We start from the raw sequence: 52,963 nt of genomic DNA, 5'->3' as shown, positions 1-52,963 counted from the left end.
CGGTCTGCAGAGCGAGAAGATCAGGAACTTCGAGGGGCTCCTGGATGCGCGCGAAAGAGACGCGACGGGGACCAGCGGGTACGGCGGAGGCGTTGCGCGAGGCTGCCAACAGATGTCCTTCCGAGGGCTCGCGGCGGACTGACTACACGCACGCCAGACAACCTCGCAACGTGAGCAAGCATCACGGGTCGTCAAAGGGCAGCGCAAAGGGGCAGTGTAGCCGAACGGCACACGCCTGTCCACTTCGCTCTCGCTGCATGCTCCACGTTGGTCGCAGCATCGCCCGTTCAGCCGCAAACGTCAAGCCCGCGAGCCCGACTTTTAGCCGCCTAGGGGCCCGGACGCTGGGTTTTCTCCCCAGTGTGATCGGGCGCCTACCGCCAGGCCCAAGACGATACCCGCGATCGTGGGCGGTTAACGCTCCGTCACCCCGGGGGTCGAACCCATGCCGACCACCGATGTAGCTGTGACTGGAGTACCCCTATCAAGGGCTTCACCAAACCTGATTTTTGGTAACAATTGAAGGTAGCGGCACGCCCGGCGGCTCAAGCCGTTCCCAGCAGCGTGGACAGCCCCTCGACCAGCCATCGCCCGTCTTGCCTGACCATGACGAACCGGGCTCGGTTCTGGGTCACCTGTTGCTGGGGCCTGTCCTGGTTCGGCACTACTTTTACCGTAACCATGTTCACGAACAACAGGACCTCGACCCTGTCGGGCGTGGCGCGCTCGACGCCGGCGTCCACCACGGCCGCGGTGCGCACGGTCTTCTCGGCCTTGGCCTTGGACACCAGCGACGTGGTGAGCTCCTTGTAATGCCTGGTCAGCTCGCCCGTCGTGTACGCCCCGGCCCTGGCCAGGTCGGCCTCCACCGAGCGGTAGTCGTAGGAGAACATGTCGGGGGCGACCTGGCGGGCCGTCGCCATCGCCTCGGCCCCGGCCCCTTCGGCCCCCCGCAGGTCACGCAGGTCGAACCACATCCTGGGCACCAGCACGCCCGCGACGATCACCAGGACGCCGAGCAGCACCACAGTGACGGTTCTCACACCACCTGCACCACCTTCGACACCAGCCACACGCCGCCGGCCTTGGTCACGTCCATCGTCCAGCGGTAGAAGCGCTCCTGGGGCGGGCTCTTGGAGCCGTCCCAGCGGATCTCGGCGTCGGCCACCACCAGCACCTTCGCGGTGCCGCCGGACATCGACACCAGGCCGGTCGCGCGCAGGACGCCGTGCTGGACGACCTTGTTGGCGACCGTGGTGCTCTTGAGCTTGCCCGCGATGGCCTGGTAGCCGGTTCTGGCCCCGCCCGTGCAGGTGTCGAGGATGCGCTGCACGTCGGCGTCGACGGTCCTGTAGTCGAGCGAGACCAGGTTCTTGGCGTGGGTGCCGGCCGCGAGCAGCGCGGCCTGCCGGTCGTCGGCCAGGGCCTGCGCGTCACGCGCCTGGAGGGAGATCCACACGCCGGCGGCGACGAGCGCCGCCAGCGTCACGCTGAGGGCGGCCACGAGGATGCGTGCCGGGCGCGCGGGAAGTGCTCCCACCTGTGCTCACCCCTTCCGGCCGGTCGCCGGATCATAACCCGCGAGCCAGTCCTGAAGCCCTGGAATCGACGGAGGCGGTTGGGGAGCCGGGGCGTTGCGGGCACCGCGCACGCCGGTCGCGCTGCCGCGCGGCTCCCTGCAGAACGCCTCCGGGTCGGGCGGCCGGGTGCTGACGTCGTGGGGCTGCCGCCTGCGTACGCGCTCGTAGCCGCGGGTGCAGGGCCTCGGGACGTTGAGGTCGAGGTCGAGGCCGAAGTGCAGGCCGTCCCGGTCGACCACGGAGAAGGCGCCCGCGACGGCGGCCGGGTAGCCGATCAGGAGCTGCCGGAGGGCGGTGACCCGGGCGGAGACCGTCCGGCCGCCGATCACCAGGTGGGTCAGGAGCGGGCGCAGGTGAGGCGCGACGCCGTCGGTCAGGCGTTCGAGCTGCTCGGCCGCGCGCGGGGTGCGGCCGATCACGTGGGCGAGGTCGCCGCGACCGTCGCGGAGCGAATCGGTCAAGCTCGCCAGATTCCCGGCGAATGCCTTCAGATGGCTCCCAGAGGCCCGCTGAGCGTCGAGCACGGTCTCCCCGTCGTGCAGGACCGCGACCGTCTCGGGAAGGACGCTCTCGGCCTGTCCGAGCAGCTTCTCGCCCGCGTCGGCCAGCCGTCGCAGGGCCGGCCCGTTGCCGCCGAGCCCCTTGTCCAGCTCGGTCACGACCGTCTCCAGGTCGCGCGGGTCGATCGCGGCCAGCAGGCGGTCGGTGTCGCCGAGCAGCCTGGACGTGGGAACCGGCAGCCGCGTGTGCGCGCGGTCGATCACGTCCCCCTCCCGCAGGTACGGCCCCGCGCCCCCGGCGGGCCGCAGGTCCAGGTACTGCTCCCCCACCCCCGACCGGTTGGCCACCACCGCCAATAGGCCGCGTGCCGGGACGGGGTCGCCGGACCCGAGCCTGACCACGGCCCGCGCGCCGTCGCCCGCCACCGCCAGCGACTCCACCCGGCCGATCGGCACCCCTCGGTAGGTCACCTCCGAGCCGTCGAACAGCCCGCCCGCGTCGGCCAGCTCGACCGTGACCCGGTAGGCGGGGTCGAACAGGTCTGCGCCCACCCGGGCGTACCTGACCAGCGTGTACGCCACCGCCACCACCCCGATCAGCGCGAACGCCAGCAGCCTGACGGTCATCGCGCACCGCCCAGCAGGTTGCGCAGCGTGGCGCCGGGCGAGGCGTCGACGGTCAGGTCGGTGTTGGCGTAGTCGCCGCGCAGCATGGACGAGGCCGACCCCGGGAACGGGAACGTGATCGCGGTCGCCAGCCCCGACGCGACGCTGTCGCGCGCCCGGTCGAGGTTGAGCAGGAGCTCCCGCAGGTGGCGGAGGTCGGCGAGGGCGTCGGCCTGGGAACGCTCGACGACACGGGTGGCAGTGCGGCCGAGCCGGTCGAGGGCGGCGAGCATGGCGGTCAGGCCCGCGCGCTGGCCCTTGAGCAGGGCGACGGCCGGGCCGATCTCGGTGGCGGTGGCCCTGATCGTGGCGCGCTGGGCGGCCAGGGTGCCGGTGAGGCCGTCGAGGGCGTCGATCAGCCGGACGATCTGCTTCCTGGAGCCGTCGAGCCCCGCGGCGAACGCGCCGAGCCTGCGCAGCAGGTCCTTCAGCCGGGCCGAGCGGCCGTCGAGCACGTCGGCCAGCTCGCGGTTGACGGTCGCGAGCTGGTCGAGGCCGCCACCGTCGACCAGCAGGGAGGCGGCCGACAACACCTCCTCGACCTCGGCGGTCGTGCTCGTCCGGGCCACCGGGATCGGGCCGTTCAGCCGCCCGCCCCCGGCGGGCAGCAGTTCGACGAACTTCTCCCCCAGCAGGCTCGTCTGCGAGATCGCCGCCGAGGTGCGGTCGGGCAAGGCGACGTCGCCGCGTACCTGGCAGACCACGTCGGCCCGCCAGTCGTCGCCCAGCTCCACGCCGGTGACCTCGCCCACGGTGACGTCGTCGACCTTGCACGGCGAGCGCGGCACCAGGTCCAGCGCGTCGGCGAACCGGATGGTCACCGCGTACGGCCGCGCGCCCAGGTCGGCGCCGCCGGGCAGCGGCAGCGAGGCCACCCCCTCGAAGCCGCAGCCGGCCAGGGTCGCGAGCAGCAGCGCCAGGACGAGCAGGCCTCTCATCGCACGGGTCCTTCCGGCAGGGGGTCGGGCGGCCGGATCGAAGCGGGCAGCGGGACCAGGTTCTGGATGATCGTGTCGAACCAGCGCCCGTTGCCGGTCGCGTCGGCGAGCTGCCGGGTGAACGGCCCGAGCAGGGCCAGCGACCGGTCGAGGCTCTCCTCCTGGCGGCGCAGCACGGCGACGAACGAGCGCAGCCGTTCGAGCGCGGGTCGCAACGTGGTCCTGTTGTCGGCGACCAGCCCGTCGATCTGCCCGGCCAGCACCACCGTGTTGACCAGCAGCCCGTGGACGACCGCCCGCCGCGCGGAGACCTCGCGCAGCAGCAGGTCGCCGTCGGTGACCAGGCCGTGCAGGTCGGCGTTGCGGCGGGCCAGCAGGCCGGTGACGGTACGGGCGTGGCCGACCAGGTCGTGGAGGCGGGCGTCGCGGGCGGCGATGGTGCGCGAGAGCCTGCCGAGCCCCCGGAGGGAGGCCCGGATCTCCGTCGAGGAGCCTTCCATGGTCTGCGACAACACGGTCATGGCCGCGGCCAGGGCCCGCTCGTCGACGCGTCCCGCAGCCGCGCCCAGGTCGGCGACGGCGGGCGCGACCTCGTAGGGGACGCTCGTGCGCGACAGCGGGATCTGCCCCTGGAGCCGGCCGCCGCCCTCGGGGACGAGCATGACGAAGTGGGCGCCGAGCAGGGTCTTGATCCGGATGTCCGCCCTGGTCAGCGAGCCGAGCCGGACGTCGTCGGCCACCCGCAGATCGACGCGGACGTGGTCGCCTTCGAGATCGACGCCGGTGACCTCCCCGACCTTGACCCCGGCGATCATCACGTCGTCGTGCTCGCGCAGGCCCGCCGAGTCGGCGAACGCGGCCGAGTACGTGCTGCCGCGCGGCAGGCCGCCGACCGCCAGGGCCGCCACGACCAGCGCGAGGGCCACGACGATGCCGCCGACGCCCAGCGGCACGGGGTCGCGTCTCCTGAAGGGGGTCAGTGGCATCGCGGGCTCCCGTTGACGATCTTCGGAGTGCGCACGCCGCCGCTCCTGACCGTGAGTGAGCAGAGGTAGAAGTTGAACCAGGACCCGTAGGAGGAGGCCCGGACGAGCCGGCCGAGCCGGTCGGGGGCGCGGGCGAGGGTGTCCTCGACCAGGGCGCTCCTGGCGTTGAGCGCCGTGAGCAGCCCGTCCGCGTGCCGGACGCTCGCCCGCAGGTCGGGCCGGGCCCTGCGGACGAGGTCGCCGGTGACGGCGGTGAGACGGTCGAGGGTGGCCAGCGAGTCGCCGATGGCCTCGCGGTCGCCGGCCAGGCCGCCGATCAGGGCGCGCAGGTCGATCAGCAGGCGGTCGTAGTCGTGTTCCCGGCCGGCGATCTCGCCGAGCACCGTGCCGAGATTGGTGATCACGCGGCCGATCACGGCGTCGCGGTCGGCGAGCGTGCCGGTGAGGGAGGCGATGTGGCCGAGCAGGGCCTCGACCGTGCCGCCCTCGCCCTGGAGCACCTGGACGATCTGCCAGCTCAGCTTGTTGACGTCCTGGGGGCGGATGGCGTTGAGCAGCGGCCGGAAGCCGTTGAACAGGGCCGTGACGTCGAGGGCCGGGCGGGTGCCGGCCACGCGGGCGCCGGGCGGCAGCAGGCCGGGGCCGCCGGCGCCGGTGGACAGCGTCAGGTAGCGGTCGCCGACGAGGTTGCGCCACCGGACGGCGGCCACGACCGAGCGGGGCAGCGCGGTGGCGCGCCGTACCGAGAAGGCGACCTCGGCCTGGACGCCCGCCAGCGTGACGCTCTCGACCCGGCCGACCCGCACGCCGGCGATGCGCACCTCGTCGCCCTCGCGCAGCCCCGAGGCGTCGGTGAACAGGGCGTGGTAGACGACCGCGGCGGTGAAGCGGGCGCCCGAGATCGTGACCGCGAGGGTGGCCACGCACAGGGCTGTGACGAGGGCGAAGACGGCCAGCTTGAGCGCCGGCCCGAGCGTGGTCATCGCAGCATCAGCCTCGCCAGATCGGCCGTGCCGTCGTCGAAGCGCACCCCCGGGAAGGGCACGGGCGCGTGGTCGGGCAGGCCGTAGCAGGCCGGGCCCCTGCGGTCGGCGTAGCGCGGGGTGTCCTTGCCCGGTTCGTACGGGTGCGCCGGCCGGACGATCTCCAGCACCGCCTTCGCGCTGCCGTGGCCGAAGGCGTTGTCCAGCAGCGGCCGGAGGCGGTCCAGGCCGCGCAGCACGCACGGGATGACGGGCGCGTGATGGGCGGCCACGTCGAGGGCCGGGCGGACGACGTGCGGCAGGCCGACGATGCCCGGCTCGTCCGTGGTCAGCAGGCGGTCGGCGGCGGTGGCGGCCCGGGTGACGGCCGTGCCGGCCGGGCCGATGGGGGCGGCGGTGAGGGTGCGGCTGATCGCGGCGCTGTTGGCGAGGGTGCGCAGCAGGTCGGGGGCGGCCTGGCCGTACCGGGCGGTGACGTCGGCGAGCTTGGCGATGTCCCGCTTCAGCGCCGGCAGGTGGGGCTGGAGGCGGCGCAGGTAGGCGTCGGTTCTGTCCAGGGTCGTGCCGAGCCGGGCGCCGCGGCCGTCCAGGGCGGTGGCCAGGGCGTTCAGGACGGCGTTCAGGCGTTCGGGGTGGACGGCGCGCAGGTGGGCCAGCAGGCGGTCGAGGATCTCGGTGATCTCGACGGCGGCGGCCGATGACCTGATCACGTCGCCGTCGCGCAGCGGGCCGCGCGGCGAGCTGGGCGGGATCAGGGCGACGTACTTCTCGCCGAACAGGGTCTTGGCGCGCAGCTCGGCGGTGGAGGCGCGGTCGACGTCGTGGTCGAGGGCCAGGATGAGGCGGGCGCCGTGGTCGGCGGGCGCCAGGTCGGCCACCTCGCCGACCACGACCCCGTTGACCTTGACGTCGGCCCGGCGGTCGAGCTGGAGCCCGGCGGCCGGCAGCAGCAGCGTGACGTGCCGGGCGGTGGAGAACGCCTTCGTGTAGACGGCCAGCGTCAGGGCCGTGAAGGCGGCGATGATCGCCAGGAGTGCGGCGCCGTGTCTCATCCGGCCAGCCTCACCGTCGTGGTCGTGCCCCAGATGGCCAGGCCGAGCAGGAGGTTGGCGACGTTGACCGTCACCAGCACCGCGCGCACGGCCCGCCCGACCGCCACGCCGACCCCGGCCGGCCCGCCGGTGGCGTGGAAGCCGTGGTAGCAGTGGATGAGGATCACCAGGACGGCGAAGACCATCGCCTTGCCGAAGGACCACAACACGTCGTAGGGCGACAGGAACAGCTCGAAGTAGTGGTCGTAGGTGCCCGTGGACTGGTCGTGCAGCACGGTCACGATCAGGCGGGTGGCGAGGTAGGAGGCGAGCAGGCCGAGCACGTACAGGGGCATGACGGCGGCGAAGCCGGCGATCAGCCGCGTGGTGACCAGGAACGGCACCGGGGGGACCGCCATGACCTCCAGCGCGTCGACCTCCTCGCCGACCCGCATCGCGCCGAGCTGGGCGGTGAATCCGCAGCCCACGGTGGCCGACAGGCCGATGGCGGACACCAGCGGGGCGATCTCGCGGGTGTTGACGTAGCTGGACAGGAAGCCGGTGAAGGCCGAGCCGCCGATGCGGTCGAGGCCGGTGTAGCCCTGCAGGCCGACCTCGGTGCCGGTGAAGAAGGTCATGAAGGCGACGATCGTCATCGTGCCGCCGATCACCGCCAGGCCGCCGCTGCCCAGCCCGACCTCGGCCAGCAGCCTGAGCACCTCGCGCCGGTGGCGCGCGCCGGCCGGGAGGGCCCTGATCGCCCTGGCGTAGAACTCGCCCTGCCGGTCGAGCGCCCTCATGACCGCGCCAGCTCGTTGTAGACCGCGCTGATCAGGAAGTTCTCGGCGAACAGCAGCAGGGCGGCGAACACCACGGCCTGGTTGACCGCCTCCCCCACGCCCTTGGGCCCGCCCGCCGCGCCCAGCCCCTTGTACGCGGCGACGAGCCCCGTCGTGACCCCGAAGACCAGCGCCTTGCCCTCCGACACCCACAGGTCGGAGACCTCGGCCAGGGCGTTGAACGACTGCAGGTACGCGCCGGGCGAGCCGCCCTGGACGACCACGTTGAACAGGTAGCCGGCGACCAGCCCGACCGTGACGACCAGGCCGTTGAGCAGCGGCGCGACCAGCGCGCACGCGGCGACCCTGGGCACGACGAGCCGGTGGAGGGGGTCCACGGCGAGCACCTCCATGGCGTCGATCTCGTTCCTGATCCGGCGGGCGCCGAGGTCGGCGCAGATCGCGCTGCCGGCCGCGCCCGCGATCATCAGCGCGGTCACCACCGGGCCCGCCTCGCGGACGATGCCGAGCACGGCGGTGGCCCCGGTGAAGGACTGGGCGCCGAACTGGCGGATCAGGTTGCCGGTCTGCATGGCGAGCACGGCCCCGAAGGGGATGGCGACCAGGGCGGTGGGCAGGGCGCTCACGCTGACGATGAACCACGCCTGCCGGACGAGCTCGCGCACCTGGAACGGCCGTCGCGCGGCGGCCCTGGCGGTGTCGAGCGACATGGCGACGAACCGCCCGACCTCCGCCGTCACCATGTGCGGCCGATCGAACGCATGCCGTCACCGTCATGGGTCGCGAGGAGGTGTTTCTCGGTCGGATTCATGATCTAGGCGACGCCGTCCGCGTGGGCGTCGATCAGCCTGGGGTACTCCTCCAGCCAGTTGCGGCCGCGTTCGTCCACGAACGAGCCCTGCGGCGGGATCACGCCGTGGGCCGCCAGCCACCGGCCGGGCGGCTGCTGCGAACGGCGCAGCACGTTGCCGCTCGGCATGAGCTGCGGCGGGATCGGCGGCAGCCCGCCGGGGTCGTGGCCCATCCGGGCCTCGGCCTCCAGCTCGGAGACGTCCTTCTCCTCCGACATGCCGATCGGGCCGTGCCTGCGGGCGTTGAGGAACTGCCGCACCACCGGCTCGTCGCTGGACAGCAGCATCTCGCGCGGCCCGAACATGACCAGCTCGCGGCGGAACAGCAGCCCGATGTTGTCGGGGACCGTGCGGGCGGTGTTGATGTCGTGGGTGACGATCAGGAACGTGGCCTCGATGTCGGCGTTGATGTCGACGATCGTCTGGTTGAGGAAGGCGGTGCGGACCGGGTCGAGGCCGGAGTCAGGCTCGTCGAACAGGATGATCTCGGGGTCGAGCACCAGCGCCCTGGCCAGCCCGGCGCGTTTGCGCATGCCGCCGGAGATCTCGCCGGGCAGCTTGCCCTCGGCGCCGACCAGCCCGACCAGGTCGATCTTGTCCATCACGATCCGGTGGATCTCGGCCTCGGTCTTCCTGGTGTGCTCGCGCAGCGGGAAGGCGATGTTGTCGTAGAGGTTGAGCGAGCCGAACAGGGCGCCGTCCTGGAACAGCACGCCGAACAGCCGGCGCAGCTCGTAGAGCTGGCGTTCGGGGCAGCTCGCCAGGTCGTGGCCGTCGATCCAGATGTGACCGCGATCGGGACGCAGCAGGCCGACCAGCGTCTTGAGGAAGACGGACTTGCCGGTGCCCGACGGGCCGAGCAGCACCGAGATCTCACCCGCGGGCAGCGTGAGCGAGACATCCTCCCAGATGACCTGCCGACCGAACGACTTGGTCAACCCCTCGACCACGACCTCGACGCCCACTGGCCACCTTCCCGATCACAGGGAGCACTCAGGGGATAACGTGCCGCACACTTTACTTCCAGGATGGACTCGCGGTGGCGGCGTTCCGAGGAATTGGAACCGGTTCCAATAACTTGTTACTCGGCGCTGTCGGGTCCGGTAAGGGCGCGCAGGCTCGGGCGCAGCAGCCGGGCGATGCGCTCCGGCGGGGCGTCGCGCAGCTCAGGCAGTTCGAGCAGCTGGTGGCCGACGGTCACGCCGAGCAGGATCGTGGTCATCAGGGCCGCGCGCAGGCGGGCGTCCTCGCCGGGGATCGAGGCGGCGAGCCTGTCGACCTGCCGGGCGAGCGCCTCGCGGGCCGCCGTGCCCGCCTCGGGGTGGGTGAGCATCGAACGCATCATCGCCAGCGAGCCCTGGGGCAGCTCGCCCATCTTCACGTCGAGGGTGCCGAGCAGGTGCTCGACCAGCTCCTCGGGGGTGGCGGCGGCCTCGGGGGCGGGCGTGGCGCGCACGGCGGCCCTGAAGAGCTCCTGCTTGTTGCCGAAGTACTGCATGACCAGGGCCGGGTCGACCTCGGCGGACTTCGCGACCGCCCTGATGGTGGCGCGCTCGTAGCCGACTTCGGCGAACAGCGCCCTGGCCGCGTCGAGGATCCTTCCCTCGGTTCTGCGCCGCCGTTCGGCACGGGGAAGCACTCGCTCGCTCACGGTCCGACTCTACCTGTGTTGACCGTTCGCCCGGATTCGCTCTACGCTCGTTGAGTCAACGAGTGTTGAGCGAGATGTGAGGGGTTGTGGCCATGACCGTCGAGGAGATCGTCGGCGCCTTCCACGGCGCGATGCTGCGCAAGTCGGCCGACGAACTGGCCGACCTGTACGCGGAGGACGGCAGGCACGAGTTCCCGTTCGGCGGGCTGCCGCCGTACGAGGGGCGGGAGGCGGTGCGGGCGGGGTACCGGGCGTCCTGGGGCGCCTCCCCCGCCGTGCCGCAGGAGGTGGAGCGGGTCGCGTTGCACCGTACGGACGATCCCGAGGTGGTGGTCGTCGAGCAGAACGCGCACGTCAAGGTGGGTGAGCGGGCGATCGTCGTCCCGGGGCTGCTGATGCTGCGGGTCAGGGATGGCCGGATCGTCCACTGCAAGGACTTCATGGACGCGAGCGCCATCGCCAAGGTCCGCGAGGCCGCCCACGGGATCACTTCGGGGTGAGGTAGAGAACCGCGATGCCGCCGCCGGTGGGCCGGGCGATGAGACGCGGAGGAGAATGTCCCGTTACATGCGAAAAGAGGCGGTCACACCCGGCACCAGGGTGTGTCCGCCTCTTCCGAAGAGCTGTGTGAAGTGGGAAGTTACTTCACGGTCACGGTGGCGCCGGCGCCCTCGAGGGCAGCCTTGGCCTTCTCCGCCTGCTCCTTGTTGACCTTGCCGTCGAAGACCGGCTTGGGAGCGCCGTCCACCAGGTCCTTGGCCTCCTTGAGGCCCAGGGACGTGAGGGCGCGGATCTCCTTGATGACCTGGATCTTCTTGTCGCCGGCAGCCTCGAGGATGACGTCGAACTCGTCCTGCTCCTCAACGGCGGCGGCCTCGCCACCGCCACCGGCGGCGGGGGCGGCGGCGACCGCGACGGGGGCGGCGGCCTTGACGTCGAAGACCTCTTCGAAGTTCTTCACGAACTCGGACAGCTCGAGGAGGGTCATCTCCTTGAACGCGTCGAGCAGCTCGTCGTTGCTGAGCTTCGCCATGATGCTTTTCCTTACGTTTAGGACTTGCAGAAAACTAGGAACGGGACCGCGGAAGTTGCGGCAACCCCCGTGTTACTCGCCCGCTTCTTCGCGCTTGGCACGAAGGGCGTCGGCCAGCTGAGCCATCTGCGTGGGCAGCGCGGCGAAAACCGCGGCGGCAGCGCTCTGCTTCGCCTTGAGAGCACCGGCGAGCTTAGCGAGGAGGACCTCGCGGGACTCGAGGTCGGCGAGCTTGGTGATCTCGGTGGCGTCGAGCGTCTTACCGTCGAGCACACCACCCTTGATCACCAGAAGGGGATTGGCCTTGGCGAAGTCACGCAGACCCTTGGCCGCCTCGACAACGTCGCCGTTGACGAAGGCGATCGCGGTCGGGCCCGTGAGCAGGTCGTCGGGGAACGACAGACCGGCTTCGTTGGCCGCGATCTTGGTCAGGGTGTTCTTCGCCACGGCGAACTTCGCATTCTCACCAAGAGCAACGCGCAGCTGCTTGAGCTGAGCGACGGTGAGACCGCGGTACTCGGTCAGAACGGCGGCGCTGCTGCCTTCGAACTCGCTCTTGAGCTCGGCAACGGCTGTCGCCTTATCCGCCCTCGCCATGGGCCTCCTTCCAGGTGTGCCGCCGGCGAAGGCCCCTGGAAATGAGAACAGCCCCGGGCGCAGGGGCGCACGGGGCTCACATATGGAACTGCACCATATGGGAAACTCGCATCACACCTGCGCGGGCCGTCCACAGAACGTGGATCCTTCGGTCGCCAGGACTGATGCACCTGACGACGACCGGCGGTCTTCGGCAACGACCAGAGTACGTGCTGGTCGCCGAGTTTCCAAATCGGTTCTCAGTTGACGGTCGTCTTCGGCAGCTCGCCGACCTGGTCCGCGGGCGGGGCCTCCACCTTCACGGGCTCGTTGAAGCCCTTGAACAGCAGGGTGGCGTCCAGCGTCGCGCCCTCCTTGGAGCCGTTCAGGGTGAGCTTGCGGGGCAGGCCGTCGCCGGCCACCCAGATGTCGAACTTGACGTCCTTGAGCTCGGCGAGGTTCGTCCTGGCCTGCTGCTGCTTGTCGGCGGGCAGCTGACCGACGGCGGCGTCCACGGGGAACGTGCCGCTGTAGTGGGTGGTGTCCGCGCCGTTGACGCTCTCGGTGCCGACCTGCTTCACGTCCTTGGACACGGTGACCAGCTTGGTCACGTTGGCGAGGTCGAACTGCTGGATCTGGCTGAGGTACTGGTTGACCTGGTTCTGGTCGCCCACTTCGTTGAGCGCGACCTTGATCCACGGCTTGGTGGCGCCGACGAGCTGCTTGAGCGCCTCGACCTTCACATAGACGGTGTCGCCCTGGAGGACGGCGCGCACGCCGCCCGGCAGGTTCCGGCCGCCCATGTCGACGGTGTCGAGGGTCAGGTCGACGGCGAGCTGGGGCTTGCTCTGGTAGAGCATGCGGCCCTGCACCTTGCCGTTGCCCTCTTGGGGGTGCGTCACGTTCGCGACGGCGTCCACCGTGTAGCTGGTGACCTCTGCGGTCTTCTGCGCGGCCTGCGCAAGCACCTCTGAGGCGGCCAGGTTGACCTGGATGGGCTGCACGTTCGTACCGCACCCGGCGACCGAGGCCGCGATGAGAGCAGCTCCGGCCACGGCGGTGGCGAGACTTATCCTGCGCTTCAGCATGTTTTGACCCTACGGTTGGCTTGTCCCATCGTGGCGACTTCCCCGCATAAATCGGGGAAAACCCAGGGTTCTCCCCCACAGGCTGTGCACGATTTCTGCACAACCCCGCTCACCTGGAGAGATCATCCGGGCCGAAAAACCCGGACGAAACGGCTCCGCCCCAGTGCCCGGCGGCACCGGGACAAAGCGAGGCCCGATGTCCGGCGGCACCCGGACAAAGCGAGGCCCGGTGCCCGGTGGCACCCGGACAAAGCGAAAGGCCCCCGCCTGAGACAGGCGGGGGCCTTTCGAAGAACGTGCGGCCGTTACGCGTCGAGCTCGGCGGTCAGGCCACGGGTGAGGTTGGGGTCGACGGGGACGCCGGGGCCCATGGTGGTGGAGAAGGTGACCTTCTTCAGGTAACGCCCCTTGGCTGCCGACGGCTTGAGACGCAGCACCTCGTCAAGGGCGGCGGCGTAGTTCTCGATGAGCTGACGCTCGGGGAACGACGTCTTGCCGATGATGAAGTGCAGGTTGGCCTGCCGGTCGGTGCGGAACTCGATCTTGCCGCCCTTGATCTCCGTCACGGCCTTGGCGACGTCGGGCGTCACGGTGCCGGTCTTGGGGTTGGGCATGAGACCGCGCGGGCCGAGCACGCGGCCCAGACGGCCGACCTTGCCCATGAGGTCAGGGGTGGCGACCACGGCGTCGAACTCGTTGAGCCGGTTGCCCTTGGCGATCTCGTCGATCAGCTCGTCGGCGCCGACGATGTCGGCGCCCGCCTCGCGGGCTGCCTCGGCACGGTCACCGGTCGCGAAGACCAGGACCCGGGCGGTCTTACCGGTGCCGTGCGGGAGGTTGACCGTGCCGCGCACGATCTGGTCGGCCTTGCGAGGGTCGACACCCAGCCGCAGCGCCACTTCCACGGTGGCGTCGAACTTGGTGGTCGACGTCTCCTTGGCCAGCTTCGCGGCGTCGGCGGGCGTGTAGAGCTTGTCGCGGTCGACCTTGGCCGCCGCGTCCTTGTGCGCCTTGCTGCGCTTCATGTCTGTCTCCTTGTGGTACGCGGGCCGGGACCCGGCCCTCCCACGGATCTGGGAAAGGTCTTAGTCGGCGATCGTGATGCCCATCGACCGGGCGGTGCCGGCGATGATCTTCTCTGCAGCCTCGACGTCGTTGGCGTTGAGGTCGGGCATCTTGGTCTCGGCGATGCTGCGCAGCTGCTCGCGCGTCAGCCGGCCGACCTTGTCCTTGTGGGGGACGGCGCTGCCCTTGTCGAGACCCAGGGCCTTCTTGATCAGCTCAGGCGCCGGGGGCGTCTTCGTGATGAAGGTGAAGCTGCGGTCCTCGAAAATGGTGATCTCAACGGGGATGATGTTGCCCCGCTGGGACTCCGTGGCAGCGTTGTACTGCTTGACGAAGTCCATGATGTTGACGCCGTGGGGACCGAGGGCGGTACCGACCGGCGGAGCGGGCGTGGCCTGGCCAGCGGGGAGCTGGACCTTGACGAGCGCCGCGATCTTCTTCTTCGGAGGCATGAGTCCTTCTCCGGGTCCTGATCGTGATGCTGTCCGGACGCGGATGCGCCCGGACATGTCGGAAGGCCACCCTTCGCGAAAGGCGGCCGACCGAACGTCTAAGTGTAGGTGATCGTCTTAGATCTTCGAGACCTGGTTGAACGAGAGCTCGACCGGGGTCTCACGACCGAAGATCGAGACGAGCACCTTGAGCTTCTGCGACTCGGGGCTGATCTCGCTGACCGAGGCGGGCAGGGTGGCGAAGGGGCCGTCCATGACCGTGACGGACTCGCCGATCTCGAACTCGACCGTGGGGCCGCTGGCCGCCTTGGTGGTGGCCTTCTTGGCCTCCTCGGTCGGCTCGGGCGCCAGCAGCTTGGCGACCTCGTCGAGGCTGAGCGGGCTCGGCTTGTTGGACAGGCCGACGAAACCGGTCACGCCGGGCGTGTTGCGCACGGCGGCCCAGGACTCGTCGGTCAGCTCCATGCGCACCAGGACGTAGCCGGGCAGCACGCGCTCCTTGACCGGGACCTTCTTGCCGCTCTTGAACTCCTGGACGGTGTGCGTGGGCACCTCGACCTGGTAGATGTAGTCCTCCATGTTGAGCGACACGTTGCGGCTCTCGATGTTGGACTTCACGCGGTTCTCGTAGCCGGCGTAGGAGTGGATCACGTACCACTCGCCGGGGAGCCCGCGCAGGGAGCTCTTGAACTCCTCGACCGGGTCGACGTCGGGCAGGATCTCGGCCTCCGCGTCGGCGGGGGCCTCCTCCGACTCTTCGACCTCGTCGGTCTCGTCGGCCTCCTGGAGAGCCGCCTCGACGCCTTCGTCGCGAGCCTCACCCAGCTCGTCGCCCCATTCGTCGGTGGCCTCTCCCAGCTCGTCGTCGCCCCGCTCGTCGCGGGGTTCCTCGGCCGGAACAGAAGACTCGGACACGTGACCTTTCCTCATTTCCTCGAATCGAATGGTGTCGCCGTCAGCCGACACCACACGGTGTCGAGCTAGGCGGGATCACTCCCCGCCGAAGACGCGGAGGACGGCCCAGCCCAGAGCGGCGTCGAGCCCATAAACGATCGCCACCATGATCAGAACGAATACCAGAACGACCGTGGTGTAGGTGATGAGATCCTTGCGTGTCGGCCAGATGACCTTGCGGAGCTCGTTGACGACCTGCCGGTAGAAAAGGGCAGGTGAAGTGCGTGTCTTCTTCTCGCCACTGGGCTTGCCTGCGGTCTCGCCGCGCGTGTCGATCGCCACAGTCCTCACCTGAATCTGTCGTATCCAACGCAGTTTTGCGGCGCGCTTACACGCCATTATTGCGCGGACCGCACTCGCAGGGCACGAGGGACTCGAACCCCCAACCGCCGGTTTTGGAGACCGGTGCGCTACCAATTGCGCCAGTGCCCTATGTCGTCAACCACACTACCCTGATTGACTCACTGCCTGGACCGAACCGCTCGCCGACATGCGGCGGAAGGACCAGGCGAAAGCATACGGGGGATTGCCCGGTACGTCGAACCCAAACCTGATCGCCCAGGTCACGCCCGCGTGGGAGCATGGGAGGCATGTCCACGCGACCCCGTATCTCCGCAAGAATCTCCGCGATTTCCGAGTCCGCCACGCTCGCGGTGGACGCCAAGGCGAAGGCGATGAAGGCCGCCGGCCGCCCGGTCATCGGCTTCGGCGCCGGCGAGCCCGACTTCCCGACGCCCGGCTACATCGTCGAGGCGGCGGTCGAGGCGGCCCGCGACCCGCGCAACCACAAGTACACGCCGGCCGGCGGCCTTCCCGAGCTGAAGCAGGCCATCGCCGACAAGACGCGGCGCGACTCCGGCTACTCCGTCGAGCCGTCCCAGGTGCTCGTCACCAACGGCGGCAAGCAGGCCGTCTACGAGGCGTTCGCGACGCTGCTCGACCCGGGCGACGAGGTCATCGTGGTCGCCCCCTACTGGACGACCTACCCCGAGGCGATCAAGCTGGCCGGGGGCGTGCAGGTCGACGTGGTGACCGACGAGTCCACGGGCTACCTGGCCGGCGTCGAGCAGCTCGAAGCGGCCCGTACCGAGCGTACGAAGGTGCTGCTGTTCGTCTCGCCGTCCAACCCGACGGGCGCGGTCTACTCGCGCGAGGAGACCGTGGCGATCGGCCGGTGGGCGGCCGAGCACGGGCTGTGGGTGGTCACCGACGAGATCTACGAGCACCTGGTCTACGGCGGCGCCGAGTTCACCAGCATCGCCACGGCCGTGCCCGAGCTGGGCGACCGGGTCGTGATCCTCAACGGCGTGGCCAAGACGTACGCGATGACCGGCTGGCGGGTGGGCTGGCTGATCGGCCCGGCCGACGTGGTCAAGGCCGCCGCCAACCTGCAGTCGCACGCCACCTCCAACGTGGCCAACGTGTCGCAGAGGGCCGCGCTGGCCGCGGTCTCCGGCGACCTGTCGGCCGTGGCGGAGATGCGGTCGGCCTTCGACCGGCGGCGCCAGACCATGGTGCGGATGCTCAACGAGATCCCGGGCGTGTTCTGCCCGGAGCCGAAGGGGGCGTTCTACGCGTACCCGTCGGTCAAGGAGCTGCTGGGCAAGGAGCTGCGCGGCCGGCGGCCCGGGTCGTCGGCGGAGCTGGCCGAGCTGATCCTGGAGGAGGCCGAGGTGGCGGTCGTGCCGGGCGAGGCGTTCGGCACCCCCGGCTACTTCCGGCTGTCCTACGCCCTCGGTGACGACGATCTGGTCGAGGGCGTCAGCCGGATGGCCAAGCTGCTGTCCGAGGCTCACTGAGCGGCTTACGGGGCGCCCCGCCGGCCTTCCGGGGCCGCGGCGGGGCGCCTGACGCCAGCTCAGGAAGCGGCTCGGGAGGCGGCTCGGGGAAGCGGCTCAGGGAAGCGGCTCAGGAGGCGGCGGGTCTGACGGCGGCGGCGGTCTGGCGGAGCTGGGCGGTCATGCCGGGCGTGGCGGCGAGGTAGACGGCCGTGCCGGGGCTCTCCAGCCACATGAAGTTGCGCAGGCCGTCGCGGCTCGTCCAGCGCAGCGCGGGTTTGCCGCGGTAGGCGGTCAGGGTCGAGCGGGCCACCAGCGTGGCGAACTGCTCGGCCGTCCGCACGCCGCACACCACGCCCACCCGCAGTTGCTCGTCCTCGTCGTCGCGCCACGTCACGCCCCTGACCGTGAGCCGCCTGGCGAGCGCGCCCAGGCGGCCGAAGGTGCCGGCGCGGGCCAGGGGCGGGGGCGCGCCGGGGATCTCCAGCCTGGTCGATCCGCAGGCCAGCGTGACGGGTTCCCCGGTCGCCGGCTCGCTCGCCGACGGCGGCGGCGGGGTGGTGCTGGGCGGTCGCGGCGTGTCGCCGCCGCAGCCGCCCGTGCCCGCGGCCAGCGCGAACGTGATGAACACCGCTGCCGGGCGCCGCATCGTCCCCCCATGACTCGTGGGATCAACCAGGGAAAAGGCTCCTAGTCTCCTACAGGAGCGCGGGCCGAGGCGGCAATAGGCAGCAGCTCGCCGCCGAGTGAGTCGCTCACCCGGATCCAGGCGCCCGTGCCGGGGCGTTCCAGCCAGGCGATCACCCTGCCGCCGCGCGGATGCGCGCCGACCACGGCGGGCCGGCCCCTGACCGTGGTCTCGCGGGGGTCCAGCACGCCGGCGTGCGCGCGGTAGGTGTCCCAGTCGGCGGCCACCGTGCCGTGCTCGACCTGGGCCTCGACGTAGCGCTTCGCGGTGCCGTACCTGGCCCGGACGCCGTCGGGGGCGATCGGGCCGCCGCCGCTGCGGCGCAGGCCACGGGGCAGGTAGGTGAGCCAGAGGTCGTCGGAGACGACCGCGAGCGGGGCCTCGGCCTGCGCCGCCGCCGCGCCGGGGCGGGACGGCGCCTTCAGGGGCGGCGGGGGCACGTACGACGAGCCCGCAGAAGGCGGGTGCGGACGGCCGAAACCCGAATGGAACAGGGCGTAGATGGCGAGAGCGGTCATCGCGAACGCCAGGCCGGCGAGCAGCGCGCGCCGGCCCTGCCCCGCGACGCCCGCACCCTCAGGGATCATGGACGGTTGATCCCCCGATCCGGCCGATCTCTACCGTGCCGATGCCGGACCCGCAGCCTTGGGCGACATGCGAATCCGCACCTGGGGCCAGTGGCAAAATATGGAAATGCACCGGCCCCTGCACACGCTGCCCAAAGCCCATCTCCACCTGCACTTCACCGGCTCCATGCGGCACTCGACGCTGATCGAGCTGGCCAGGGAGCAGGGGCTGCACCTGCCCGACGCGCTGGAGCAGGACTGGCCGCCGCGGCTGCGGGCCACCGACGAGCGCGGCTGGTTCAGGTTCCAGCGGCTGTACGACATCGCCAGGTCCGTGCTGAGCCGTCCCGAGCACGTCTACCGGCTGCTGCGCGAGACGGCCGAGGACGAGGCGGCGGCCGGTTCCCGGTGGCTGGAGATCCAGGTGGACCCGTCCGGGTTCGCCGCGCGGTTCGGCGGGCTCACGGCCACGCTGGAGCTGATGCTCGACGCGGCGCGGCAGGCCGCCGAGCACGCCGGGGTGCACATGCCGGTGATCGTGGCGGCCAACAGGACCAGGCATCCGCTCGACGCGAACACCCTGGCCAGGCTCGCCACCCAGTACGCCGACCGGGGCGTGGTGGGCTTCGGCCTGTCCAACGACGAGCGGCGCGGCGCGGCGCGCGACTTCGAGCGGGCCTTCCGCATCGCCAAGCGCGGCGGGCTGCTGGCCGTGCCGCACGGCGGCGAGCTGCTCGGGCCGCGCAGCGTGAGCCAGTGCATCGACGACCTGGGCGCCGACCGGGTCGGGCACGGCGTGCGGGCGGCCGAGGACCCGTGGCTGATGCAGCGGCTGGCCGACCGGCAGATCTGCTGCGAGGTGTGCCCGACGTCCAATGTGGGGCTGGGGGTGGCCGAGCGGGCGGCGGACGTGCCGCTGCGGCGGCTGTTCGACGCCGGGGTGCCGATCGCGCTGGGCGCCGACGACCCGCTGCTGTTCGGCACCCGGCTGCTGCGCCAGTACGAGCTGGCCAGGGAGGTCTACGAGTTCTCCGACGCCGAGATCGCCGAGCTGGCCCGGCAGTCGATCCGGTCCTCGACCGCGCCGGAGGCGGTGCGCAAGGAGCTGCTCAAGGGTGTGGACGACTGGCTGACCGGCTCACCGGAGTGACCCGGCGATCCGCACCGCCCGTTCCCTGGTGCCCGCGCCCTCCAGGCGGTAGGTGAGCGCGTCCCGCTGCCAGACGAGGGTGGGGGCGGCCTGGCGCAGGGGGATCTCGGTGCCGTCCTGGCGGCGGATGTAGCCGAGCGGGTGCGCGCCGGGGATCCACCAGGCCGTGGTCCCGGCCATCTCGACGTAGTCGGGCCAGGGCGGGCCGAGCTTCTTGAAGAAGAACGGGTCCACGCCGCCCTGGAACTGGTCGAGCCGGACGCCGTCCGGCCAGAACATCGACACCAGCCGGCCCTGGTCGGCGACGGTGGCGCGGGCGGGGGGCCCGAGCTCGGCCGGGGTTCTGACCTGGAACCTCACCAGGCCGGGCAGGTCGTCCGGGGCCACCGGGTGCTCGCCGGGGAGGTTCGCGGTGGTCCGTACCGGGGTGGGTGGTGTGTCGCCGAGCTGCAGCTCGACGCCGGCCAGGCGGAGGACCCGGGCCACGGCGGCGCGGCCCTGGGGGGTGGCGGCCGTGACGGCGACGACGGCCAGCACGACGGCCGCCACGATCCGCCACCGAACCCGCCGAGTCGGCCGTGTCGGCCGTGTCCGCCGCCCGCGCTTCTGAGGCTGGAGCTCCAGGCGGGCCCGGACGGCGGCGGCGACGTCGCCCGGCGGCGGCGACGAGGTGTCGAGGAGGGGGCCGAGGGCGGTCAGTTCGGCTTCCAGGTCGTCGAAGGGGTCATGCGAGTTCACCGCCCACCTCCTCCCTCAGCCGGGCCAGCCCCCGATGGGTGCTGGACTTGACGGTACCGACCGGCCAGCCGAGCACCTGGGCCGTCTCCGCCTCCGACAGTTGCAGGAAGTACCGGCACACGACCGCCTGGCGTTCCCGATCGGGCAGGCCGCGCACGGCCGCCAGCAGCCGGGCCCGCCGGTCGGTGGCGACGGCCGCGCCCGCCGGGTCGTCGGGGGCCACCGGGCCTGCCGGGTCGGCGGCGGTGAGCCGTGCGGCGAGGTCGGAGCGGCGCCCGCGGGCCCGGGTCAGGTTGTGCGTCTCGTTGGCCACGATCCGCAGCAACCAGGGACGGAAGGGCGCATCCCGCCGGAACTTGGGCAGATGGCGGAAAGCTTTGACGAACGCCTCCTGCACGACGTCCTCGGCCTCGTCGCCCGCGCCGAGCATGGCGGCGGTGCGATGGGCGAGCGCGCTGTACCTGGCGACCAGGACCTCGTAGGCCCCCAGGTCACCGTCGAGCGAGCGGGTGATCGCCTCGTCGTCGTCCATGGCGTGTCAGATTCCATCGCATCCGCCCGCGCCCGGGGAAGGGTGTTTCACGCATCAGGTCATCCTCAGGGGCATTAGACTCGTGCAATCCGTCTGCCCCTCAAAGGAACGGGACTATGTCTTCTGGGTATGACCGTGTAGTGCAACCGGCGGCCGGTGACGAGGCCCTGGAGAACCACCTGGGTGGGGACGAGGCCAAGAACTATCGGCAGTACGAGTTCGACATGGTCGCCCCGCACGTCGGCCGTTCGATGCTGGAGATCGGCTCCGGGCTGGGCCACTTCGCCGAGCAGTTCCTGCCGCGGCTCGACCGCCTGGTCGTCAGCGACTTCGACCCCTACTGCGTCGAGCAGCTGGAGAAGCGCTTCGAGGGCCGCGACGACATCGACGTCCTGCAGTTCGGCCTGCCGACCGAGATCCCGCTGAAGGACAAGGTCGACACCGTCGTCATGATGAACGTGCTGGAGCACATCGAGGACGACGCCGAGGCGCTGCGCTCGCTGGCCCGCGTCACGCTGCCCGGCGGCCGGATCATCATCTGGGTGCCCGGCTACATGCAGCTCTACGGAGACTTCGACCGCAAGGTCGGGCACGTCCAGCGCTACACGCCGAAGACCCTGCGCGCCACGGTGGCCAGGGCGGGGCTCGACATCGACGTGCTCAAGCCGATCAACTTCCTGGGCGGCATCGCCTGGTGGGCGGCGGTCCGGCGGGGCGGCGTTGGCTACCCCGACCCGCGCCTGGTCAAGATCTACGACCGCACGGTGGTCCCGGCCACGCGGCTGATCGAGCGGTTCATCACCCCGCCGTTCGGCCAGACGGTGTTCTGCGTGGCCCGCGTCCCGCAGAAGTAGCCCGCAGGAGCAGAAGTAGCCCGCAGAAGTGGGCCCGGCCGCCACCCGGTGGGTTGGTGGCGGCCGGACGTCTTCTACTTGATCGAGCCGGCGGTCAGTCCGCCGACGACCTTCCGCTCGATCAGCGCGAACAGGATGATCACCGGGATGGTGGCGATCACCGAGCCCGCGAAGAGGTTCTGCCAGTCCACCTGGTACTGGCCGATGAACGAGTTCAGCGCGACCGTGAGCGGCTGGTTGGCCGGGGTCGTGGTCAGGGTCAGGGCGACCACGAACTCGTTCCACGCCGCGATGAACGTGAAGATCAGCGCGGTGATCACGCCCGGCATGGCCAGCGGCAGCGTGATCCGGAACAGCGCGCCGAAGCGGCCGTTGCCGTCGATGAAGGCGGCCTCCTCCAGCTCACGCGGGATCGAGGCGAAGTAGGCGTTCAGGATCCACACCGCGAACGCCAGGTTGAACCCGCCGTTGACCAGGATCAGCGACCAGATCGAGTCCACCAGGCCGAACTGGTAGAACTCGCGGTAGATGCCGACGAGCATGGCCGTGGGCTGGAACATCTGGGTGATCAGCACCAGGATCAGGAACGCCGTGCGTCCCCGGAACTTGTGCCGGGCCGAGTAGTACGCGGCCGGCAGCGCCACGAGCAGCACCAGGATCGTCGAGCCGCCGGCGACCTTGAGCGTCACCCACAGGTTCCCGGCCAGGCCGCTGGTCCAGAAGTTGGCGAGGTTCGACCACACCCACTCGTCGGGCCAGAACGTCACCTCGCGCAGCGAGTCCTGCGACCGCAGCGAGGTCAGCAGCATGACGAGGTACGGGAACAGGAAGACGAACGCGACGAGGTAGGCCGCGGCCGCCACGATCACGGTCTTGAGCCTGGGCATGCGGCGCTGCGCCCGTCCGCGGTGGCCGGGCTGGTGGCGTGTGCCGGCCTTGGAGATGGTCTGCACGGCCATCACGCCACCTCCTTGTTCCAGCGCGACACCTTCAGGAAGATCGCGGTCAGCACGATCACCATGCCGAAGTTCACGACGGACATCGCGGCCGACTCACCGATGTTCGAGCCCTTGAGGATGAACATGAGGATGGTCGAGGTGGCCGTCGAGTAGCCCGGCTGGCCGTGGGTCATCGCCCAGATGATCGGGAAGCTGTTGAAGACGTTCATCACGTTGATCAGCGCGGCGACGGTGAGCGCGGGGCGCAGCAGCGGCAGCGTGATCGACCAGTACGTCCTGAGCTTGGTGGCGCCGTCCATCTTGGCCGCCTCGTAGACGTCGGCGGGGATGGTCGCGAGCCCGGCCAGCAGCGCGTACGTCGTGAACGGCACCGAGACGAAGACCGCCACGAACACCAGCCACGGCATCGCGCTGGAGGCGTCGCCGAGCTGGTCGGCGGAGGCGCCGCCCATCGCGTCGATGAACCCGAGCTTGACCCTGATCTGGTTGATCACGCCGACCTCGGGGTCGAGCATCCACTTGAAGATGATCGCCGTCATCAGCACCGAGGCCGCCCAGGGCGCGATGAGCGCCCAGCGGGCGATCTTGCGGCCGGGGAAGCGCTGGTTGAACAGCTGGGCGAGGGCGAGCGAGATCAGCACGGTGAGCGCGACGACCGCGACCACCCAGATCACGCTGCGGATCATGATGTCGGCGAAGTCCTTCTCACCGAACAGCTTCGTGTAGTTGTCCGGGAAGTTGTTTCCCTGGACCACTCCGAACCGGCTGATCTTGAGGAACGACGACCGGATCATCTCGATCACGGGCCAGAGCACGACCAGCGCGATCAGCACCACGGCCGGCCCGATCCAGGCCAGGGGTTCGAAGGCGCGCAAGCTTCTCATGAGGAACCTTCCATGACGGTGGAGCCGGCGCGGGGACGCGACCCGCGCGCCGGCTCCACAGACACCCGCTGGATCAGCTGGCTTCGGCGGTCTTCTGCAGCTCGCCGAGGACCTTGGCCGGGTCGTCCTTGACGGCGCCGCCGATGGTCTGCTTGATCGCCGGGTTCACCTCGGCCCACTTCGGGTCCTGGAACGGGTAGAAGCTGGCGTTGGGCAGCGCGTCGAGGAACGGCTTGAGCTTCTCGTCACCCGACAGCTTCTGGATGCCGCCGTTGGTGACGGGCAGCAGCTTGTAGGTGTCGGAGATCTTCTGCGCCGCGTTGCCGGTGTAGAAGAAGTCGAAGAACTTCTTGATCTCGGCGGCGTGGCCGTTCTTGTTGAACGCCATGATCCAGTCCATGACGCCGAGGGTGGTGTCGAGCGGGCCGGACTTGCCGGGGATCGCCGTGACGCCGTAGTTCTTCAGGCCGGCCGCGTCGAAGATCGGGATGGACATGGGTCCGCCGTTGACCATGCCGACCTTGCCCGCGCCGAAGTCCTCCCAGACCGTCTTGCGGTCCTTGGTGCCCGGGTTCGGGGTGGTGAGGCCGGCGTCGACCAGGCCCTTCATGTAGGTGAAGGTCTCGACGTTCTGCGGGGAGTTGATGGCCCACTTGCCGGAGGCGTCCTTGTAGCCGCCGCCGTTGCCCAGCATCCACAGGAACGACTCGCCCTGGGCTTCTTCCTGGCCCAGCGGGAGACCGAACGGCTGGCTCACGCCGGCCTTCTTCAGCTTCTCGGCGGCGGCCTTGAGCTCGTCCCAGGTCTTGGGCGGCTCGGCGATGCCGGCCTTGGTGAACAGGTCCTTGTTGTAGAACAGCGCGCGGGCGGAGGAGACGAACGGGATGCCGTAGCCGGTGCCGTCCACCTTGCCGAAGTCGGCGAACTTCTGCAGCATGTCGCCGGAGACGTTCGGGGACAGGACCTCGTCGACCTTGTAGAGCAGGCCGTCCTTGACGAAGCCGGAGTAGTCGCCGGTCTGCAGGATGTCGGGCACCTGGCCGTTCTGGACCATGGTGGCGACCTGCTTGTCGATGTCGTTCCAGTTGATGACCTGGACGTCGACCTTGATGTTGGGGTTGGCCGCCTGGAACTCGTCCACGACGCCCTTCCAGAACGTCTCGCCCGAGTTCGGCTTGCCGGGGCCGTCGCCGTAGTCGGCGGCGACCATCTTGAGGGTGACCTGGCCGCCGCCCGAGGCCTGGGTGTTGTTCCCGCCGCCACCCGAACCGCCGTCGGAGCCGCAGCTGGACAGGACCAGCATCGTGGCAAGGCCGAGAGCGGCGCCGCCCACAAGCTTCATGTTCACTGGTGATACCGCCTTCTCGTCGGACGGGTCGCTGGTCCGTACCAGCCACCTGACCCCGTCCAAAGGGATGAGGGGTGCGAGAGCCACAGCTCAACGCGTTTGCGCCAGAGTAAGCCCGTGTTCAGCAGCCGGTCTATACCGGCTGGTATCGGTTTGAAAACACTCAGGGCAGAAAAAGCTCACAACCGGTCTAGACCGGGCGTCACAGGATCTTTCTCCGCACGTTCTCGCCGCCGTCCGGTGTGCCGATCCACGGGCCCTCGATGGACGGGTCGAGGATGCCCTCCTCCAGGAACTCGTAGCGGCCGTCGAGCACGTACCGGGCCAGGCGCGCGTCCTGCTCGTCGCTGTTGTCCCAGAGCTCGTCGAACAGCGTGCGGACGCGGCGCCGGGCCTGGCGGCAGAAGGTGTCGGCCAGCTCGTACGGCCTGCGCCCGAGGTCGTCGGCGTCCTCCTCGGCCTTCACGCAGACGGCCGTCATGGCGAACAGCTCGGCCCCGATGTCGACGATCCGCCCGAGGAAGGACTGCTTGTGCTCCAGCCTCCCCTGCCACCGGGACATGCCGTAGAAGGTGGACCGGGCCAGCTTCCTGCTGGTCCGCTCCACGAACCGCAGGTGCTGGGCCAGCGGGCCGAAGGCGGTGTAGCCCGTGGGCAGGCTGCCCGAGCCGGCCACCAGGGTCGGCAGCCACCCGGCGTAGAAGCGGCTCGCCCGGCCGAGCGCGCGGGCGCGTTCCTGGGGGGACGCCTCGGGGTTGATCAGCTCGCCGGCCGCGGTCAGGTGCGCGTCCACGGCCTCGCGGGTGATCATCAGGTGCATGATCTCGGAGGAGCCCTCGAAGATGCGGTTGATGCGGGCGTCGCGCAGCATCTGCTCGGCGGGCACGCCGCGCTCGCCGCGGGCGGCCAGCGACTCGGCGGTCTCGTAGCCGCGGCCGCCCCTGATCTGGACCAGTTCGTCCAGCGCCCGGTACGACAGCTCGGTGGCGTACAGCTTGGCGAGGGCGGCCTCGATCCTGATGTCGTTGCGCCGGTCGTCGGCCAGGCGGGCGGTGAGCTCGCTGACGGCCTCCAGCGCGTACGCGGTGGCCGCGATGAAGGCGATCTTGGTCGCCACGGCCTCGTGCCGGCCGACCTTGCGACCCCACTGCTCGCGGGCGTTGCCCCACTCGCGGGCGATCTTCACGGCCCACTTGACGCTGCCCGCGCAGGTCGCCGGGAGGGACAGGCGGCCGGTGTTGAGGGTGGTGAGCGCGATCCGCAGCCCTTGGCCCTCCTTCCCGATCAGGTTCTTGGCCGGCACCCTGACCTGGGAGAACTCGGTGACGCCGTTCTCGATGCCGCGCAGGCCCATGAAGCTGTTGCGACGCCTGACCGTGATGCCCGGACTGTTCCCCTCGACCACGAACGCGCTGATCTTCTCGCCGGTCCTGGCCATGACCACCAGCAGGTCGGCGACGACGCCGTTCGTCGTCCAGAGCTTGACGCCGTTCAGCACGTAGTCGTCGCCGTCGCGCACGGCGGTCGTGGACAGGCGGGCGGGGTCGGAGCCCACGTCCGGCTCGGTGAGCAGGAAGGCCGAGATCTCGCCGGCCGCGCACCGGGGCAGGAACTCCCGCTTCTGCTCCTCGGTGCCGAACTGCTTGAGCGGCTGCGGCACGCCGATCGACTGGTGCGCCGACAGCAGCGTGGCCAGGGCGGGGCAGTAGGAGCCGACCAGCGTGAGGGTGCGGCAGTAGTACAGGTAGGGCAGGCCGAGGCCGCCGTACTCGGTCCCGATCGTGATGCCGAACGCCCCGAGAGCGGCCAGGCCCTTGACCACCTCGTCGGGCACCTGCGCGGTGCGCTCGATGAGGGCCGGGTCTACCTGGGTCTCCAGGAAGCGCCGCACCGCCCGGACGAACTCCTCGCCCCGCTCGGCGGCCTCGGCCGGCAGCCCGGGCGCCGGATGCACCAGGTCCAGCCGGAGATCGCCGAGGAACAGCTGCTTGGCGAAGCTGGGGAGCCTCCATTCCCGCTCCCTGGCCTGCTCGCCGACCTGCCTGCTCTCCGCGTACGTGGTCTGCTCAGTCATGGCACCCTCCCGACGGTGCGCCGTCATGTGCTGGGAGTACTGCCCGCCTGAGAGCTTTAAGCACGCCCAGCGCGACGACGGCCAGCACGGCCGGCACCGCCAGGAAGGCTCCGCAGCACGCCAGCGCGACCGCCGACATGCCGGTCGCCACGACGGCGGTGACCCGCAGCCGTCCGGCGGGCAGCACCCGCACCGCCGCCGCCACGCCCGCCGCCGTGACGGCCGCCAGGCACGCCGAGGTGGCCCGCATCAGCAGGTCCAGGTCCACCGCCCACACCACGACCGGCACCGTCAGCACGGCCAGCGCCCCGAGGCTCCGGTACGGCGACCGTCCCCCGGCGAGCCAGGCGGGCATGGCCCCGTCCCTGGCCAGCGCCACCCCCAGCCGCGCCGCCCCCGCCAGGTACGTGTTGACCGCCCCGAACGTCAGCAGCACCGCCAGCACCCCGGTCACCGGCCGCGCCACTCCCCCGAGGCCGGCCTCCAGCAGCGCGCTCAGCGGCACGCCCGGCATGTCCGCGCCGAGCACGCCGACCGAGGTGACGCTGACGCCCAGGTACAGCAGGCCGACCACGACGAGGGTGACCACGGTGGCCCTGGTCAGGCCATGCTTCCCGCGCCTCCCTGCGGCGAACTCGGCCGACAGGTGGCTGGCCGCCTCCCAGCCCACGAAGGCGAACATGAGCACCCCGGCCGCGCCGGCCACCCCGGCGAGCCCGTACGGGGCGAAGGGGGTGAAGTGGTCGAGATCGGCCCGCGGTGCGGCGGTGACCACGGCGACGGCCAGCAGGGCGACGAGCAGCGCGACGGAGACGAGCTGCAACCGCCCCGAGGTACGCAGCCCCGCGGCGTTGGCGGCGAACGCCGCGGCCAGGATCAGCACGCCGGCCAGGGTGCCGTCCACGCCCAGGCACGCCTCGACGTACCGGCCGCCCACGAGCGCGCCCGCCACGGTCCCGACCGGCACGGCCCCGTAGAACCACCAGCCGACCACGGCGGCGGCCCGCGGCCCGAAGGCCAGCCCCGCGAAGCTGGCCACCCCGCCCCCGCCGGGATGCCGGACGCCGAGCGCCGCGAACGTCAGCGCCACCGGCACGCTCAGCGCGAGCAGCCCCGCCCAGGCCAGCACGGAGGCCGGCCCCGCCGCCGCGGCGGCCAGCTGCGGCAGCACCAGCATCCCCGGCCCCAGCACCGCGCCCACCAGCAACGCCGCGCCCTGCCCCACACCCATCCGGCCCTGTTCAGTCATGCCCGCGAAAGTAGCCCGATCGTTCGGCCCCAACCCGGCTCCACCGAACGTTCGATCGGAGAAAGGAGCAGAATCGCGTCATGGACGAACTTGATTCGGCGATCATCCGCCTGCTCCAAACGGATGCGCGGCAGTCCAACCGGGAGCTGGCCCGCCGGCTCGGCATCGCCCCCTCGACCTGCCTGGAACGGGTCAGGGCGCTCACCCGGCGCGGCGTGATCCGCGGCTACCACGCCGACATCGACCCCGCCGCGCTCAACCGGAGCACGCAGGCGATGGTCTCGGTCCAGGTCCGTCCGCTGAGCCGGGCCGTGATCAACGCCTTCAAGCAGTCGGCCGCCGAGCTGCCCGAGGTGCTGAGCGTGTTCGTGCTGGCCGGCGGCGACGACTTCCTGCTGCACGTCGCGGTCCAGGACCTCGACCACCTCCACTCCTTCCTGCTCGACCGGCTCAGCAAGCGCAAGGAGATCGTCGGCTTCCGCACCTCGGTGATCTTCCAGCAGGTGCACGACGCGGTGCCGGAACGGCTGCCGTCCCCCTCGGAGACCTGACTTTCGTCGGGGGTGGCACTAGACCGTCGGCAGATCCGGCGGTGGGGGCGTTCTCCGTACGTTTGCCTGCATGAGCTTGAAGATCGCCCTCGCCGGGCTGGCCGCGGCCCTGACCCTCACCCCCGCCGCGGCCCCGGCCCTCGCCTCGGCCCCGGCCCTCGCCTCGGCCCCCGCCGAGCCGACCCCCGCCGCCGTGGACGCCTACCTGCGCGAGGCGCTGGAGACCACCGGCGTGCCGGGTCTGTCCGTCGTGGTGACCCGCGGCGACAAGGTCGTGCACGCCGCCGGCTACGGCGAGGACTCCGATGGGCGTCCGGTCACCGCGGCCACGCCGATGCGGGTGGCCTCGGTGAGCAAGTCGTTCACCGCGATGGCCGTGATGACCCTGGTGGAGCAGGGGAAGATCGCGCTGGACGAGCCGGTGGCCGGGCAGCTGCCCGGTTTCCGGATGGCCGACCCGCGGCACACCAGGATCACCGTGCGCCAGTTGCTGAACCAGACCTCCGGGCTGTCCGACAGCTCGCTGGACATCGGCGACCTGGAGTCCGCGAGCTCGCTGGCCGACTACACCGCCCGCCTGGCCGAGGGCCGCCTGGCCGCCGACCCGGGCAGCCGGTACGCCTACTGCAACGTCAACTACGACCTGGCCGCCCGCCTGGTCGAGACCGCGAGCGGCCGCCCGTTCGACGCCTACATGAAGGACCGCGTCTTCGGCCCGCTCGGCATGACCGGCAGCGCCGTGAGCGCCCAGGCCATCCGACCGGCGGACGGATTCGTCTCGGTCTACGGCATGTGGCTGCCCCGGCCGGAGGCGTCCGGGTTCCTCGACGGCAGCGGCTCGGGCGCGGTCATCACGACCGCCGCGGACATGGGCAAGTGGCTGATCGCCCAGAACGACGCCGGCCGCCCGCTGGTCAAGCAGCAGAGCCTGGAGACCATGCACAAGCCCGGCGTGCACGGCTACGGCATGGGCTGGAGCCTGGAGGAGGAGTCCGGCCTGCTGGTGCACTCCGGCAACCTGTTCACCTACAACGCCGTCGAGGCCGTCTCGCCGAAGACCGGCTACGGCTTCGCCGTCATGACCAACAGCGCCTCGCTCTACGACCCGACCTACGACATCATGCGGGGCCTGGCCGCGATGAGCGAGGGCCGCGCGCCGGCGGCCCTGGGCGGCGACCGGCAGCTCTACGACCTGGTGCTGGGGCTGCTCGCCGTCGTGGCGGCCGGCCTCGGGGTCATGGGCGTGCTGCGGGCGCGGCGGTGGGCGTCCCGGCGGTCGGGGCGGCCGTGGTGGCGGATCGCCCTGCGGCTGGTGCCGGTGCTGCTGCCGGTCCTGCTGTTCGCGCTCTACCCGAACTGGGTCTCCGTGCTGCTCAACGGGCGGTACGTGACCTGGGAGCAGCTCACCTACTTCCCGGCGTCGTTGTCGATCACCCTGCTCGCCGCGGCTCTCGCCGGGCTCTCGACCGCCGTCGTGCGAATTTGTGTACTGTGTAAGCTTACCAAGTAAGCAAATTCGAGGAGTACCCGATGATCGCGGTCGCCGTCACCGTCCCGCTCGTGTGGCTCGCCTGGCTCGTCCTCACCGACTGGGTGCCCATGTTCCCGCTCAACGACCTCAACGGCGCGAACGTCAGAGGCCGGGCCCTGGCCGCCGCGATCAACTACCCGTTCCCGCTGCTCATCGCGGCCGGCATCGCGCTGCACCGCACGTGGTCGCTCATCGCCGCGACCGTCCTGTGCGTCCTGGTCGTGGCAGGGCACGTGCGGAGCTGGTGGCTGCCCTACTTCGGCCCGGCCACGGCCGAGCAGCGCGAGCTCTACCGGCGCGAGTACAGCCGCACCTGGAAGGTCCTGCCCACCGCGGGCCACGACGTGGTCATCGACGTCCAGCACATGGTGGTGGGCGTGCTGTCCCTGCTCATGCTGGCGGCCACGATCGTCGTTACGCTGACCGCATGACTCAGGCACCCAGGCGGGCGGGGCGTCCGGCCGTGCTCACCGTCGAGCGCATCGTCGCCGCGGCCGTCGGCATCCTCGACGCCGAGGGCCCCGACGCGCTGACCATGCGCCGCCTGGGCGCCGACCTCGGAGTGGCCGCCATGTCGCTCTACCGCCACGTCCCCAACCGGGACGCGCTCGTGTCCCTGGTCGTCGACCGGCTGTTCACCGCGGCCATGGCCGGTTACACGCCGGTCCCCGACTGGCCGCGGGCGCTGACCGGGTTCGCCGTGGCCTACCGCCGCTTCCTGCTCGCCCACCCGCGCGCCGTCCCGCTGCTGGCCACCCATCCGGTGGACGTACGGCTCGGCACCGAGCTGATCTCCGGCCTGCTGGCCCGCTTCGAGGCGGCGGGGGTGCCGTCCGGCGACACCGTCAACGCGGTGCAGTCGGTGGCCGTCTACGTGCTCGGCCACGCCCTGGCCCAGGTCGGCTCGACCGCCGAGACCCACGACCCGGACGCGCTGCGCTTCTACGACCAGTGGTTCGACGCGGGCCTGCGGGCCATGGTGTCGGGCTTCGAGCAGCAGCTCGCGGCGCCGCGTTAATTCGGTTGCCCGGCGTCACGGACAGGCCGTAGCTTGTCGGACATGCGCCTTTACCTGTGACAGGAGCCACCTCAGTCCATCGTCCGACAGACGCGGCCACGCTGTGCTCGTCGACGCCCGGCCCTCACCGAGCCGCGTCCTGAGTTCGCGTAAAGGAGCTTCGCATGCGAGTTCGCTCAGCCAAGAAGAAGACCGCCACGCCCGTGCCGCCCCGGCAACTGCCCAAGATGCCGCAGCGCCCGGTCGTGCCGCCCCGGCGGATCATCCCGCCCAAGGGCCGCTAGACAACTACCGGGATGGTAGTCAGCGAGCGCCGCCTCCCCTCTTACGCCCGGGAGGCGGCGCTCACCCTTTTCCGGTCCGGTTCCGCTAGAGCCGCTCGATGATGGTGACGTTGGCCTGGCCGCCGCCCTCGCACATCGTCTGCAGGCCGTAGCGGCCGCCCGTGCGCTCCAGCTCGTGCAGCAGCTTGGTCATCAGGATCGCTCCCGTGCCGCCCAGCGGGTGGCCGAGCGCGATGGCGCCGCCGTTGGGGTTGACCTTGGCCGGGTCGGCGTCCAGCTCCTTGATCCAGGCCAGCGGCACCGGGGCGAACGCCTCGTTGATCTCCACGACGTCGATCTGGTCGATCGACATGCCCGCCTTGCGCAACGCCCGCTGCGTGGCCGGGATCGGCGCGGTCAGCATGTAGACCGGGTCGTCGCCCATGAGCGCGAGCTGGTGGATGCGGGCACGCGGGGTCAGGTTGTGCTCGCGCACGGCCTGCTCGGAGGCGATCAGCACGGCGCCGGAGCCGTCGGAGATCTGCGAGGAGGTGGCAGCGGTGATCCGGCCGCCCTCCTTGAGGGTCTTGAGCCCGGCCATCTTCTCCAGCGTCGTGTCGGGCCGCGGGCCCTCGTCGTCCTCGACGCCGTTGATCGGGGCGATCTGGTCCTTGAAGTAGCCGTTCGCGACGGCCTTGGCGGCCCGCTGGTGGGACTCGTAGGCGAACTGCTCCAGCACGTCGCGCTGGAGGCCCCACTTCTCGCACATCAGCTCGGCGCCGCGGAACTGCGAGATCTCCTGCTTGCCGTACCGTTCGACCCACTTGTCGCCGAACGGGAACGGCATGCCCTTCTCCAGCGCGGCGGTGATCGACGCGCCCATCGGGACGATGCTCATCGACTCCACGCCCGCGGCCACCACCAGGTCCTGGGTGCCCGACAGGACGCCCTGGGCGGCGAAGTGGATCGACTGCTGGGACGACCCGCACTGCCGGTCGATCGTGACGCCGGCCGTCGTCTCGGGCAGACCCGCCGACAGCCAGGCGTTTCGCGCGATGTCCATGCTCTGGGGGCCGAACTGCATGACGCACCCCATGATGACGTCCTCGACCGCCGCCGGATCGACGCCGGTGCGGTCGATGAGCGCCTTCAGCGTGTGGGCGGCCAGGTCGGTGGGATGGACGGTGGAAAGCCCGCCCTTCTTCTTGCCGACCGGGGTACGGACCGCTCCGACGATGTACGCCTCTGCCACAGTGCCTCCTGGAAACCGAGCATTATTCGGTTATTGAGGAGAGACTACAACAGAACGACGTTCTGTGGCTCGTCACTCCGGGGCCAGAAGGTCCTCCGCGGCGTCGATCCTGAACCGCCACCGGTCCACCACCAGGCCGTTCAGCGATTCTGCCAGCTCCAGCGCCAGGCTTCCGAGCTTGACGGGCTCCTCCCCGCGCAGTTCGATCGCGGTCAGCTCGGTGGCGAACGGCAGCAGTTCCCGCACCGCCGGCGGCTGCCCCTTCTGCGGCACGAGCGCGGCCCGGATGTCGCCCGACGTGTACGTGAACTCGTCCTCACCCTGCTCCAGCAGCGGCGCCAGGTCGTCGGCGGACGGGCGTACCGGCAGGATGACGGCGGGACCGCCCTCCTCGCCGTCGGCCGGATCGCTCACCTCGCCCCGGCACACCGCGAGCCCCTTGAGCCGGAAGGCCAGCCCCTCGGCCAGGTAACGGTCGAAGAAGTCGAACGGCAGCGGCCCCTCGGCGGTGACCCGGCAGGCCCACGCCTTCTCCAGCACCCCGCCGGTCAGCTCGGCGTCGGCCTCGACCGGCGCGTACACCCGCACGTCGGCCGCCACGATGTCGTCGCCCTCGCGCCGCGCGTCCGGGTCGGCCAGCCGGACGATCCGCAACAACTCGGCGGGGTCCGGTCTGGCGGGCAGGGCCGCCGTCGGGCCAGTACGCAGTTTCCGCTTCGCCAGCCAGCCCATGCCCGCCTCCGCCAATCAGCTTCGATAGGAGCTCGTCATCGTCGCGTAGACGATGATGTTGTCGTTGTAGTGGCCGATGGTGCGATCGTAGGCACCACCGCAGGTGATGAGGTGGAGCTGGGCGTTCTCCCGGCTCCCGTAGACGCGCTCGGTCGGGAACGTCTTCTTGCTCGCCTGCTCCACGCCACCGACCGTGAACACGGCGGTCGTCTTGTCCTGGCGCTTGACCTCGATGGTGTCGCCGTGCTTGAGCTCGCCGAGGCGGCTGAACACGGCGCTGCGCGTGCGGGTGTCCTTGTGACCGAGCAGCACCGCCGGGCCCTCCTGGCCCGGCGTGGACATGTTCCGGTACCACCCGACCAGGTTGGGATTGTCGGACGGCGGCACCTCGATCGTCCCGTCCTTGGCCAGCCCGACGGACTTGATCGGCGCGTTGACGCCGAGCCGCTTGATCACGATCCGGATCGGCGTCGAGGGCAGCATCGGCGGCGCCGGCGTGATCTCCGGCAGCGGCGGCGGCTGGTCCGGCGGGGCCTGGAACAACGCCTGCTGCGGCTGCCCGGACGCCTGCGTCTGCACGGCCACGGGCAGGGCGTCCCTGTCCATGCCGTACTCCTCGGGCGACTGCAGCACCATCAGCATGCCCGCCACGACCGTGACGACCCCGGCGATGGCCGCGCCGATCAGCACGGTCCTGAGCGCGGTGCTCCCCCGGTCCCGCGGTGGCGGGCCGCCGTACGGATACTGCCCGGCCACGCCGCTCAGCCCCTGCCGGCGGTACGCCGGCGCAGCACCAGCCCACCGGCCGCCGCGGCCGCGATCAGAACGGCGCCGGTCAGCACGAACAGCCGCCCGTCAGGCCCCGCCATACCCCCGGCCCCGGTGTCGGCCCCCGCCTTGGGCGTCTTGGACTTGTCCGGCGGGGTGACGGTCACGGTCGCGGTGCTGGTCTTGGTCGGCTTGGGGGTGGGGGTCGGCGTGGGCGTGGGAGTGGGAGTCGGCGTGGGCGTCGGGGTCGTCCCCGTGCCGGCCACCACCTGGAAGGTGAAGGTCTTGAGCCCGGTCGTGGGGGGCTCGCACTTGATCGCAGGGGCAGTCGAGGAGGTGCCTAGAGCCAGATCCCCCGGCGTCAGTTGCACAGTGCCGGCCGCTGTGGGCTTGACCTTGATGGTGACGCTCGGAAGCGTCGTGATGTCCTGACCGGCCACGGCGCCGGTGAGGGTCGCCTCGCCGGTGGCGGTGGCGGGCGCGCCTGCGCCGGTCGCCTTGATGGTGGCGAAGAGCTTGCTGCTCACAGGGAACCCGGTGGGCGCGGTGAGCGGGTCATTCGTGGTCTCGATGGTGCCTGTCCAGGTGATGGAGGCATCCTCGTTGGCCTTGGCATTGGTGGGCGTCGTCATCGCGACCTTGATGTCGACGGTGGCGGGGTACAGGGCGTCCGTCCCGCTGGGAAGCTTGCAGTTGTAGGAGACCACGTCGCTCCCGGTGCCACCGCCAGTCCCGATAGGGATGTCGAGGACCTCGGTGGTGGAGGAGGGAGTGCAGGTCGCCACGCTGCTCGGGCTGGACAGGAGCCCGAGACGGATCTCTCCGGGCTTGATGCTCACCTTGCCCGTCGTGGTGGCGCCCACAGACACCTTGTACTTCACTTCGCCCGCAGGAATGGCAGCGGTGTTCGCCGCGACAGCCGCTCCCTGCTTCGCACCAGGGTCAGTGACTGACCCACCGGTCGGCGTCAGCGCGACGGTGGCCTGCACATACGTGGCTTGCGTGGCCGGAGTTGTCTGTGTCAACGCCGGAATGCCAACCGACAGGTCGAAGCTACCGCCTGCCGCGACCGATTCGGGACCAGTGAGCGTCACGCTGAGCGGAGTGGCTCCAAAGGTGAACGGCCCTCCGACGCACGTGTAGCTGAACTGCTTCGGGGCCGCGGCCTGGGCCGGCGAGGACAGGCCGACCAGTGAGCCGACGGAGACGGCGAGTGTGCCCATCAATCCCAAGGCGGAGGTCTTGTGGGCGAGGCGGCGCCACGCCTGGGACGTAAGCACGGGTCCATCTCCGTTTCAGCGCAGTGTCAACAGTCGTGCCAGAATTCCAGCCGATGGTCACGGTTCGGTTGAGATCCTACGAACTGTCCCTGTCAACTTCCCGTAAAACCCAAAATCCGCCCCAAAAACCCCATCAGCCCTTCTTCTTCGACAACGTCGCGTACACCACGATGTTGTCCGTGTAGCTGTGCGCCTCCTTGTTGAAGACGCCGCCACACGTGATCAGCCGGAGCTGCGAGTCCTTGGTGTTCCCGTACACCCGGGACGTCGGGAACGCCGACTTGCTGACCTGCTCGATCCCGCTCACCGTGAACCGGGTGACCTTCCCGTCCGACCGGTACACGTAGATCTGGTCGCCCTTGGCCAGCTCGCGCAGACGGTCGAAGACGGCGGGGCCCTTGCGGGTGCTGACGTGGCCGTTGATGATCGCGGGCCCGAGCTCGCCGGGCACCGGCGAGAAGCGGTACCAGCCGGTCTGGTTGGGCCGGGTCAGCGGCGGAGTGCCCAGGTTGCCCTTGATGTCCACGGTGACGCCGCCGATGGGGGCGTTCACCTTGATCTTGGGGATCTTGATCCGGCTGGGCTTCGCCTTGGCCTTGGCGGCCTTCGTCCTGGCCTTGGGGATCGGCGGCACGGTCGGGGCCGCGGCCAGCGGCGGCGGCGCGTCCGGCCGGGCCGGGGTCAGCGTCGCGCCCTTGCCGCCCGGTCCCACGGTCGCGGGCAGCACGAACGCGCCCGCGTTCTCGATCTGCACGGCGGTCGGCCGGTCGGCGGCGGCCAGCGTGCCGGAGCCGTCGTCCACCTTGGGCGCCACGGAGAGCAGGCCCACCATGATCGCGCCGACGCCGGCCAGCGAACCGGCGATCAGCAGTCCGGGCATCGCCCGCTGCATCGGAGTCTTCTGCTCGGCCATCACTTCGTTCCTCCCGCGTGCGCGGCCCTGCGGCGGCGCAGGGCGAGCCCGCCGCCCGCGCTGCCCATGAGCAACATCGCCCCACTGGCCATCAGCCCGTACGGCCGGTCCGGCTCGTCGGGCGCCTCACCGGTGTCCACCCCGCCCTTGGGGACCTTGGCCACCTGCGCCCTGACGTACGTGGTCGCCGTCGGGCCGGTCGCGGTGGGCGTGGCCGTGCTCGTCCCCGTGACCGCCGGCACCACGACCACGTGCCCGAGCCCGCTGCTCGGCGTGGGCCGCGAGTGGTTCCGCGTGGGGGTGCTGGTCGCCGTGGACGTGCCCGTGTTGGTGGGAGTGTTCGTCGGCGTGTTCGTCGGCGTGTTGGTGGGGGTGTTCGTCGGCGTGTTGGTGGGGGTCTGCGTGATCGTCGGTCCCGACTTCTCCCGTACGGTCACCGTCACCGAGACCGGCCCGCCGACGAGCTTGCACTTCGCGCCGTGGTAGCCCGTCGGGATCTTGGCGGTGTTGGTGGACACCTTGAACGCGTCGAGCCAGGCAGGCTTGCTGGAGGCGTTCACGATCCTGATGGTGTGCTTGCCGTACTTCAGCTCCGGCGACTTCCAGATCGTGAAGCCGCCGTCGAGGTCGTCGTTGACGGGCAGGTCGTCGTCGGAGCGCGAGGGGTCCTCCGTGGCCACCTTGCCGCCGTCGATGTAGATGTCCACCGGGCCGGCGTCCTTGTCGTGCGGCCCGATGTACTCCACGCCGGTGCCGGTGAAGCTCAGCTCGGCCCAGGCGCCGAGGTCGTTGGTCTCGTGCAGGTCGTTGTGCACGTGGTTCTCGGAGCCCGGACGGTCGTCGATCGAGGTCCAGCCGGGGCCGTAGGTGACCTTCATGTCGGTCGGGTTGTCGGTCTCGTTGCCGTCGTTGGCGACGACCGTGCCGTCCGGCGGGGTGAAGTCGAGCTCGATGTCCTTCGGCGTGACCTTGATGTTCCCGACCTTGTCGATCAGGCCGGGGTCGTTCAGGGACTCGGGCAGCGACAGTTCACCGTCGGGGCGCAGCTTGCCCTTCTGCTCGACCGAGCCCTTCGGCTGCAGGATGCCCTGCCAGCTGCTGCTCAGCTCGACGTTGCCGGTGGCGTGCACGTTGGCGCCCGGAGCGAAGTAGCCGGGCGACTGGAGCCGTCCGTGGTCGGCGTAGTCGAGCTTCCAGGTGAAGTTGAGCGGGTCGCCGACCACCAGGTCGGTGGCGAAGGTGAGATGGGTGTTCAGGCGTACCGGTGCGTGCCGCACGATGCTGTCGGCGCCGGAGGGAACGCATTCGTACTGCACGTCCAGGTCGGCCGGTGCGGCCGAGGCCGGGACGCCGGGCAACGCGACGACCCCGACGGCCGCCACCGATGCGATCGACGCGGCGAGCAACGACTTGCGCCACCGACTCACGGGACACTCCGATCATCACAAATAGACCGAGGGTAGATCTTAGAGTCGAAAACACCCGCAACGCAGGCGGTTTCCCCCAAGTTCCAGCACTTGTGATGAAGCCGTGTCCCCTGCCGTGTCGCCTGCCGGGTCCCGCGCCGTCTCCCCTGCCGCGAAAGCGGGTATACCTCCGGGTAACAGAATCGTATTCTGTCGTGCACGACACCTGCTGGGAGGCGAATCGATGCAGCGAGACCTCTTCGACGAGGAGCACCTGCTCTTCAGGGAAACCGTGCGCGAGTTCATGGCCCGCGAGGTCGTGCCGCACCACGGCCAGTGGGAGAAGGACGGCATCGTGCCCCGCGAGGTCTGGAAGAAGGCCGGCGAGATCGGCATGTTCGGCTTCGGCGTCCCCGAGGAGTACGGCGGATCCGGCATCACCGACTTCCGCTACAACGCGGTGATCGTCGAGGAGATCATCAGGACCGGCGCCTCCGGCCTGGGCTTCTCGCTGCACAACGACGTCATGGCCCCGTACGTCGTCGAGCTCACCGACGACGAGCAGAAGCAGCGCTGGCTGCCCGGCTTCGCCTCCGGGGAGCTCATCACCGCGATCGCGATGACCGAGCCGGGCGCCGGCAGCGACCTGCAGGGCATCAGGACCACCGCCGTCCGCGAGGGCGACCACTACGTGGTCAACGGCCAGAAGACGTTCATCACGAACGGCGTCAACGCCGACCTCGTGGTCGTGGTCGCCAAGACCGACCCCGAGGCGGGGGCCAGGGGAACGACGCTGATCGTGGTCGAGCGGGGCATGGAGGGCTTCAACCGCGGCCGGAACCTGGACAAGGTCGGCATGAAGGCCCAGGACACCGCCGAGCTGTTCTTCGAGAACGTGCGCGTGCCCGTCGCCAACCGCCTCGGCCCGAACGAGGGCGAGGGCTTCTTCCACCTGATGAACAACCTGCCCCAGGAACGCCTGTCGATCGCCGTGGCGGCGGTGGCCGCAGCGGAGACGGTGCTGGAGCAGACGATCGAGTACTGCAAGACCCGCCAGGCGTTCGGCCGCAACATCGGCTCGTTCCAGAACACCCGGTTCGTCCTGGCCGAGCTGGCGACCGAGACGGAGATCGCCCGCCACTACGTGGACAAGTGCATCCTGGCGCTCAACGCCCGGCAGCTCACCGTCGTGGACGCCGCCAAGGCCAAGTGGTGGACGACCGAGCTGCAGAACAAGGTCATCGACCGCTGCCTCCAGCTCCACGGCGGCTACGGCTACATGATGGAGTACCCGGTCGCCAAGGCGTGGCTGGACAGCCGCGTCCAGACCATCTACGGCGGCACCACCGAGATCATGAAGGAGATCATCGGCCGGTCCTTCGGATTCTGACGGCGGGCGCGCGCCCGGCCGGGCCGCGCCGCATACTGTCAGCATGGACGGCGGCCTGATCCTCCTCGTTTTCCTGGCGTTACTGTTCGCCTGGGGGCTCAACCGCGTGCGCAGGGCCTTCCGGCTCGGCCCCGTCGGCTACGCGGGCGTGATGATCGTGTTCATCATCGCCATGCTGCTCGTCTGGGGCCAGACGATGCGCTGAGGCCGGTAAGGCTCACCCCGGCATCCCCCGCACGAACCGGGTCAGCAGCCGGGCGAACTCGGCCCGCTCGGCCGCCGACCAGCCGGCGGTGGCCGACGCGAAGGCCGCCTGCCGGGCCTGCCGGGCCTGGGTGAGCGCGGCGGCGCCCGCGTCGGTCAGCACCAGCCACGCCCGCCGCCCGTCGGCCTGGTCGGCCTCCCGCCGTACCAGCCCCGCCGTCACGGCGGCCGTCACGAGCCGGCTCGCCCGCGGCTGGTCGACATTGAGCGCCTCGGCGACCGCCGACACGGTGAGCCGCCCGCCGGCGGCCTCGATCACGTCGAGCACCTCGAACTCGGGGCCCGCCGCGCCGTGCTGCCGGGCCAGCGCCCGCCTGCTCTGCCTGCGCCTGATCGCGACCATCGCCCGCTCGATCGCGGCAATTTCCTTGTCTTCATACATATAGTTGCTATTGTACATGCATGGACAGACCTATCGGATATTGGGTGAAGCACCTCGACAACCTGCTGGAGAACGCGATGGGTCAGGCCCTGGCCGCCCACGGCGCCTCGCGCCGGGAGTGGCAGCTTCTCCACGCCACCGCCCAAGGGGAGAACGCCGCCGCGCTGGCGCCGTTCGAGGGGGTGGAGGAGGCCGTACAGAGCCTGACGTCGAGGGGATGGCTGACGGACGGGCGGCTGACCGACGAGGGCCGGGCCGTGCACACGGCCGTCTCCGAGCGGGTCACCCGCTTCCGGCAGCAGGTCACGCGGGGCGTGAGCGCGCAGGAGTACCGGACCGCCGTCGAGGTGTTGCGCCGCATGGCGGCCAACGCCGAACGCTAGGCGGCCGCCCGGTCGGCCTCCAGCACGACCCGGGCCACCAGCTCCGGATCGTCGCTCATGGGCACGTGCCCGCAGCCCTTGAGCAGCTTGACCCGCTGGCCCGACCAGCGCGCCGCGCGCACGGCCTGGCGGCGCGGCAGCAACCGGTCGCGCTCGCCCCAGGCGATCGTGATGGGCGACTTCGGCGGGGCGGGCGGCATCAGCCCGCCGAACGACTCCAGCGTCTCGTCGAAGCCCGCCGCCCCCGCCAGCGCCTGCGTGGCCGCGACCAGCCCGGCGGGGTCGAGCCGGCTCGGACGGGCCACCAGCACCCCGCTGGACGCCGCCCGCATGACCGGGTTACCGGCCGCCCTGACCGCCTGCTCCGGCGACATCGCGCGCGCCGAGTTCCGCAGGGCCTTCAGCGTCGTCTGGCAGTAGAGCAGCTCGGAGCGTGACCAGAAGCCGGCCGGCGACAGCGCGGTCGCCGCGCGCACGACGCCGCGCGAGGCCAGTTCGAGCGCGATGTAGCCGCCGAGCGAGTTGCCCACCACGTGCGGCTCCCGGATGCCGAGCAGCGCGCAGAACGACTCGACCGCGTCCGCCAGCGACTCCGCGGTGTACGGGATGCCCGCGGGCAGCCGCGGCGACACCCCGAAACCGGGCAGGTCGATCGCGATCACCGTGTGGTCGGCGGCCAGCCGGTCCATCACCGGCAACCACGCCTGCCAGTGGTGCCCGATGCCGTGGACGAGGATCAGCGGCTCGCCGCTGCCCCGGCGTTCGAAGGCCAGCTCCATGCGGCCCAGTGAACCACTCACCTGCTCCGGGTGGGAATCTCGAACCAGACCGCTTTGCCTTCCCTGGTGGGACGGGAGCCCCAGCGCTTGGCCAGCTGGTCGACCAGGTAGAGGCCGCGGCCGCCCTCGTCGTTCTCCCCGGCGCTGCGGATGCGGGGCAGGCGGAGGTCCTGGTCGAAGACCTCGACCCAGACCGACTCCTCGCCCCTGCGCAGCCTCAGCGTGAACTCCTTGTCGCCGACCGGCTCCTCCTCGAAGCCCGGCATGTCCCAGGACTCCTCGAACGGCAGCGGCGGCCCCTCGACGACCAGCTCCCGGCGCGGGGAGTTGGCGGTGGAGGCGTGCAGCACCACGTTGGTGACGACCTCGGAGACCAGCAGGCAGGCCAGCTCGGCGCGTTCCTCGGGCACGTTCCAGCCGGAGAACGCCTCGGAGGCCATGCGGCGCGCCTCGCCGACCATGATCGGCTGGGCCGGGAAGGTGCGCTCCTCGACGTCGAGGTCGACGTCGCTGGAGCGGACGACCAGGATCGCCATGTCGTCGTCGATCTCGCCGGGCACCGCGATCGTGGCGGCGTCGGCGATGCGCTCGACGTCGGCGTCGGCCATCTTGGCGAGCTTCTCGCACAGCACGCCGAGCGTCTCCTCCTCGCTCGGCATCCTGCCGTCGCGGCCCGGACGCCGGTCGACCAGGCCGTCGGTGTAGAGCAGCAGCGCCGCGCCCGGCGGGAGGGTGCGGGTCTCCTCCTTGTAGACCAGGTCGGCGTGCAGGCCCTTGGCCCGGACGCCGAGCGGCTGGCCGACCTCCTCGATGTCCATCTCCAGGCACTGGCCGTCGACCACCAGCAGCGGCGGCGCGTGCCCGGCGTTGGCGAAGGAGAGCTGCCGGGACCAGGCGTCGTAGACGAGGTACTGGCAGGTGACGATGGGCGGGATGCTGACGTCGGCGCCGTTGTCGTCCTGCTCGGGGGTGGCGATGATGCGGGTCCACTCGTCGAGCCTGGCCAGGATGTCGGCGGGCGACTTGTCGTCTTGTGCGAAGGCCCGCAGCGCCGCCCTGAGCTGGCCCATGATGGCCGCGGCCTTGGCGCCCCTGCCCTCGACGTCGCCGATCACGATGCCGACCCGGCCGGCCGAGAGCGGGATCACGTCGTACCAGTCGCCGCCGACCTGGGTCTGGATGCCCTGGCCGTGGGAAGCGAGCGGGGCCGCCGGGTAGTAGCGCACCGCGATGTCGAGGCCGTCGAGCTGGGGCAGCGCCCTGGGCAGCAGGTGCTTCTGGAACGACTCGGCGGTGTGGCGCTCCTCCTCGAACAGCAGCGCGTTGTCGATCGCGAGGGCCACGCGGGTGGCGATGGCGCCCACGAAGTCGCGGTCGAAGGCGTCGTAGTGGGGGCTGCGCCGGTCGGTCAGGTTGGACAGGCCGAGGTACATCAGGCCCAGCGTCTCGCCGCGCACCAGCAGGGGGGCGACGATGGCCGAGGTCATGCCGATCTCACTGGCCAGGCGCGCGCTGCCCTCGTGCGGCGACGGGTAGCTGGTGGTGGAGAAGTCCTCGACGAGGATGGTCTCCTGGCGGCGCAGCGCGGTGTCGGCGTAGTGGCCGGAGGGGTAGCGGATCTCCGCGCCCACCGGCTTCCACGTGCCCGCGGGCGGGGTCCAGCCCTGGACGTGCTCCGAGACCCGGCGGACCAGCCGGTCACCCTCCATGAGCTCGATGAAGCAGTGGTCGGCGAACTGCGGCACGAGCATCTCGGCCACCCGCTTGAGCGTCTCCTCGACGTAGAGGGAGCCGGCCAGCCGCTCGCCGATGCGTTCGAGGAGCCCGAAACGGTCTTTCTCGCGTTCGTTGCTGCGCAGGGCCTCGCGGGCCAGGATGACGATGCCGGTGACCGACCCGGACGGGTGGCGCAGCGGCACGGCCTGGGCGCGGACGTAGACGATCGTGCCGTCGCCGCGCCTGACGTCGAACGTGCCCTCCCACACGCCGCCCTTGAGCACGTGCTTGGCCAGCTCGATCGCCAGCGGGTGGTCCTTCTCCATGATCCCGAGGGACAGGACGGACGCGTCACGCGCCGGCGCGTTGCCGGGACGGCCGAACAGCTGCTCGGCGAAGGGATTCCAGTAGAGGAGATTGCTGAAGCGGTCTGTCACGACCACTGCCATTTCGGCATGGTCCAGAACGGACCCGGCACCAAGGTGATCAGCCGTTTCTTGTGACAGATCCCCCCATCGCTTCATCCGGAGACCACTCCTTGGGGTGGCTTGTGCGCACAGCGGACCACGGGTGCTCCTGCAACTGTCTTGGCCAGGGGAGAGTGGAGGGCCTCCCAAGAGGGATTCAACCAAGTGGCTGCGCGCGCGTCAGCGCTTGGAGACAAAAACGTGCGCGGCAACGTCACGCGGAAGCTCCGCGGGAGTGTCGTTCGCGTCACCGTCACCTGTCACCCGCACACCGTCGTCGCTCGCCGCGAGCGTCACCTCGCGTCCGGGTTGTATCCCAACTTGCTTGAGTTTAAGCATCACAGCAGGATCGCTTTGCACTTGTTCGCTGATCCGGCGCACCACGACCGGGATGTCACGCGGCCCGGCGGCCTCGGACATCGAGGTCAGGACGTTGGCCGCGCCCTCGGTCACCTCCTGCGCCCCCAGCTCGGCCAGCCCCGGGATGGGGTTTCCGTGCGGGCAGACCGTGGGGTTGTCGAGCAGCGTCACCAGCCGCGCCTCGACCGACTCGGACATGACGTGCTCCCACCGGCACGCCTCGATGTGCACCTCTTCCCAGGGAAGGCCGATGACCTGGGTGAGCAGGCATTCGGCCAGGCGGTGCTTGCGCATCACGCGGGTGGCCAGCGTGCGGCCCAGGTCGGTCATCGACAGGTGCCGGTCGCCCTCGACGCGGACGAGGCCGTCGCGCTCCATGCGGGCGACGGTCTGGCTCACGGTGGGGCCGCTCTGCTGGAGGCGCTCCGCGATGCGGGCGCGAAGGGGGACGATGCCCTCCTCTTCGAGCTCATAAATCGTACGGAGATACATCTCCGTCGTGTCGATCAGGCCGTGTGCGGTCAAGGCTCCTCCCAACTGAAATGCTACGCCGGTCGTGGCGGGGACTGAGCCCGTCCGCTACGGGCACAGAAGTCATCAGGAACCCTATTGGGAGAACGACCGACGATGGTTAAGGACGGCAACAACGGAGCGGCCGAGTTCCTTCCCGCCCGGCGCGACCTCGGCTCCCTGCGCACGGCGGCCGCCCGCTGCGAGGGCTGCGACCTGTACGCGAAGGCCACCCAGACGGTGTTCGGCGAGGGCCCCGAGCAGGCCCGTTTCATGCTGGTGGGCGAGCAGCCGGGAGATCGCGAGGACCGCGAGGGGCATCCGTTCGTGGGGCCCTCCGGACGCGTGCTTGATCGGGGCCTGGAGGAAGCGGGAATCGAACGGGACGCGGTTTATCTGACGAACGCTGTCAAACATTTCTCCTTCACTCCCAGGGGGAAGAGAAGGATTCATCAGAAGCCGACGGTCGCCGAGATCGAGGCGTGCCGGCCGTGGCTCGGCGCGGAGCTGGAGCTGGTGCGTCCCGACGTGGTCGTGGTCCTCGGCGCGACGGCGGCCAGGTCGCTGCTGGGCAGGGCGTTCCGGCTGACCGAGCACAGAGGCGAGCCGGTGCCGCTCGGCGACGCGCTCGCGGTGGCCACGATCCACCCCTCGGCCGTGCTGCGCGCGCCCGACAGGGACGCGGCCTACGCGGGCTTCGTCTCCGACCTCAGGGCCGCGGCGCGGGTGTCGGAGCGGTAATTGCGGAACCCGGCCACCGACAGGCCGACGACGAGCACGGTGACCGCGCACGCCAGTCCCCCGCCCACCCAGGCGCCGGTGAGCCCGAAGGCGGTCGCGGTCGCGCCGGCGCGCAGGTCGCCGAGGCGCGGGCCGCCCGCCACGACCACCATGAACACGCCCTGCATCCGCCCGCGCATCTCGTCGGGGGCGTAGAGCTGCAGGATCGACTGCCGCCACACCGACGAGATCACGTCGGCCACGCCGCCGACCGCCATGAACGCCACGACCAGCCACAGCTCGCGCACCAGCCCCGCGGCCGCGACGGCGAGCCCCCACATGGCGATGGCCAGCACGAGCGCGACGCCCTGCCGCGAGATCCGGCCCACCCAGCCGGAGAACAGCGCGCCGGCGACCGAGCCGATCGCCATGGCGGAGGTCACCCAGCCGAGCGCGGTCATCGAGCCGCCGAACCGATCGGCGGCCAGCTCGGGGTAGAGGGCGCGCGGCATGGCGAACACCATCGCGATGATGTCCACGACGAACGACATCAGCAGCACCGGGCTCCTGGCGATGAAGCTGAGGCCCTCCCAGACCGCCCGGGCTCCCGGACGTGTCACCTCGCCCAGCGGGGGCAGGGTGGGCAGCCTGAGGGCCGCGTAGAGGCCACCGCTGAACAGCAGGGCGTCCACCGCGTAGGCGGCGGCGTAGTCGGGGTGGTCGCCGCCGGTGGCCAGCAGCACGCCGCCGAGCATCGGGCCGACGACCGCGCCGAGGCTGTAGACCAGCGAGTTGAGCGCGTTGGCGGCCGGCACCAGCTCGGGGTCGAGGATGCGCGGGATCACCGATCCCCTGGTCGGGCCGGTGATCGCGAACCCGGTGGCGTTGACCGCCGTCGCCGCGAAGATCAGGTATACGTTGCCCAGCCCGAGCAGGGCCTGCGCCAGGATGACCAGGGTGGCCGCCCAGGTGATGAGCGAGCCGATGACGAGCAGTCTGCGCCGGTCGAAGGCGTCGGCGACGGCCCCGCCCCACAGCCCGAAGACCAGCAGCGGGACGAGGTTGGCCATGCCGAGCAGGCCCCCCCAGAGCGAGGAGTGGGTCAGGTCGTAGACCTGCTGGCCGACCGCCACGACGGTGACGGCGACGCCCACGTTCGAGACGGCCTGGCCGGACCAGATCCGCCGGTACGCGGGCACGGCCAGCGGCCTTGTGTCCACAAGATGACGTTTGACCAGTTCCCCGAATGCCACCTAAGGCAATTTAAGGTGCAAGTCTCTCCAAAGCCCAACCGGGTCGGGTGCGCCGGTAGCGCAGCCTGTCGTGCATCCGGTCGAGCTGTCCCTGCCAGAACTCCACCTCGGTCGGCGTCACCCGGAAGCCGCCCCAGAAGTCGGGCACCGGCGGATCCTCCGGCCAGCGGGCGGACAGCTCCTCGTAGCGCTCGTCGAGCTCCTCGCGCGAGCGCACGACCGCCGACTGCCGCGAGGCCCAGGCCCCGATGCGGGAGCCGTACGGGCGGGAGTTGTAGTAGTCGGCCGACTCCTGGTGGGAGATGCGGGCGACGGTGCCCTCGATGCGGATCTGGCGGCGGATGGCGTGCCAGGGGAACAGCAGCGAGGCGCGTCCGTTCTCGGCCAGGTCGCGGCCTTTGCGGGACTCGTAGTTGGTGTAGAAGACGAAGCCGTTCTCGTCGTAGCCCTTGAGCAGGACCGTCCTGGCGCTCGGCCGGCCGCCCGCGGAGGCGGTGGCGAGGACCATGGCGTTGGGTTCGGGCAGGCCGGCGTCGAGCGCGTCCTGGAACCAGACGGTGAACTGCGCGACGGGGTCGGACGCGAGGTCGGTCTCGAGCAACGGCTCGCCCTCGTACGTTCGGCGTAGCGCCGCCAGCAGGGGCGGGCGCGGGGTGGCATCCACGAGACGGTATTCTTGCGCGCTCATGTGGCAGATCCCACGCTAGGGCGCGTTCGGCGGCCTGACGCAGGTCGCGGGACACGTGCCCACAGCAGGCTCCCTACCAGCGGGTTTGACGTTTCGGCGGGTCCCGAGACCGACCATGACCTGGGAGGGGGTTAAATTGACCCGCCGGTATCTCGACATCAAGGCATTGCCGTTACATGGCAAGAAAGGGAGGCGGCCGAGCATGTCCGACTTCAAACCCGGCCTCGAAGGCGTCGTAGCTTTCGAGACCGAGATCGCGGAACCGGACAAAGAAGGGGGCGCCCTTCGATACCGGGGCGTCGACATCGAGGAGCTGGTCGGCCGTGTCCCGTTCGGGCACGTTTGGGGCCTGCTGGTCGACAACAAGTTCCAGCCGGGCCTGCCCCCGGCGGAGCCGTACCCCATCCCTGTCCACTCCGGTGACATCCGCGTAGACGTGCAGAGCGCGCTGGCCATGCTGGCTCCGGCCTATGGCTTCAAGCCCCTGCTCGACATCAGTGACGAGGAGGCCCGCGACCAGCTCGCGCGCGCCTCCGTGATGGCCCTCTCCTTCGTCGCGCAGTCCGCGCGCGGCCTCGGCCTGCCGATGGTGCCGCAGAGCCGGGTCGACGAGGCGAAGACCATCGTCGAACGCTTCATGATCCGCTGGCGCGGTGAGCCTGATCCCAAGCACGTCAAGGCCATCGACGCCTACTGGACCTCGGCCGCCGAGCACGGCATGAACGCGTCCACGTTCACCGCCCGCGTCATCGCCTCCACCGGCGCCGACGTGGCCGCGGCGCTCTCCGGCGCCGTGGGCGCGATGTCGGGCCCGCTGCACGGCGGCGCCCCCGCCCGCGTGCTCCACATGATCGAAGGCGTGGAGCAGCTGGGCGACGCCAAGAAGTACGTCCAGAGCGAGCTCGACAAGGGCAACCGGCTCATGGGCTTCGGCCACCGCGTCTACCGCGCGGAGGACCCGCGCGCCCGCGTGCTGCGCCGCACCGCCAAGGAGCTCGACGCGCCCCGCTACGAGGTCGCGGCAGCGCTGGAGCAGGCCGCACTGGAGGAGCTGCACGCCCGCAAGCCCGACCGGGTGCTCGCCACCAACGTCGAGTACTGGGCGGCCGTGGTGCTGGACTTCGCCGAGGTGCCCTCGCACATGTTCACCTCGATGTTCACCTGCGCCCGCACGGCCGGCTGGGCCGCGCACATCCTGGAGCAGAAGCTCACGGGCCGGCTGGTGCGTCCGAGCGCCAACTACATCGGCCCGGCCTCGCGCCCGCTGAGCGACGTCCCCGGCGCCTCCGAGGTTGTCGGCACGATCTGACACGTTTTCGCCCGTGTCATGAACGGCCCGCCCGCTCAAGGGCGGGCCGTTCCGCGTCTCATTCGGCGGACCCGTGCGACGTCACCCGGACGGCCTCAGTACGCTTGGCACGTGGCTGACATCGTGATTCCCGCTGACATCAAGCCCGCCGACGGCCGCTTCGGCTGCGGGCCCTCGAAGGTTCGCACCGAGCAACTGGCCGCGCTCGCCGCCTCCGGCGCGAGCCTCATGGGCACCTCCCACCGCCAGAAGCCGGTCAAGAACCTGGTCGGCCGCGTGCGCTCCGGCCTCGCCGACCTGTTCTCGCTGCCCGAGGGCTACCAGGTCGTGCTGGGCAACGGCGGCACCACCGCGTTCTGGGACATCGCGGCCTTCGGGCTGATCAGGGAGAAGTCCCAGCACCTGTCGTTCGGCGAGTTCTCCTCGAAGTTCGCCGCCGTCGCCAAGAAGGCGCCCTGGCTGGCCGACCCGAGCGTGATCAAGTCCGACGTCGGCACCCACCCCACCGCGGTGGCCGAGGACGGCGTCGACGTCTACGCCCTCACCCACAACGAGACTTCGACCGGCGTCGCCATGCCGATCTCCCGCGTGGGCGGCGACGACTCGCTGGTGCTGGTCGACGCCACCTCCGGCGCGGGCGGCCTGCCGGTCGACATCGCCGAGACCGACGTCTACTACTTCGCCCCGCAGAAGAGCTTCGCCTCCGACGGCGGCCTGTGGATCGCGATCATGTCGCCGCGCGCCCTGGCCAGGGTCGAGGAGATCGCCGCCTCCGGCCGGTACGTGCCCGAGTTCTTCAGCCTGCCGATCGCGATCGACAACTCCGGCAAGGACCAGACCTACAACACGCCCGCCGTGGCCACGCTGTTCCTGCTGGCCGACCAGCTCGACTGGATGAACGGCAACGGCGGCCTGGCCTGGACCACCGCCCGCACCGCCGAGTCCAGCCAGCGCCTGTACACCTGGGCCGAGAAGTCGTCCTACGCCACGCCGTTCGCCGCCCCGCAGTTCCGCTCGCAGGTGGTCGGCACGATCGACTTCAACGACGACGTCGACGCCGCCGAGGTGGCCAAGGTGCTGCGCGCCAACGGCATCGTCGACACCGAGCCCTACCGCAAGCTGGGCCGCAACCAGCTCCGCATCGCGATGTTCCCGGCCATCGAGCCGTCCGACGTCGAGGCGCTGACGGTCTGCGTCGACCACGTGGTCGAGCGCCTCTAGCCCATCGCGCGCCGGCCCGTCCGGCGGGTCAGCTCGTCCAGGAGCGCCAGGGCGTCCGCCTCCTCGACGCTCTGCGCGAACCTCGTCAGCACCGGCAGCCTGTCGGTGCTGACGGCCAGGGCCTCCAGCATCAGGCGGCTGACGTGCTCGGCCCTTGAGCAGGCGGCCGCGTAGCGGAAGGCGTTGCGCGCCGGCGTGCGCACCAGCAGCCCCTTGCGCACCAGCCGCTCGGCGACGGTCTGCACGGTCGTGTACGCCAGGTCGCGGTCCTCGTTGAGGCTGTCCAGGAGCTCCCGCACGCGCATGGCCCTGCCGGCATCCCACAGCACGTTCATGATCGCGCGTTCCAGGGATCCCAGGTTCGCCAACTCAACCAGTCCTCCGGCTCGATCAGTAGGAAACATTCTTGCCCGAACAGCCCCCGATCGGCCAGGGGCGAGCGCTACCCCGCAGCCTCGGCTACCTCATGTTCGCCAGCCGCTGGCTGCAGGTCCCGCTCTACCTGGGCCTCATCGTGGCGCAGGCGGTGTACGTCTGGCAGTTCATGACCGAGCTGTGGCACCTGCTCAGCAGCGTCTTCCTGCACCCGGCGACCGGCGACGGCACGTCGGCCGAGGTCGTCGTCATGCTGACGGTCCTGGCGCTGATCGACGTCGTCATGATCTCGAACCTGCTGATCATGGTGATCATCGGCGGCTACGAGACGTTCGTCTCGCGCATCAACCTCAACGACCATCCCGACGAGCCCGAATGGCTCTCCCACGTCAACGCCAACGTGCTGAAGGTCAAGCTGGCCACGGCCATCGTGGGCATCTCGTCGGTGCACCTGCTGCAGACGTTCATCCGGGCCCGTGACGTGCCCAACGACAAGATCATGTGGCAGACGATCATCCACCTGGCGTTCGTGGCCTCGGCAATCGGCCTGGCGCTCATCGACCGCATGCTCGCCGGCTCACCGGCCGAGCGCACCAAGCCGCACCTGTAGGGCTCAGACGCGGGCCGGCAGCTCTTTCCTGCGGCGCAGCACCCAGGCGGCCACCACGCCGCCCAGGAGCCCGAACAGGTGGCCCTGCCACGAGATGCCCTGCTGGTTGGGCAGCAGGCCCCACAGGATCGAGTAGTAGGCCACGCCCACGCCGATGCCGATCAGGATGTCCACCAGGCGGCGGTCGAACAGGCCGCGGGCCAGCACGAAGCCGAAGTAGCCGAAGACCAGGCCGCTCGCGCCGATCGTGATCACGCCGGGGCTGGACACCCACGTGCCGAGGCCGCCGATCAGCACGATCAGCAGCGTGGCCCAGAGGAACTTGCGGATGTCGCGCACCGCCGCCAGGAAGCCCAGCACCAGCAGCGGCAGCGAGTTGGCCATGAGGTGGCCGAAGCCGCCGTGCAGGAACGGCGCGAACAGGATGCCCACCAGGCCGTCGGCGTCCCAGCCCGCGATGCCGTAGGAGTCGAGCGCGCCGCCCATCACGTAGTCGACGCCTTCCAGGACCCACATCACGGCGAGCATGGACCCGAGGATGACGATCGCCTTGATCGCGCTCGACAGGAAGGTGCCGGCGCCGCGCCTGGCCGACTCGAACCTGGAACCCGAATGGTCGCTCATGCGCTCTCCTGGTGGTGGTCTCCTCCCTTTACCGTACGCAGGAAAGGTCACGCACGCGCGTTGACGCGGCCCCTTCCGGACGTGCGGAAGGGGCCGGCGTACGGGTGAGGGTTACTCGCCCTTCCACTGGGGGGCGCGCTTCTCGGCGAAGGCCGCCGCGCCCTCCATGGCGTCCTTGGAGCCGAACACCGGGTTGATGATCGCGCCCTGCCTCTTGAACATCTCCTCCAGGGGCCAGTCCTGGGACTCGATGATCACCTTCTTGGTCGCCGCGAGCGCCAGGGGCGCGTTGGCGGCGATCTTGCGGGCCAGCTCCAGCGCGCCCTCCAGAGCGGCCCCCGGCTCGGTGATCCGGTTGACCAGGCCCAGCTCGTACAGGCGGGAGGCGGGGTAGTGGTCGCCGGTCAGGGCGATCTCCATGGCCACGTGGTACGGAATCCGCCGCGGCAGCCGCATGATCCCGCCCGCGCCCGCCACCAGCCCGCGCTTCGGCTCGGGCAGCCCGAACGTGGACTCCGACGAGGCCACGATGACGTCGCAGGACAGGGCCAGCTCGAAGCCGCCCGCCAGGGCGTACCCCTCGACCGCGGCCACCAGCGGCTTCTTGGGCGGCGCCTCGGCGATGCCGCCGAAGCCGCGCCCCTCGACCACCGGGAAGTCCCCGGACAGGAACCCCTTGAGGTCCATGCCCGCACAGAACGTGCCCCCGGCGCCGGTCAGCACGTACGCCGAGATCTCGGGGCGGGCGTCGAAGGTGTCCAGTGCCTCGGCGATCCCCCGGGCCACCGCGCCGTTGATCGCGTTGCGCGCCTTCGGCCGGTTGATGGTGATGACCGCGACGTTGCCGGACTCCTCGACGAGCACTTCGTCAGACACGGGACCTCACTTGGGCTGGAAGCGGATGCCGCCGTCGAAGCGCACGACCTCGGCGTTCATGTAGTCGTTCTGGACGAGCGAGTGCACCAGGTGGGCGAACTCGTCGGCCCGGCCCATGCGCTTGGGGAAGACCACGGGGGCCACGAGCTTGGCCTTGAACTCCTCGGCGTTGCCGGAGAAGCCGTAGATGGGGGTGTCGATGATGCCGGGGCAGATCGTGTTCACGCGTACGCCGATGGCCGCCAGGTCGCGCGCTGCGGGGACCGTCATGCCCACGATGCCGCCCTTGGAGGCCGAGTAGGCGAGCTGGCCCGTCTGGCCCTCCAGGGCGGCGACGGAGGCCGTGTTGATGACCACGCCGCGCTGGCCGTCGGCGTCGACCGGCTCGGTGGCGGCGATGGCGGCCGCGGCGATGCGCATGAGGTTGAAGGTGCCGATCAGGTTGACCTCGATCACCTTGCGGTACGTGGCCGGGTTGTGCGGCTTGCCCTCGCGGTTGACCGTGCGCTCGGCCCAGCCGATGCCCGCGCTGTTGACCACGACGCGCAGCGGCTTGCCCGTGGCCACGGCCGCGTCGACGGCCGCCTGCACCTGATCGTCGTCCGACACGTCCGTCCTGACGAAGACGCCGCCGAGCTCGTCGGCGACGGCCTTGCCGCGCTCCTCGTTGAGGTCGGCGATGACCACGGTGGCGCCCGCGCGGGCGAGCTCGCGGGCCGTCGCCTCACCGAGGCCGCTGGCACCGCCGGAGATGATTGCTGCAGATCCGTTGACGTCCATATCCCGGACCTTAACGCGCCAACCGAATGAAGTTCTACTCGGGGCCGGTTAAATTCCGCCCACGGCGCTGTCGACGTCGGAGTACACCTTGATCCGCCGGTCGAGCCCCGTGGTCCGCAGGATACGCGCCACGGGCGCCTGGGGCGCGGCGAGGGACACCCCGCCTCCCTCTCCCGTGGCCAGCCGCCAGGCCTCGATCAGCACCGAAAGACCGCTGGAGTCCATGAACGACAGCTGCTGCAGGTCGAGCACGAGCCTGGCGCTGTCCTGCTTGATGGCGTCGCGGACCTCGTCGCGGAGGAACGGTGCGGTGAACAGATCGAGCTCTCCCTCAACGGCCACCACCACGGCATCACCCAGGGCGTGTCGCGCAAGCCGCAGCTTCATTTGGCCCCTCCTCGATGAGCCACTGTACTTCGACATCCCCGGATAGCGGGCATGCACAAACTACGAAGAGCCGGATACAGAAGGACTAGGCCGTGTTTCATAAGGCCTTCAGCCACTCGTTGATCGCAGCGATCGTGAGGACGGCTTCGTAGCGGACGGCGAGCTTGTCATAGCGGGTGGC

Annotated in this window: 59 protein-coding genes and 1 tRNA gene; 15 read left to right on the top strand and 45 right to left on the bottom strand. The window is 70.4% G+C overall.

Annotation, left to right across the window (positions count from 1 at the left end; all coding sequences use genetic code 11):
• Positions 1-545 precede the first annotated feature (545 nt).
• The 11 genes from ACWEJ6_RS44000 to ACWEJ6_RS43950 form a co-directional block, all read right to left on the bottom strand.
• Positions 546-1,043: a hypothetical protein gene (locus ACWEJ6_RS44000; RefSeq protein WP_352325416.1), complete on the bottom strand. Its 498-nt coding sequence runs from the start codon at positions 1,041-1,043 to the stop codon at positions 546-548.
• A complete protein-coding gene (locus tag ACWEJ6_RS43995) occupies positions 1,040-1,540 on the bottom strand; it encodes a hypothetical protein (protein ID WP_358289098.1) in 501 nt (166 codons plus the stop codon). Before ACWEJ6_RS43995 ends, ACWEJ6_RS44000 begins: the two co-directional genes overlap by 4 nt.
• A gap of 6 nt (positions 1,541-1,546) precedes the next feature.
• Positions 1,547-2,707, bottom strand: a complete 1,161-nt coding sequence (locus ACWEJ6_RS43990) for an MlaD family protein (RefSeq protein WP_452431412.1) — start codon at positions 2,705-2,707, stop codon at positions 1,547-1,549.
• Positions 2,704-3,684 (bottom strand): MCE family protein, encoded by a 981-nt coding sequence (locus tag ACWEJ6_RS43985; protein ID WP_452431411.1) that lies wholly within the window; start codon positions 3,682-3,684, stop codon positions 2,704-2,706. Before ACWEJ6_RS43985 ends, ACWEJ6_RS43990 begins: the two co-directional genes overlap by 4 nt.
• Positions 3,681-4,670, bottom strand: coding sequence for an MCE family protein (locus ACWEJ6_RS43980; RefSeq protein ID WP_452431410.1), 990 nt, complete (start codon positions 4,668-4,670; stop codon positions 3,681-3,683). The genes ACWEJ6_RS43985 and ACWEJ6_RS43980 overlap by 4 nt, the downstream gene beginning before the upstream one ends.
• A complete protein-coding gene (locus ACWEJ6_RS43975; protein WP_452431409.1) occupies positions 4,661-5,653 on the bottom strand; it encodes an MCE family protein in 993 nt (330 codons plus the stop codon). The genes ACWEJ6_RS43980 and ACWEJ6_RS43975 overlap by 10 nt, the downstream gene beginning before the upstream one ends.
• Complete coding sequence (locus ACWEJ6_RS43970) at positions 5,650-6,705, bottom strand: MCE family protein (protein ID WP_452431408.1); 1,056 nt, start codon at positions 6,703-6,705, stop codon at positions 5,650-5,652. Before ACWEJ6_RS43970 ends, ACWEJ6_RS43975 begins: the two co-directional genes overlap by 4 nt.
• A complete protein-coding gene (locus ACWEJ6_RS43965) occupies positions 6,702-7,484 on the bottom strand; it encodes an MlaE family ABC transporter permease (RefSeq protein ID WP_452431407.1) in 783 nt (260 codons plus the stop codon). Before ACWEJ6_RS43965 ends, ACWEJ6_RS43970 begins: the two co-directional genes overlap by 4 nt.
• Complete coding sequence (locus ACWEJ6_RS43960) at positions 7,481-8,227, bottom strand: MlaE family ABC transporter permease (protein WP_452431406.1); 747 nt, start codon at positions 8,225-8,227, stop codon at positions 7,481-7,483. The genes ACWEJ6_RS43965 and ACWEJ6_RS43960 overlap by 4 nt, the downstream gene beginning before the upstream one ends.
• A gap of 71 nt (positions 8,228-8,298) precedes the next feature.
• Complete coding sequence (locus ACWEJ6_RS43955; RefSeq protein WP_452431405.1) at positions 8,299-9,300, bottom strand: ABC transporter ATP-binding protein; 1,002 nt, start codon at positions 9,298-9,300, stop codon at positions 8,299-8,301.
• Between the two features lie 116 nt (positions 9,301-9,416).
• Positions 9,417-9,986, bottom strand: a complete 570-nt coding sequence (locus tag ACWEJ6_RS43950; RefSeq protein ID WP_452431404.1) for a TetR/AcrR family transcriptional regulator — start codon at positions 9,984-9,986, stop codon at positions 9,417-9,419.
• 92 nt (positions 9,987-10,078) lie between these two features.
• Between ACWEJ6_RS43950 and ACWEJ6_RS43945 the strand changes: the two genes are divergently transcribed.
• Positions 10,079-10,486, top strand: a complete 408-nt coding sequence (locus tag ACWEJ6_RS43945) for a nuclear transport factor 2 family protein (protein ID WP_452431403.1) — start codon at positions 10,079-10,081, stop codon at positions 10,484-10,486.
• 140 nt (positions 10,487-10,626) lie between these two features.
• Here the strand turns inward: ACWEJ6_RS43945 and rplL are convergent, their stop codons facing one another.
• From rplL to ACWEJ6_RS43905, 8 genes are all read right to left on the bottom strand, one after another.
• Positions 10,627-11,019 carry a 50S ribosomal protein L7/L12 gene (rplL, locus tag ACWEJ6_RS43940; protein ID WP_357967396.1) on the bottom strand — a complete coding sequence of 131 codons (393 nt, stop codon included), beginning with the start codon at positions 11,017-11,019 and terminating at the stop codon, positions 10,627-10,629.
• 72 nt (positions 11,020-11,091) lie between these two features.
• Complete coding sequence (gene rplJ / locus ACWEJ6_RS43935; protein WP_125642941.1) at positions 11,092-11,616, bottom strand: 50S ribosomal protein L10; 525 nt, start codon at positions 11,614-11,616, stop codon at positions 11,092-11,094.
• 239 nt (positions 11,617-11,855) lie between these two features.
• Positions 11,856-12,683, bottom strand: coding sequence for a LolA-like protein (locus ACWEJ6_RS43930; RefSeq protein WP_352325430.1), 828 nt, complete (start codon positions 12,681-12,683; stop codon positions 11,856-11,858).
• Positions 12,684-12,988: 305 nt separating this feature from the next.
• A complete protein-coding gene (gene rplA / locus ACWEJ6_RS43925; protein WP_352325431.1) occupies positions 12,989-13,708 on the bottom strand; it encodes a 50S ribosomal protein L1 in 720 nt (239 codons plus the stop codon).
• Positions 13,709-13,768: 60 nt separating this feature from the next.
• A complete protein-coding gene (rplK, locus tag ACWEJ6_RS43920) occupies positions 13,769-14,200 on the bottom strand; it encodes a 50S ribosomal protein L11 (RefSeq protein ID WP_125642947.1) in 432 nt (143 codons plus the stop codon).
• Between the two features lie 117 nt (positions 14,201-14,317).
• Positions 14,318-15,130 carry a transcription termination/antitermination protein NusG gene (nusG, locus tag ACWEJ6_RS43915; protein WP_397153953.1) on the bottom strand — a complete coding sequence of 271 codons (813 nt, stop codon included), beginning with the start codon at positions 15,128-15,130 and terminating at the stop codon, positions 14,318-14,320.
• Between the two features lie 60 nt (positions 15,131-15,190).
• Positions 15,191-15,436 (bottom strand): preprotein translocase subunit SecE, encoded by a 246-nt coding sequence (gene secE / locus ACWEJ6_RS43910; protein WP_125642950.1) that lies wholly within the window; start codon positions 15,434-15,436, stop codon positions 15,191-15,193.
• Positions 15,437-15,513: 77 nt separating this feature from the next.
• Positions 15,514-15,586, bottom strand: a tRNA-Trp gene (locus ACWEJ6_RS43905).
• A gap of 158 nt (positions 15,587-15,744) precedes the next feature.
• Here ACWEJ6_RS43905 and ACWEJ6_RS43900 point away from each other — a divergent pair.
• Positions 15,745-16,953: a pyridoxal phosphate-dependent aminotransferase gene (locus ACWEJ6_RS43900; protein ID WP_387679189.1), complete on the top strand. Its 1,209-nt coding sequence runs from the start codon at positions 15,745-15,747 to the stop codon at positions 16,951-16,953.
• Between the two features lie 109 nt (positions 16,954-17,062).
• On the opposite strand, the gene ACWEJ6_RS43895 is transcribed toward ACWEJ6_RS43900, so the two are convergent.
• Entirely contained in the window at positions 17,063-17,581 is a 519-nt protein-coding gene (locus ACWEJ6_RS43895) for a hypothetical protein (RefSeq protein WP_452431402.1), read from the bottom strand.
• A 41-nt stretch (positions 17,582-17,622) separates the two neighbouring features.
• Positions 17,623-18,207, bottom strand: coding sequence for a hypothetical protein (locus ACWEJ6_RS43890; RefSeq protein ID WP_452431401.1), 585 nt, complete (start codon positions 18,205-18,207; stop codon positions 17,623-17,625).
• Positions 18,208-18,313: 106 nt separating this feature from the next.
• Between ACWEJ6_RS43890 and ACWEJ6_RS43885 the strand changes: the two genes are divergently transcribed.
• Positions 18,314-19,336 (top strand): adenosine deaminase, encoded by a 1,023-nt coding sequence (locus tag ACWEJ6_RS43885; RefSeq protein ID WP_358289143.1) that lies wholly within the window; start codon positions 18,314-18,316, stop codon positions 19,334-19,336.
• Here ACWEJ6_RS43885 and ACWEJ6_RS43880 read toward each other — a convergent pair.
• Positions 19,325-20,074 (bottom strand): hypothetical protein, encoded by a 750-nt coding sequence (locus ACWEJ6_RS43880; RefSeq protein WP_452431400.1) that lies wholly within the window; start codon positions 20,072-20,074, stop codon positions 19,325-19,327. The genes ACWEJ6_RS43885 and ACWEJ6_RS43880 overlap by 12 nt on opposite strands.
• Positions 20,061-20,606: an RNA polymerase sigma factor gene (locus ACWEJ6_RS43875; RefSeq protein WP_452431399.1), complete on the bottom strand. Its 546-nt coding sequence runs from the start codon at positions 20,604-20,606 to the stop codon at positions 20,061-20,063. The genes ACWEJ6_RS43880 and ACWEJ6_RS43875 overlap by 14 nt, the downstream gene beginning before the upstream one ends.
• Positions 20,607-20,722: 116 nt before the next feature.
• Between ACWEJ6_RS43875 and ACWEJ6_RS43870 the strand changes: the two genes are divergently transcribed.
• Complete coding sequence (locus tag ACWEJ6_RS43870) at positions 20,723-21,460, top strand: class I SAM-dependent methyltransferase (RefSeq protein ID WP_352330011.1); 738 nt, start codon at positions 20,723-20,725, stop codon at positions 21,458-21,460.
• A 74-nt stretch (positions 21,461-21,534) separates the two neighbouring features.
• On the opposite strand, the gene ACWEJ6_RS43865 is transcribed toward ACWEJ6_RS43870, so the two are convergent.
• The 5 genes from ACWEJ6_RS43865 to ACWEJ6_RS43845 all read right to left on the bottom strand — a co-directional run bounded on the left by ACWEJ6_RS43865 (position 21,535) and on the right by ACWEJ6_RS43845 (position 27,974).
• The gene (locus ACWEJ6_RS43865) at positions 21,535-22,419 is read right to left on the bottom strand and encodes a carbohydrate ABC transporter permease (protein WP_452431398.1); all 885 of its coding nucleotides are present in this window, start codon (positions 22,417-22,419) and stop codon (positions 21,535-21,537) included.
• On the bottom strand, positions 22,419-23,303 hold the full coding sequence (locus ACWEJ6_RS43860; protein WP_364326238.1) for a carbohydrate ABC transporter permease: 885 nt from the start codon (positions 23,301-23,303) through the stop codon (positions 22,419-22,421). The genes ACWEJ6_RS43865 and ACWEJ6_RS43860 overlap by 1 nt, the downstream gene beginning before the upstream one ends.
• A gap of 73 nt (positions 23,304-23,376) precedes the next feature.
• The gene (locus ACWEJ6_RS43855) at positions 23,377-24,645 is read right to left on the bottom strand and encodes an extracellular solute-binding protein (RefSeq protein ID WP_387679208.1); all 1,269 of its coding nucleotides are present in this window, start codon (positions 24,643-24,645) and stop codon (positions 23,377-23,379) included.
• A 208-nt stretch (positions 24,646-24,853) separates the two neighbouring features.
• Positions 24,854-26,725 (bottom strand): acyl-CoA dehydrogenase family protein, encoded by a 1,872-nt coding sequence (locus ACWEJ6_RS43850; protein ID WP_452431397.1) that lies wholly within the window; start codon positions 26,723-26,725, stop codon positions 24,854-24,856.
• Positions 26,718-27,974: an APC family permease gene (locus ACWEJ6_RS43845; RefSeq protein ID WP_452431396.1), complete on the bottom strand. Its 1,257-nt coding sequence runs from the start codon at positions 27,972-27,974 to the stop codon at positions 26,718-26,720. Before ACWEJ6_RS43845 ends, ACWEJ6_RS43850 begins: the two co-directional genes overlap by 8 nt.
• 80 nt (positions 27,975-28,054) lie before the next feature.
• On the opposite strand from ACWEJ6_RS43845, the gene ACWEJ6_RS43840 reads away from it, so the two are divergent.
• From ACWEJ6_RS43840 to ACWEJ6_RS43825, 4 genes are all read left to right on the top strand, one after another.
• Positions 28,055-28,525 carry an Lrp/AsnC family transcriptional regulator gene (locus tag ACWEJ6_RS43840; RefSeq protein ID WP_449916747.1) on the top strand — a complete coding sequence of 157 codons (471 nt, stop codon included), beginning with the start codon at positions 28,055-28,057 and terminating at the stop codon, positions 28,523-28,525.
• A gap of 70 nt (positions 28,526-28,595) precedes the next feature.
• Positions 28,596-30,035, top strand: coding sequence for a serine hydrolase domain-containing protein (locus tag ACWEJ6_RS43835; protein ID WP_452431395.1), 1,440 nt, complete (start codon positions 28,596-28,598; stop codon positions 30,033-30,035).
• A gap of 20 nt (positions 30,036-30,055) precedes the next feature.
• On the top strand, positions 30,056-30,487 hold the full coding sequence (locus tag ACWEJ6_RS43830; RefSeq protein ID WP_387679223.1) for a hypothetical protein: 432 nt from the start codon (positions 30,056-30,058) through the stop codon (positions 30,485-30,487).
• Positions 30,484-31,074, top strand: a complete 591-nt coding sequence (locus ACWEJ6_RS43825; protein ID WP_397219490.1) for a TetR/AcrR family transcriptional regulator — start codon at positions 30,484-30,486, stop codon at positions 31,072-31,074. Before ACWEJ6_RS43830 ends, ACWEJ6_RS43825 begins: the two co-directional genes overlap by 4 nt.
• A 369-nt stretch (positions 31,075-31,443) precedes the next feature.
• Here the strand turns inward: ACWEJ6_RS43825 and ACWEJ6_RS43820 are convergent, their stop codons facing one another.
• The 6 genes from ACWEJ6_RS43820 to ACWEJ6_RS43795 all read right to left on the bottom strand — a co-directional run bounded on the left by ACWEJ6_RS43820 (position 31,444) and on the right by ACWEJ6_RS43795 (position 37,709).
• Positions 31,444-32,589, bottom strand: a complete 1,146-nt coding sequence (locus ACWEJ6_RS43820; protein ID WP_452431394.1) for an acetyl-CoA C-acetyltransferase — start codon at positions 32,587-32,589, stop codon at positions 31,444-31,446.
• A gap of 72 nt (positions 32,590-32,661) precedes the next feature.
• A complete protein-coding gene (locus ACWEJ6_RS43815; protein WP_452431393.1) occupies positions 32,662-33,321 on the bottom strand; it encodes a hypothetical protein in 660 nt (219 codons plus the stop codon).
• Between the two features lie 15 nt (positions 33,322-33,336).
• A complete protein-coding gene (locus tag ACWEJ6_RS43810) occupies positions 33,337-34,077 on the bottom strand; it encodes a class F sortase (protein ID WP_358289183.1) in 741 nt (246 codons plus the stop codon).
• 5 nt (positions 34,078-34,082) lie between these two features.
• Positions 34,083-35,369, bottom strand: a complete 1,287-nt coding sequence (locus ACWEJ6_RS43805; RefSeq protein WP_452431392.1) for a hypothetical protein — start codon at positions 35,367-35,369, stop codon at positions 34,083-34,085.
• 133 nt (positions 35,370-35,502) lie between these two features.
• Positions 35,503-36,282, bottom strand: a complete 780-nt coding sequence (locus ACWEJ6_RS43800; RefSeq protein WP_352322264.1) for a class F sortase — start codon at positions 36,280-36,282, stop codon at positions 35,503-35,505.
• Positions 36,282-37,709, bottom strand: coding sequence for a hypothetical protein (locus ACWEJ6_RS43795; RefSeq protein ID WP_387679234.1), 1,428 nt, complete (start codon positions 37,707-37,709; stop codon positions 36,282-36,284). The genes ACWEJ6_RS43800 and ACWEJ6_RS43795 overlap by 1 nt, the downstream gene beginning before the upstream one ends.
• 223 nt (positions 37,710-37,932) lie before the next feature.
• Between ACWEJ6_RS43795 and ACWEJ6_RS43790 the strand changes: the two genes are divergently transcribed.
• Together ACWEJ6_RS43790 and ACWEJ6_RS43785 are read left to right on the top strand one after the other, a co-directional pair.
• Positions 37,933-39,078: an acyl-CoA dehydrogenase family protein gene (locus tag ACWEJ6_RS43790; protein ID WP_387679237.1), complete on the top strand. Its 1,146-nt coding sequence runs from the start codon at positions 37,933-37,935 to the stop codon at positions 39,076-39,078.
• A 43-nt stretch (positions 39,079-39,121) separates the two neighbouring features.
• Positions 39,122-39,283, top strand: a complete 162-nt coding sequence (locus ACWEJ6_RS43785; protein WP_352322270.1) for a hypothetical protein — start codon at positions 39,122-39,124, stop codon at positions 39,281-39,283.
• Positions 39,284-39,295: 12 nt separating this feature from the next.
• On the opposite strand, the gene ACWEJ6_RS43780 is transcribed toward ACWEJ6_RS43785, so the two are convergent.
• Complete coding sequence (locus ACWEJ6_RS43780) at positions 39,296-39,724, bottom strand: MarR family winged helix-turn-helix transcriptional regulator (protein ID WP_452431391.1); 429 nt, start codon at positions 39,722-39,724, stop codon at positions 39,296-39,298.
• Positions 39,725-39,744: 20 nt separating this feature from the next.
• On the opposite strand from ACWEJ6_RS43780, the gene ACWEJ6_RS43775 reads away from it, so the two are divergent.
• Positions 39,745-40,107 carry a MarR family winged helix-turn-helix transcriptional regulator gene (locus tag ACWEJ6_RS43775; RefSeq protein ID WP_452431390.1) on the top strand — a complete coding sequence of 121 codons (363 nt, stop codon included), beginning with the start codon at positions 39,745-39,747 and terminating at the stop codon, positions 40,105-40,107.
• Here the strand turns inward: ACWEJ6_RS43775 and ACWEJ6_RS43770 are convergent.
• The 3 genes from ACWEJ6_RS43770 to ACWEJ6_RS43760 form a co-directional block, all read right to left on the bottom strand.
• Positions 40,104-40,907 carry an alpha/beta fold hydrolase gene (locus ACWEJ6_RS43770; protein ID WP_387679246.1) on the bottom strand — a complete coding sequence of 268 codons (804 nt, stop codon included), beginning with the start codon at positions 40,905-40,907 and terminating at the stop codon, positions 40,104-40,106. The two genes, ACWEJ6_RS43775 and ACWEJ6_RS43770, sit on opposite strands and share 4 nt — an antisense overlap.
• Entirely contained in the window at positions 40,904-43,126 is a 2,223-nt protein-coding gene (locus ACWEJ6_RS43765; RefSeq protein ID WP_364326275.1) for an ATP-binding SpoIIE family protein phosphatase, read from the bottom strand. The genes ACWEJ6_RS43770 and ACWEJ6_RS43765 overlap by 4 nt, the downstream gene beginning before the upstream one ends.
• A gap of 123 nt (positions 43,127-43,249) precedes the next feature.
• Positions 43,250-43,954: a metal-dependent transcriptional regulator gene (locus tag ACWEJ6_RS43760; protein WP_352322278.1), complete on the bottom strand. Its 705-nt coding sequence runs from the start codon at positions 43,952-43,954 to the stop codon at positions 43,250-43,252.
• Positions 43,955-44,056: 102 nt separating this feature from the next.
• Between ACWEJ6_RS43760 and ACWEJ6_RS43755 the strand changes: the two genes are divergently transcribed.
• The gene (locus tag ACWEJ6_RS43755; protein ID WP_452431389.1) at positions 44,057-44,680 is read left to right on the top strand and encodes a UdgX family uracil-DNA binding protein; all 624 of its coding nucleotides are present in this window, start codon (positions 44,057-44,059) and stop codon (positions 44,678-44,680) included.
• Here ACWEJ6_RS43755 and ACWEJ6_RS43750 read toward each other — a convergent pair.
• Both ACWEJ6_RS43750 and pdxH read right to left on the bottom strand, forming a co-directional pair.
• Entirely contained in the window at positions 44,626-45,912 is a 1,287-nt protein-coding gene (locus ACWEJ6_RS43750) for an MFS transporter (protein ID WP_452431388.1), read from the bottom strand. The two genes, ACWEJ6_RS43755 and ACWEJ6_RS43750, sit on opposite strands and share 55 nt — an antisense overlap.
• Before the next feature lie 10 nt (positions 45,913-45,922).
• The gene (pdxH, locus tag ACWEJ6_RS43745; RefSeq protein ID WP_358289213.1) at positions 45,923-46,600 is read right to left on the bottom strand and encodes a pyridoxamine 5'-phosphate oxidase; all 678 of its coding nucleotides are present in this window, start codon (positions 46,598-46,600) and stop codon (positions 45,923-45,925) included.
• A 202-nt stretch (positions 46,601-46,802) separates the two neighbouring features.
• Between pdxH and ACWEJ6_RS43740 the strand changes: the two genes are divergently transcribed.
• Together ACWEJ6_RS43740 and serC are read left to right on the top strand one after the other, a co-directional pair.
• Positions 46,803-47,909 carry a citrate synthase 2 gene (locus ACWEJ6_RS43740; protein WP_352322285.1) on the top strand — a complete coding sequence of 369 codons (1,107 nt, stop codon included), beginning with the start codon at positions 46,803-46,805 and terminating at the stop codon, positions 47,907-47,909.
• A gap of 111 nt (positions 47,910-48,020) precedes the next feature.
• Positions 48,021-49,130, top strand: a complete 1,110-nt coding sequence (serC, locus tag ACWEJ6_RS43735; RefSeq protein WP_352322287.1) for a phosphoserine transaminase — start codon at positions 48,021-48,023, stop codon at positions 49,128-49,130.
• Here the strand turns inward: serC and ACWEJ6_RS43730 are convergent.
• On the bottom strand, positions 49,127-49,498 hold the full coding sequence (locus ACWEJ6_RS43730) for a BlaI/MecI/CopY family transcriptional regulator (RefSeq protein WP_387660382.1): 372 nt from the start codon (positions 49,496-49,498) through the stop codon (positions 49,127-49,129). The two genes, serC and ACWEJ6_RS43730, sit on opposite strands and share 4 nt — an antisense overlap.
• Before the next feature lie 38 nt (positions 49,499-49,536).
• On the opposite strand from ACWEJ6_RS43730, the gene ACWEJ6_RS43725 reads away from it, so the two are divergent.
• Positions 49,537-50,115, top strand: a complete 579-nt coding sequence (locus ACWEJ6_RS43725) for a TIGR00645 family protein (protein WP_358289220.1) — start codon at positions 49,537-49,539, stop codon at positions 50,113-50,115.
• Positions 50,116-50,118: 3 nt separating this feature from the next.
• Here ACWEJ6_RS43725 and ACWEJ6_RS43720 read toward each other — a convergent pair whose 3' ends face one another.
• The 4 genes from ACWEJ6_RS43720 to ACWEJ6_RS43705 all read right to left on the bottom strand — a co-directional run bounded on the left by ACWEJ6_RS43720 (position 50,119) and on the right by ACWEJ6_RS43705 (position 52,782).
• Positions 50,119-50,739, bottom strand: coding sequence for a rhomboid family intramembrane serine protease (locus tag ACWEJ6_RS43720; protein WP_352355384.1), 621 nt, complete (start codon positions 50,737-50,739; stop codon positions 50,119-50,121).
• A gap of 111 nt (positions 50,740-50,850) precedes the next feature.
• The gene (locus ACWEJ6_RS43715) at positions 50,851-51,615 is read right to left on the bottom strand and encodes a crotonase/enoyl-CoA hydratase family protein (protein ID WP_452431387.1); all 765 of its coding nucleotides are present in this window, start codon (positions 51,613-51,615) and stop codon (positions 50,851-50,853) included.
• 6 nt (positions 51,616-51,621) lie between these two features.
• Positions 51,622-52,395 (bottom strand): SDR family NAD(P)-dependent oxidoreductase, encoded by a 774-nt coding sequence (locus ACWEJ6_RS43710; protein WP_352322296.1) that lies wholly within the window; start codon positions 52,393-52,395, stop codon positions 51,622-51,624.
• Between the two features lie 48 nt (positions 52,396-52,443).
• Positions 52,444-52,782 (bottom strand): STAS domain-containing protein, encoded by a 339-nt coding sequence (locus tag ACWEJ6_RS43705; RefSeq protein WP_138689510.1) that lies wholly within the window; start codon positions 52,780-52,782, stop codon positions 52,444-52,446.
• Between the last annotated feature and the right edge of the window lie 181 nt (positions 52,783-52,963).

The organism is Nonomuraea sp. NPDC004702 (assembly GCF_053601695.1).
Note: the sequence above shows the minus strand (reverse complement) of the source record. Positions and strands in the feature narration are given on the sequence as shown.

Coding starts and splice junctions, on each gene's coding strand:
- ACWEJ6_RS43990 (WP_452431412.1), bottom strand. CDS start 2,707: ATGACCGTCAGGCTGCTGGCGTTCGCGCTGATCGGGGTGGTGGCGGTG.
- ACWEJ6_RS43985 (WP_452431411.1), bottom strand. CDS start 3,684: ATGAGAGGCCTGCTCGTCCTGGCGCTGCTGCTCGCGACCCTGGCCGGC.
- ACWEJ6_RS43980 (WP_452431410.1), bottom strand. CDS start 4,670: ATGCCACTGACCCCCTTCAGGAGACGCGACCCCGTGCCGCTGGGCGTC.
- ACWEJ6_RS43975 (WP_452431409.1), bottom strand. CDS start 5,653: ATGACCACGCTCGGGCCGGCGCTCAAGCTGGCCGTCTTCGCCCTCGTC.
- ACWEJ6_RS43970 (WP_452431408.1), bottom strand. CDS start 6,705: ATGAGACACGGCGCCGCACTCCTGGCGATCATCGCCGCCTTCACGGCC.
- ACWEJ6_RS43965 (WP_452431407.1), bottom strand. CDS start 7,484: ATGAGGGCGCTCGACCGGCAGGGCGAGTTCTACGCCAGGGCGATCAGG.
- ACWEJ6_RS43960 (WP_452431406.1), bottom strand. CDS start 8,227: ATGGTGACGGCGGAGGTCGGGCGGTTCGTCGCCATGTCGCTCGACACC.
- ACWEJ6_RS43945 (WP_452431403.1), top strand. CDS start 10,079: ATGACCGTCGAGGAGATCGTCGGCGCCTTCCACGGCGCGATGCTGCGC.
- rplL (WP_357967396.1), bottom strand. CDS start 11,019: ATGGCGAAGCTCAGCAACGACGAGCTGCTCGACGCGTTCAAGGAGATG.
- rplJ (WP_125642941.1), bottom strand. CDS start 11,616: ATGGCGAGGGCGGATAAGGCGACAGCCGTTGCCGAGCTCAAGAGCGAG.
- ACWEJ6_RS43930 (WP_352325430.1), bottom strand. CDS start 12,683: ATGCTGAAGCGCAGGATAAGTCTCGCCACCGCCGTGGCCGGAGCTGCT.
- rplA (WP_352325431.1), bottom strand. CDS start 13,708: ATGAAGCGCAGCAAGGCGCACAAGGACGCGGCGGCCAAGGTCGACCGC.
- rplK (WP_125642947.1), bottom strand. CDS start 14,200: ATGCCTCCGAAGAAGAAGATCGCGGCGCTCGTCAAGGTCCAGCTCCCC.
- nusG (WP_397153953.1), bottom strand. CDS start 15,130: ATGAGGAAAGGTCACGTGTCCGAGTCTTCTGTTCCGGCCGAGGAACCC.
- ACWEJ6_RS43900 (WP_387679189.1), top strand. CDS start 15,745: ATGTCCACGCGACCCCGTATCTCCGCAAGAATCTCCGCGATTTCCGAG.
- ACWEJ6_RS43895 (WP_452431402.1), bottom strand. CDS start 17,581: ATGCGGCGCCCGGCAGCGGTGTTCATCACGTTCGCGCTGGCCGCGGGC.
- ACWEJ6_RS43890 (WP_452431401.1), bottom strand. CDS start 18,207: ATGATCCCTGAGGGTGCGGGCGTCGCGGGGCAGGGCCGGCGCGCGCTG.
- ACWEJ6_RS43885 (WP_358289143.1), top strand. CDS start 18,314: ATGCACCGGCCCCTGCACACGCTGCCCAAAGCCCATCTCCACCTGCAC.
- ACWEJ6_RS43875 (WP_452431399.1), bottom strand. CDS start 20,606: ATGGACGACGACGAGGCGATCACCCGCTCGCTCGACGGTGACCTGGGG.
- ACWEJ6_RS43870 (WP_352330011.1), top strand. CDS start 20,723: ATGTCTTCTGGGTATGACCGTGTAGTGCAACCGGCGGCCGGTGACGAG.
- ACWEJ6_RS43865 (WP_452431398.1), bottom strand. CDS start 22,419: ATGGCCGTGCAGACCATCTCCAAGGCCGGCACACGCCACCAGCCCGGC.
- ACWEJ6_RS43860 (WP_364326238.1), bottom strand. CDS start 23,303: ATGAGAAGCTTGCGCGCCTTCGAACCCCTGGCCTGGATCGGGCCGGCC.
- ACWEJ6_RS43855 (WP_387679208.1), bottom strand. CDS start 24,645: ATGAAGCTTGTGGGCGGCGCCGCTCTCGGCCTTGCCACGATGCTGGTC.
- ACWEJ6_RS43850 (WP_452431397.1), bottom strand. CDS start 26,725: ATGACTGAGCAGACCACGTACGCGGAGAGCAGGCAGGTCGGCGAGCAG.
- ACWEJ6_RS43845 (WP_452431396.1), bottom strand. CDS start 27,974: ATGACTGAACAGGGCCGGATGGGTGTGGGGCAGGGCGCGGCGTTGCTG.
- ACWEJ6_RS43840 (WP_449916747.1), top strand. CDS start 28,055: ATGGACGAACTTGATTCGGCGATCATCCGCCTGCTCCAAACGGATGCG.
- ACWEJ6_RS43835 (WP_452431395.1), top strand. CDS start 28,596: ATGAGCTTGAAGATCGCCCTCGCCGGGCTGGCCGCGGCCCTGACCCTC.
- ACWEJ6_RS43830 (WP_387679223.1), top strand. CDS start 30,056: ATGATCGCGGTCGCCGTCACCGTCCCGCTCGTGTGGCTCGCCTGGCTC.
- ACWEJ6_RS43825 (WP_397219490.1), top strand. CDS start 30,484: ATGACTCAGGCACCCAGGCGGGCGGGGCGTCCGGCCGTGCTCACCGTC.
- ACWEJ6_RS43815 (WP_452431393.1), bottom strand. CDS start 33,321: ATGGGCTGGCTGGCGAAGCGGAAACTGCGTACTGGCCCGACGGCGGCC.
- ACWEJ6_RS43800 (WP_352322264.1), bottom strand. CDS start 36,282: ATGGCCGAGCAGAAGACTCCGATGCAGCGGGCGATGCCCGGACTGCTG.
- ACWEJ6_RS43790 (WP_387679237.1), top strand. CDS start 37,933: ATGCAGCGAGACCTCTTCGACGAGGAGCACCTGCTCTTCAGGGAAACC.
- ACWEJ6_RS43785 (WP_352322270.1), top strand. CDS start 39,122: ATGGACGGCGGCCTGATCCTCCTCGTTTTCCTGGCGTTACTGTTCGCC.
- ACWEJ6_RS43780 (WP_452431391.1), bottom strand. CDS start 39,724: ATGTATGAAGACAAGGAAATTGCCGCGATCGAGCGGGCGATGGTCGCG.
- ACWEJ6_RS43775 (WP_452431390.1), top strand. CDS start 39,745: ATGGACAGACCTATCGGATATTGGGTGAAGCACCTCGACAACCTGCTG.
- ACWEJ6_RS43765 (WP_364326275.1), bottom strand. CDS start 43,126: ATGAAGCGATGGGGGGATCTGTCACAAGAAACGGCTGATCACCTTGGT.
- ACWEJ6_RS43755 (WP_452431389.1), top strand. CDS start 44,057: ATGGTTAAGGACGGCAACAACGGAGCGGCCGAGTTCCTTCCCGCCCGG.
- pdxH (WP_358289213.1), bottom strand. CDS start 46,600: ATGAGCGCGCAAGAATACCGTCTCGTGGATGCCACCCCGCGCCCGCCC.
- ACWEJ6_RS43740 (WP_352322285.1), top strand. CDS start 46,803: ATGTCCGACTTCAAACCCGGCCTCGAAGGCGTCGTAGCTTTCGAGACC.
- ACWEJ6_RS43720 (WP_352355384.1), bottom strand. CDS start 50,739: ATGAGCGACCATTCGGGTTCCAGGTTCGAGTCGGCCAGGCGCGGCGCC.
- ACWEJ6_RS43710 (WP_352322296.1), bottom strand. CDS start 52,395: ATGGACGTCAACGGATCTGCAGCAATCATCTCCGGCGGTGCCAGCGGC.
- ACWEJ6_RS43705 (WP_138689510.1), bottom strand. CDS start 52,782: ATGAAGCTGCGGCTTGCGCGACACGCCCTGGGTGATGCCGTGGTGGTG.